This window comes from Salinihabitans flavidus (assembly GCF_900110425.1).
GTDB lineage: Bacteria > Pseudomonadota > Alphaproteobacteria > Rhodobacterales > Rhodobacteraceae > Salinihabitans > Salinihabitans flavidus.
In genome coordinates this window covers 56,094-112,344 of sequence record NZ_FODS01000003.1, presented here as the reverse complement: position 1 = coordinate 112,344, position 56,251 = coordinate 56,094, and the positions used below count along the sequence as shown (strand labels likewise).

Annotated in this window: 57 protein-coding genes (2 of these 57 only partly in view); 40 read left to right on the top strand and 17 right to left on the bottom strand. The window is 62.8% G+C overall.

What is annotated here, in order from left to right:
• Positions 1-95, bottom strand: the start of a protein-coding gene (locus BMW66_RS03945; RefSeq protein WP_093115644.1) for a GcvT family protein. Its footprint begins 2,323 nt before the window's first position; only the first 95 of its 2,418 coding nucleotides appear in the window; it begins with the start codon at positions 93-95; the stop codon falls past the left edge of the window.
• Between the two features lie 110 nt (positions 96-205).
• Here BMW66_RS03945 and BMW66_RS03940 point away from each other — a divergent pair, with 110 nt between their 5' ends.
• The 4 genes from BMW66_RS03940 to BMW66_RS03925 all read left to right on the top strand — a co-directional run bounded on the left by BMW66_RS03940 (position 206) and on the right by BMW66_RS03925 (position 6,328).
• Entirely contained in the window at positions 206-1,405 is a 1,200-nt protein-coding gene (locus BMW66_RS03940; RefSeq protein ID WP_175483156.1) for a DUF2254 domain-containing protein, read from the top strand.
• A gap of 142 nt (positions 1,406-1,547) precedes the next feature.
• A complete protein-coding gene (locus BMW66_RS03935; RefSeq protein WP_093115640.1) occupies positions 1,548-3,968 on the top strand; it encodes a GcvT family protein in 2,421 nt (806 codons plus the stop codon).
• A 71-nt stretch (positions 3,969-4,039) separates the two neighbouring features.
• Positions 4,040-4,855 (top strand): MBL fold metallo-hydrolase, encoded by an 816-nt coding sequence (locus tag BMW66_RS03930; RefSeq protein ID WP_093115638.1) that lies wholly within the window; start codon positions 4,040-4,042, stop codon positions 4,853-4,855.
• 57 nt (positions 4,856-4,912) lie between these two features.
• Positions 4,913-6,328 (top strand): FAD-binding oxidoreductase, encoded by a 1,416-nt coding sequence (locus tag BMW66_RS03925; protein WP_093115636.1) that lies wholly within the window; start codon positions 4,913-4,915, stop codon positions 6,326-6,328.
• Positions 6,329-6,343: 15 nt separating this feature from the next.
• Here the strand turns inward: BMW66_RS03925 and BMW66_RS03920 are convergent, their stop codons facing one another.
• From BMW66_RS03920 to BMW66_RS03905, 4 genes are all read right to left on the bottom strand, one after another.
• A complete protein-coding gene (locus BMW66_RS03920) occupies positions 6,344-6,883 on the bottom strand; it encodes an adenine phosphoribosyltransferase (protein ID WP_093115634.1) in 540 nt (179 codons plus the stop codon).
• A gap of 74 nt (positions 6,884-6,957) precedes the next feature.
• Positions 6,958-7,584, bottom strand: a complete 627-nt coding sequence (locus BMW66_RS03915; protein WP_093115632.1) for a LysE family translocator — start codon at positions 7,582-7,584, stop codon at positions 6,958-6,960.
• A 32-nt stretch (positions 7,585-7,616) separates the two neighbouring features.
• The gene (locus tag BMW66_RS03910) at positions 7,617-8,489 is read right to left on the bottom strand and encodes an S-methyl-5'-thioadenosine phosphorylase (RefSeq protein WP_093115630.1); all 873 of its coding nucleotides are present in this window, start codon (positions 8,487-8,489) and stop codon (positions 7,617-7,619) included.
• Between the two features lie 79 nt (positions 8,490-8,568).
• Positions 8,569-9,174, bottom strand: a complete 606-nt coding sequence (locus BMW66_RS03905; protein ID WP_093115628.1) for a flavin reductase family protein — start codon at positions 9,172-9,174, stop codon at positions 8,569-8,571.
• An 82-nt stretch (positions 9,175-9,256) separates the two neighbouring features.
• Between BMW66_RS03905 and BMW66_RS03900 the strand changes: the two genes are divergently transcribed.
• Positions 9,257-9,751: a GNAT family N-acetyltransferase gene (locus BMW66_RS03900; RefSeq protein WP_093115626.1), complete on the top strand. Its 495-nt coding sequence runs from the start codon at positions 9,257-9,259 to the stop codon at positions 9,749-9,751.
• A 72-nt stretch (positions 9,752-9,823) separates the two neighbouring features.
• A complete protein-coding gene (locus tag BMW66_RS03895; protein ID WP_093115624.1) occupies positions 9,824-10,582 on the top strand; it encodes an EcsC family protein in 759 nt (252 codons plus the stop codon).
• A gap of 111 nt (positions 10,583-10,693) precedes the next feature.
• On the opposite strand, the gene BMW66_RS03890 is transcribed toward BMW66_RS03895, so the two are convergent.
• The 7 genes from BMW66_RS03890 to BMW66_RS03860 all read right to left on the bottom strand — a co-directional run bounded on the left by BMW66_RS03890 (position 10,694) and on the right by BMW66_RS03860 (position 17,631).
• On the bottom strand, positions 10,694-10,984 hold the full coding sequence (locus BMW66_RS03890) for a hypothetical protein (protein ID WP_093115622.1): 291 nt from the start codon (positions 10,982-10,984) through the stop codon (positions 10,694-10,696).
• Between the two features lie 434 nt (positions 10,985-11,418).
• Entirely contained in the window at positions 11,419-12,186 is a 768-nt protein-coding gene (locus tag BMW66_RS03885) for a slipin family protein (RefSeq protein ID WP_093115914.1), read from the bottom strand.
• A gap of 34 nt (positions 12,187-12,220) precedes the next feature.
• The gene (locus tag BMW66_RS03880; protein ID WP_217639284.1) at positions 12,221-13,741 is read right to left on the bottom strand and encodes an NfeD family protein; all 1,521 of its coding nucleotides are present in this window, start codon (positions 13,739-13,741) and stop codon (positions 12,221-12,223) included.
• Between the two features lie 289 nt (positions 13,742-14,030).
• Positions 14,031-15,182, bottom strand: a complete 1,152-nt coding sequence (locus tag BMW66_RS03875; protein WP_093115620.1) for a lytic murein transglycosylase — start codon at positions 15,180-15,182, stop codon at positions 14,031-14,033.
• 405 nt (positions 15,183-15,587) lie between these two features.
• Complete coding sequence (locus BMW66_RS03870) at positions 15,588-16,214, bottom strand: CoA transferase subunit B (RefSeq protein WP_093115618.1); 627 nt, start codon at positions 16,212-16,214, stop codon at positions 15,588-15,590.
• 2 nt (positions 16,215-16,216) lie between these two features.
• Positions 16,217-16,921 (bottom strand): CoA transferase subunit A, encoded by a 705-nt coding sequence (locus BMW66_RS03865; RefSeq protein WP_093115616.1) that lies wholly within the window; start codon positions 16,919-16,921, stop codon positions 16,217-16,219.
• A 122-nt stretch (positions 16,922-17,043) separates the two neighbouring features.
• Positions 17,044-17,631 carry a L,D-transpeptidase gene (locus BMW66_RS03860; RefSeq protein WP_093115614.1) on the bottom strand — a complete coding sequence of 196 codons (588 nt, stop codon included), beginning with the start codon at positions 17,629-17,631 and terminating at the stop codon, positions 17,044-17,046.
• Between the two features lie 203 nt (positions 17,632-17,834).
• On the opposite strand from BMW66_RS03860, the gene BMW66_RS03855 reads away from it, so the two are divergent.
• The 32 genes from BMW66_RS03855 to BMW66_RS03700 all read left to right on the top strand — a co-directional run bounded on the left by BMW66_RS03855 (position 17,835) and on the right by BMW66_RS03700 (position 48,300).
• The gene (locus BMW66_RS03855) at positions 17,835-18,998 is read left to right on the top strand and encodes an isovaleryl-CoA dehydrogenase (RefSeq protein WP_093115612.1); all 1,164 of its coding nucleotides are present in this window, start codon (positions 17,835-17,837) and stop codon (positions 18,996-18,998) included.
• Between the two features lie 67 nt (positions 18,999-19,065).
• Entirely contained in the window at positions 19,066-19,779 is a 714-nt protein-coding gene (locus tag BMW66_RS03850; protein ID WP_093115609.1) for a flavodoxin family protein, read from the top strand.
• Entirely contained in the window at positions 19,776-21,380 is a 1,605-nt protein-coding gene (locus BMW66_RS03845) for a carboxyl transferase domain-containing protein (protein ID WP_093115607.1), read from the top strand. Before BMW66_RS03850 ends, BMW66_RS03845 begins: the two co-directional genes overlap by 4 nt.
• A 100-nt stretch (positions 21,381-21,480) precedes the next feature.
• Positions 21,481-23,433 carry an ATP-binding protein gene (locus tag BMW66_RS03840; RefSeq protein ID WP_093115605.1) on the top strand — a complete coding sequence of 651 codons (1,953 nt, stop codon included), beginning with the start codon at positions 21,481-21,483 and terminating at the stop codon, positions 23,431-23,433.
• The gene (locus BMW66_RS03835) at positions 23,430-24,092 is read left to right on the top strand and encodes a glutathione S-transferase family protein (RefSeq protein ID WP_093115603.1); all 663 of its coding nucleotides are present in this window, start codon (positions 23,430-23,432) and stop codon (positions 24,090-24,092) included. Before BMW66_RS03840 ends, BMW66_RS03835 begins: the two co-directional genes overlap by 4 nt.
• On the top strand, positions 24,093-24,758 hold the full coding sequence (locus BMW66_RS03830; RefSeq protein WP_093115601.1) for a glutathione S-transferase family protein: 666 nt from the start codon (positions 24,093-24,095) through the stop codon (positions 24,756-24,758). It abuts the gene before it with no gap.
• On the top strand, positions 24,751-25,605 hold the full coding sequence (locus tag BMW66_RS03825; protein ID WP_093115599.1) for a hydroxymethylglutaryl-CoA lyase: 855 nt from the start codon (positions 24,751-24,753) through the stop codon (positions 25,603-25,605). The genes BMW66_RS03830 and BMW66_RS03825 overlap by 8 nt, the downstream gene beginning before the upstream one ends.
• 30 nt (positions 25,606-25,635) lie before the next feature.
• Positions 25,636-26,418 (top strand): crotonase/enoyl-CoA hydratase family protein, encoded by a 783-nt coding sequence (locus tag BMW66_RS03820; RefSeq protein WP_093115597.1) that lies wholly within the window; start codon positions 25,636-25,638, stop codon positions 26,416-26,418.
• Between the two features lie 380 nt (positions 26,419-26,798).
• The gene (locus tag BMW66_RS03815; protein ID WP_093115594.1) at positions 26,799-27,881 is read left to right on the top strand and encodes a DUF2332 domain-containing protein; all 1,083 of its coding nucleotides are present in this window, start codon (positions 26,799-26,801) and stop codon (positions 27,879-27,881) included.
• A 323-nt stretch (positions 27,882-28,204) separates the two neighbouring features.
• Positions 28,205-28,570, top strand: a complete 366-nt coding sequence (locus BMW66_RS03810) for an NADH-quinone oxidoreductase subunit A (RefSeq protein ID WP_093115592.1) — start codon at positions 28,205-28,207, stop codon at positions 28,568-28,570.
• The gene (locus BMW66_RS03805; RefSeq protein WP_425441305.1) at positions 28,561-29,094 is read left to right on the top strand and encodes a NuoB/complex I 20 kDa subunit family protein; all 534 of its coding nucleotides are present in this window, start codon (positions 28,561-28,563) and stop codon (positions 29,092-29,094) included. Before BMW66_RS03810 ends, BMW66_RS03805 begins: the two co-directional genes overlap by 10 nt.
• Complete coding sequence (locus BMW66_RS03800) at positions 29,091-29,699, top strand: NADH-quinone oxidoreductase subunit C (protein ID WP_093115590.1); 609 nt, start codon at positions 29,091-29,093, stop codon at positions 29,697-29,699. Before BMW66_RS03805 ends, BMW66_RS03800 begins: the two co-directional genes overlap by 4 nt.
• Positions 29,696-29,899, top strand: a complete 204-nt coding sequence (locus tag BMW66_RS03795) for a hypothetical protein (protein WP_245729348.1) — start codon at positions 29,696-29,698, stop codon at positions 29,897-29,899. Before BMW66_RS03800 ends, BMW66_RS03795 begins: the two co-directional genes overlap by 4 nt.
• Entirely contained in the window at positions 29,899-31,122 is a 1,224-nt protein-coding gene (locus BMW66_RS03790) for an NADH-quinone oxidoreductase subunit D (protein ID WP_093115588.1), read from the top strand. The genes BMW66_RS03795 and BMW66_RS03790 overlap by 1 nt, the downstream gene beginning before the upstream one ends.
• On the top strand, positions 31,122-32,297 hold the full coding sequence (locus BMW66_RS03785) for an NADH-quinone oxidoreductase subunit E (protein ID WP_093115586.1): 1,176 nt from the start codon (positions 31,122-31,124) through the stop codon (positions 32,295-32,297). Before BMW66_RS03790 ends, BMW66_RS03785 begins: the two co-directional genes overlap by 1 nt.
• A gap of 3 nt (positions 32,298-32,300) precedes the next feature.
• The gene (locus BMW66_RS03780; RefSeq protein ID WP_093115584.1) at positions 32,301-32,534 is read left to right on the top strand and encodes a DUF5337 domain-containing protein; all 234 of its coding nucleotides are present in this window, start codon (positions 32,301-32,303) and stop codon (positions 32,532-32,534) included.
• A 4-nt stretch (positions 32,535-32,538) separates the two neighbouring features.
• Positions 32,539-33,837: an NADH-quinone oxidoreductase subunit NuoF gene (gene nuoF / locus BMW66_RS03775; RefSeq protein WP_093115582.1), complete on the top strand. Its 1,299-nt coding sequence runs from the start codon at positions 32,539-32,541 to the stop codon at positions 33,835-33,837.
• Between the two features lie 59 nt (positions 33,838-33,896).
• The gene (locus BMW66_RS03770; RefSeq protein WP_093115580.1) at positions 33,897-34,241 is read left to right on the top strand and encodes a hypothetical protein; all 345 of its coding nucleotides are present in this window, start codon (positions 33,897-33,899) and stop codon (positions 34,239-34,241) included.
• Between the two features lie 50 nt (positions 34,242-34,291).
• Positions 34,292-34,675 carry a DUF5333 domain-containing protein gene (locus BMW66_RS03765; RefSeq protein WP_245729332.1) on the top strand — a complete coding sequence of 128 codons (384 nt, stop codon included), beginning with the start codon at positions 34,292-34,294 and terminating at the stop codon, positions 34,673-34,675.
• 2 nt (positions 34,676-34,677) lie between these two features.
• Entirely contained in the window at positions 34,678-36,663 is a 1,986-nt protein-coding gene (gene nuoG / locus BMW66_RS03760; protein WP_093115578.1) for an NADH-quinone oxidoreductase subunit NuoG, read from the top strand.
• 32 nt (positions 36,664-36,695) lie between these two features.
• Positions 36,696-37,082: a hypothetical protein gene (locus BMW66_RS03755; RefSeq protein ID WP_175483155.1), complete on the top strand. Its 387-nt coding sequence runs from the start codon at positions 36,696-36,698 to the stop codon at positions 37,080-37,082.
• A gap of 6 nt (positions 37,083-37,088) precedes the next feature.
• Positions 37,089-38,126: an NADH-quinone oxidoreductase subunit NuoH gene (nuoH, locus tag BMW66_RS03750; protein ID WP_093115575.1), complete on the top strand. Its 1,038-nt coding sequence runs from the start codon at positions 37,089-37,091 to the stop codon at positions 38,124-38,126.
• Between the two features lie 2 nt (positions 38,127-38,128).
• A complete protein-coding gene (nuoI, locus tag BMW66_RS03745; RefSeq protein WP_093115573.1) occupies positions 38,129-38,623 on the top strand; it encodes an NADH-quinone oxidoreductase subunit NuoI in 495 nt (164 codons plus the stop codon).
• Complete coding sequence (locus BMW66_RS03740; RefSeq protein WP_093115571.1) at positions 38,620-39,036, top strand: carboxymuconolactone decarboxylase family protein; 417 nt, start codon at positions 38,620-38,622, stop codon at positions 39,034-39,036. Before nuoI ends, BMW66_RS03740 begins: the two co-directional genes overlap by 4 nt.
• Entirely contained in the window at positions 39,033-39,641 is a 609-nt protein-coding gene (locus tag BMW66_RS03735; RefSeq protein WP_093115569.1) for an NADH-quinone oxidoreductase subunit J, read from the top strand. The genes BMW66_RS03740 and BMW66_RS03735 overlap by 4 nt, the downstream gene beginning before the upstream one ends.
• A 75-nt stretch (positions 39,642-39,716) precedes the next feature.
• Entirely contained in the window at positions 39,717-40,022 is a 306-nt protein-coding gene (gene nuoK / locus BMW66_RS03730) for an NADH-quinone oxidoreductase subunit NuoK (RefSeq protein WP_093115567.1), read from the top strand.
• A gap of 6 nt (positions 40,023-40,028) precedes the next feature.
• Positions 40,029-42,071, top strand: coding sequence for an NADH-quinone oxidoreductase subunit L (gene nuoL, locus BMW66_RS03725; RefSeq protein WP_093115565.1), 2,043 nt, complete (start codon positions 40,029-40,031; stop codon positions 42,069-42,071).
• On the top strand, positions 42,071-43,615 hold the full coding sequence (locus BMW66_RS03720) for an NADH-quinone oxidoreductase subunit M (protein WP_093115563.1): 1,545 nt from the start codon (positions 42,071-42,073) through the stop codon (positions 43,613-43,615). Before nuoL ends, BMW66_RS03720 begins: the two co-directional genes overlap by 1 nt.
• 14 nt (positions 43,616-43,629) lie before the next feature.
• Entirely contained in the window at positions 43,630-45,069 is a 1,440-nt protein-coding gene (gene nuoN / locus BMW66_RS03715; RefSeq protein WP_093115561.1) for an NADH-quinone oxidoreductase subunit NuoN, read from the top strand.
• A 10-nt stretch (positions 45,070-45,079) separates the two neighbouring features.
• Positions 45,080-45,835 (top strand): biotin--[acetyl-CoA-carboxylase] ligase, encoded by a 756-nt coding sequence (locus BMW66_RS03710; protein WP_093115559.1) that lies wholly within the window; start codon positions 45,080-45,082, stop codon positions 45,833-45,835.
• 19 nt (positions 45,836-45,854) lie between these two features.
• The gene (locus BMW66_RS03705; protein WP_093115557.1) at positions 45,855-46,631 is read left to right on the top strand and encodes a type III pantothenate kinase; all 777 of its coding nucleotides are present in this window, start codon (positions 45,855-45,857) and stop codon (positions 46,629-46,631) included.
• A gap of 1 nt (position 46,632) precedes the next feature.
• On the top strand, positions 46,633-48,300 hold the full coding sequence (locus tag BMW66_RS03700) for a ribonuclease J (RefSeq protein ID WP_093115555.1): 1,668 nt from the start codon (positions 46,633-46,635) through the stop codon (positions 48,298-48,300).
• 120 nt (positions 48,301-48,420) lie between these two features.
• Here BMW66_RS03700 and BMW66_RS03695 read toward each other — a convergent pair whose 3' ends face one another.
• From BMW66_RS03695 to BMW66_RS03680, 4 genes are all read right to left on the bottom strand, one after another.
• Positions 48,421-49,908, bottom strand: a complete 1,488-nt coding sequence (locus BMW66_RS03695; RefSeq protein WP_093115553.1) for a DEAD/DEAH box helicase — start codon at positions 49,906-49,908, stop codon at positions 48,421-48,423.
• A 169-nt stretch (positions 49,909-50,077) separates the two neighbouring features.
• Positions 50,078-51,079, bottom strand: coding sequence for a glycosyltransferase family 2 protein (locus BMW66_RS03690; protein WP_093115551.1), 1,002 nt, complete (start codon positions 51,077-51,079; stop codon positions 50,078-50,080).
• Positions 51,080-51,136: 57 nt separating this feature from the next.
• Positions 51,137-52,744 carry a peptide chain release factor 3 gene (locus tag BMW66_RS03685; protein WP_093115549.1) on the bottom strand — a complete coding sequence of 536 codons (1,608 nt, stop codon included), beginning with the start codon at positions 52,742-52,744 and terminating at the stop codon, positions 51,137-51,139.
• A 100-nt stretch (positions 52,745-52,844) separates the two neighbouring features.
• Positions 52,845-53,864, bottom strand: coding sequence for a Hint domain-containing protein (locus tag BMW66_RS03680; RefSeq protein ID WP_093115546.1), 1,020 nt, complete (start codon positions 53,862-53,864; stop codon positions 52,845-52,847).
• A 151-nt stretch (positions 53,865-54,015) separates the two neighbouring features.
• Between BMW66_RS03680 and BMW66_RS03675 the strand changes: the two genes are divergently transcribed.
• On the top strand, positions 54,016-54,795 hold the full coding sequence (locus tag BMW66_RS03675; RefSeq protein ID WP_093115544.1) for an SDR family oxidoreductase: 780 nt from the start codon (positions 54,016-54,018) through the stop codon (positions 54,793-54,795).
• Between the two features lie 204 nt (positions 54,796-54,999).
• A complete protein-coding gene (locus BMW66_RS03670) occupies positions 55,000-56,142 on the top strand; it encodes an ABC transporter ATP-binding protein (RefSeq protein WP_245729330.1) in 1,143 nt (380 codons plus the stop codon).
• On the opposite strand, the gene BMW66_RS03665 is transcribed toward BMW66_RS03670, so the two are convergent.
• A protein-coding gene (locus tag BMW66_RS03665; protein WP_093115540.1) for a helix-turn-helix transcriptional regulator crosses the window boundary here: on the bottom strand, positions 56,139-56,251 show its 3' portion. 547 nt of this gene lie beyond the right edge of the window; only the last 113 of its 660 coding nucleotides appear in the window; its start codon lies off the right edge, out of view; it ends in the stop codon at positions 56,139-56,141. The two genes, BMW66_RS03670 and BMW66_RS03665, sit on opposite strands and share 4 nt — an antisense overlap.

The window sequence follows — 56,251 nt, the reverse complement described above, 5'->3', positions numbered from 1 at the left end:
ATCACGTCCGGCCAGCCCAGCTTGGTCAGATGGTACAGAACCGAACAGCCGACGACGCCGCCACCGATGACCACCACGCGCGTTGTGGTTTTCATGTCATTCTCCCGATATGCTTGGCTCAACTGTCAGGGCGCCCCCGGGGTGCCGCATGTCAGTGGGCGACAGGATGTGTCGCAAAACGGATAGCTCAGGAGGCGGGAAAACCGTGATCGAATCCTTTCTTGGTCTGCTGCGGCGCCTGTCCCGGCGGCTCGTGGTGCGCGTGGCGCTGTTCGCCTGCCTTGCCCTTGTCGCGCTTGGCCTTTCGGTGGTGGCCGAACCTCTGGTGCCCGATTGGGCCGTGCGTTATCTGGGAAGCGGCTCTCTCGACGCGATCCTGAACGTGCTGGCGACGACCATGCTCGCGGTCACGACCTTCTCACTTTCGGTGATGACGTCGGCGCTCCACGCGGCGGCAGGGACCGCCACGCCGCGCGCCCGGCTCGTCCTGCGCGAGGATCGGGTGACGCAATCGGTTCTGGCCAGTTTCGTCGGCGCGTTTCTCTTCGCGATGATCGGCATCATCCTGCGCGCCACCCCTCTCATGGGGGAGAAGGAGAGCGTGGTGCTCTTTCTTTTCACCATTTTCGTTGTGGCGCAGGTGATCGTGGCGATCATCCGCTGGATCGGCCATCTGGAGGGGCTTGGATCTCTCGACAGGACCGCCAGGCAATTGCAGGCGCGCGCGACCGTCGCCATCGAACGCGATGCGCGCGCGCCCTGCCTCGGCGCCGGATGCTGGAGCGAGCAGGAACGCGATTGCCGCGACGGTGGCGATGCCATTCGCGCCCGCCGCGACGGCTATGTCCAGCACATCCTGCAAGGGGCCCTGCAATCGGAGGCGGCGGCGCTGGATCGCACGCTATGTATAGCGGTGCGACCGGGCGACTACATCTGCCGCGGGATGCCGCTCATGTTCACCGAGCGGGTCACGGAGATCAAGCCGGCCAAGCTCACGGTGCTGCGCGAGAGCTTCGTGATCGGTGATACCCGCAGCTTCGATCAGGATCCGCGCCTTGGCGTCACGGTGCTGACCGAAATCGCCAGCCGGGCACTGTCGTCCGGTGTCAACGATCCGCAGACGGCCATCGACATCGTCAACCGGCTGGGCGCGCTGCTGCTCCGTGCCGACCCGCAGGAGGGGATCGAGACCGAGCCGCCGAAATACGACCGGCTTCGGGTTCTGCCTGTGGAACTGGATGAGCTATACCGGCTGTCCTTCGACGTGATTGCGCGCGATGCGGCGAACACGCAGGAGCTGTGCCGCGCGCTCTCGGACCGGCTGTCGATGCTCGCGCGCACCTCCGGCTCCACGGGTCGGAGCGCGGCCCGCGCCTGCGCCGAAAGGTGCGATTTGAGCCTCTGAGGGCGCGTGGCGGGAGAATTTACCCCCGCACCCCGACCCGCATCGCGGGTTTTCGACATGATATGTCGGAAAAGGGCAATTCGGCGCCACCCGCGGCGGGCAGGCTGGCGCGAACAAGGGACCGGGAACAGGGCGATACTCCATGCGAACCCAGGCGCGGGCCGTCGTGATCGGCGGCGGTGTGATCGGATGCTCGATCCTCTACCATCTGACGAAACTGGGCTGGTCCGATGTGGTTCTGCTCGAACGTGACGAGTTGACGAGCGGCTCCACATGGCATGCGGCGGCCAATATCCACGGGCTGCACGACAGCACCAACATCAGCCGCCTCCAGCACTACACCATGTCCCTCTACAAGCAACTCGAAGAGGAGACGGGACAGTCCTGCGGCGTGTTTCAGCCCGGCTCTCTCTATCTGGCGCAGACCGAGGCGCGCGAGCATCAGCTTCGCCTTCAGGAGGCGAAGGCGAAGCTCTACGGCATGACGTTCTACGAGATTTCCATCGCAGAGGCGCAGGCACTGCACCCGCTGGTGAATTTCGACGGCATCCGCTGCGTGATGTATGAACCCGAGGGCGGCAACGTGGACCCGTCGGGCGTGACCAATGCCTATGCGCTGGGAGCGCGTCAGCGCGGGGCGGAAATCAACCGCTTCACGCCCGTCACCGCGACCGAGGCGCAGCCGGACGGAAGCTGGATCGTGCACACGCCCAAGGGCGAGATCCGCACGCAATGGGTCGTCAACGCGGCGGGCCTGTGGGGGCGTGAGGTGGCGGCGCTCGCGGGGATCGCCCTGCCGCTGCAACCGACCGAGCACCAGTATTTCGTCACCGACACGATCGAGGGCGTCGCCGCGATGGACCGCCGCCTGCCGTCGGTGTCGGACCGCGACGGCGAATACTATCTGCGGCAGGAGGGGCAGGGGCTGCTCGTCGGCGCCTATGAGCGCGACATGCGCCTCTGGGCCGAAGAGGGCACGCCGCTCGATTTCGCGCATGATCTGTTTCCCGACGATCTGGAGCGGATCGAGGCCAACATGATGAACGCGATCGAACGGGTGCCCGCCGTGGGCCGCGCCGGGATCAAGCGGGTGATCAACGGGCCGATGATCTGGTCGCCCGACGCCAACGTGCTGTTCGGCCCGGTGCCCGAGCTGGACAATTACTTCTGCTGCAACGGCATCATCCCCGGCTTCTCGCAGTCGGGCGGCATGGGGCTGATGGCGGCGCAGTGGATTGTCGAGGGCGAGACGGAATATGACATGTTCGCATGGGATCTGGCGCGTTTCGACGACTGGGTCACGCCGGCGTTCACGAGAGCGCGGGTCAAGGATCAATACGCCAACCGCTTCGCCATCCATTTCCCGGGCGAGGAACGCAGCGCCGGGCGCCCGGCGCGCACGCGGCCCATTTACGAGACGCAAAGGCGGATGGGCGCGGTCTTCGGTCTCAACGCGGGGTGGGAGCATCCGCTGTGGTTCGCGGATGAGCCGGGCGCGCAGGACACCAATGGCTTCACCCGTCAGAACTGGTGGGCGCCGGTGGGCGACGAGTGCCGGATGCTGCGCGAGCGGGCAGGGATCATCGACATCTCCAACTTCGCCAAATACCGGGTGCGGGGGCCGGGGGCCGAGGACTGGCTCAACGCCGTCTTCGCCAACACCATGCCGCGCGCGGTGGGCCGGTCGTGCCTCACGCCGCTGATCGGCAAACGCGGGGGGATCGCCGGCGATTTCACCGTCACCCGGCTGGCCGAGGATGAATTCCGGGTCATCGGCTCGGGCATGGCCGAACGCTATCACAAGCGATTCTTCCGGCAGGTGCCCTTGCCCGGCGGCACCACGTTCGAGAGTCTGAGCGCGTCGCTCTGCGGCTTCAACGTCGCCGGGCCGCGCTCGCGCGAGATGCTGCAAGGGCTGACCGGGGCCTCTCTGGCGACCGCCGATTTCCCCTTCATGCGCTCGGCGCGCATCACCGTGGCGGGCGTGGACTGCCTCGCGCTGCGGGTCTCCTTCACCGGCGATCTGGGATGGGAGCTGCATTGCGCCGCCGCCGATCAGGCACGGCTCTACGCGGCGCTGATCGCGGCGGGGCAGGCCGTCGGCGCGGGGCCGGTGGGCAGCCGCGCGCTCATGAGCCTGCGCATCGAGAAGGGCTATGGCTCGTGGGGGCGCGAGTATTCCCCCGAATACTGGCCGCAGGAGGTCGGGCTCGACCGGTTGTGCAAGATGGACAAGGATTTCCTCAACAGGGGGGCCGTCGCGCAGACTCTCGCCAACCCGCCGCGCGAACGCCTTGTCCTGTTACATCTGGACGAAGAGGACACGCGCGCCTCCAACGCCGACGCCACTGGCGGAGAGCCGGTTTTCAAGGGCGGGCGCGGTATCGGCCGTGTCACCTCGGGCGCCTATGGCTACGGCGTCGGCATGAGCCTCGCGCTGGGGTTCGTGACGGACGCCGCCCCCGGCGACCGGGTGGAGGTGATGGTGCTGGGCCGCCCGCATGGCGCGACCATCCTGCACGCGCCGCCCTTCGATCCGGAGGGCACCCGCCTGCGCGCCTGATCCGCTGTCGCGGACGTGAACTGGGCAGATCACGAAACCGTGCTATCTTCCTTCCAGACAGGAGGGGCCAAATGTTTCGCATCGTTCTTTGTGTTCTGCTTCTTGCCACGGGCGCCACTGCCACCGCCGCGCAGGATCGCCGCCCGAGCCATTGCATCGCGCTGGCCGGGGCGATCCCCGGCGCGCAGTATCTTCACCGCGCCTCGTTCCGCGATCCGCTGCCCGATCATACCGTGCGCATCTCGTATATCGCGCATGCCTCGTTCCTGATCCAGACGGCGGGCGGGCTCTCGGCGGTGACGGACTATACCGGCTTTCTGGGCAATGTGGAGTTCACCCCCGACGTGGTGACGATGAACCACGCCCATGCCACACACTGGACCGCCGATCCCGATCCTTCCATCCCGCATGTGCTCAGTGGCTGGGGGCCGTATGGCGAGGGGGTAGACCATCACCTCGATCTGGGCGAAATGCTCATCCGCAACGTGCCCACCGACATCCGGTCCTTCGGCGGGGTGGAGAAGGACGGCAATTCCATCTTCGTGTTCGAGGTGGCGGGCCTGTGCATCGGGCATCTGGGCCATCTGCACCATGAGCCGGACGCGGCGCAATATGCCGCGCTCGGGCGGCTCGACGTGGTGATGGCGGCGGTCGATGGCGGCATGACGCTCGACCTGCCGAGCATGATGCGCGTGTTGAGGCGGCTGCGCTCCTCCGTGGTGATCCCGATGCACTGGTTCTCGGGTATGACCTTGCAGCGGTTCCTTGACGGCATGTCGGACGACTACGCCGTTGTCGATGACGGGCAAAGCGCGATCACCGTGTCGCTGCGCGATCTGCCGCGCCGTCCGACAATCGTGGTTTTGCGCCCGCGTTATTTGCGCTAACTGACTGGTCAAAGCCTGTTCGCCGGGCAACAGGACCCATCTTCGTCAGGAGCCGCGATGCCCCTCAACCCCGCTGATTCCGCCTTTGCCGAGCGTCTTGCCGCGGCTCTGCCGTTCGATACCGTGCGCCCGCCAGAGCCGCGCCACCTTGAGGAACCGCGCGGGCGCTATTTCGCCAAGTCCGGCCTTCTGGCCCTGCCGCGCACCGCCGGGGAGGTTGCCACCATCCTGCGCGCGGCCAATGCGGCGCGCGTCGGCGTTGTCCCCTATGGTGGCGGCACCGGGCTTGTCGGCGGGCAGGTAATGACGACCGGCCCCGCGCCGGTGATCCTGTCGCTGGAACGGATGCGCGCCATTCGCGCCCTCTACACCGAGGAAAACGTGCTCATCGCGGAGGCGGGCTGCATCCTGTCGGACATCCAGGCCGCCGCCAGCGATGCGAACCGCCTCTTTCCGCTTTCGCTCGCGGCGGAGGGCACGGCGCGGATCGGCGGCACTCTGGCGACGAACGCGGGCGGGGTGAACGTGCTGCGCTATGGCAATGCCCGCGAGTTGTGCCTGGGGCTGGAGGCGGTCCTGCCTACCGGCGAGATCTGGCACGGGCTCAAACGCCTGCGCAAGGACAACACCGGCTATGACCTGCGCGGGCTGCTGATCGGGGCCGAAGGCACGCTTGGCGTGATCACTGCCGCCGCGCTCAAGCTCTATCCCCGCCCCGCCGAAGAGGGCACCGCGCTGATGGTGGTGGACGGGCCGCGCGCCGCGCTCGATCTGCTGGCGCGGGCGCGCGGCCGGCTCGGCGAGGGGGTGAGCGCATTTGAACTGATCCACCGGCAGGGGCTGGAGTTCCTGCGCGAGACCCTGCCCGATGTGCGCCTGCCCTTTGACGATCTGCCCGAATGGATGGTGCTGGTGGAGGTCGGGCTGGCGCAAGGGCTGAACGCCCCCGCCGCGCTCGAGGCGCTGTTCGAGGAGGCCGCAGAGGCCGGGCTTGTCACCGACGGGCTGATCGCGCAGACAGAGGCGCAGCGGGCCGCCTTCTGGTCGGTGCGCGAGCATATCCCCGAGGCGAACCGCCGCATCGGATCGGTGAGCAGCCATGATATTTCCCTGCCCCTCGGCGCGGTGCCGGAGTTCATCGAGAAGGGCGGGGAGGCGATTGCCGCGCTCGGCGCCTTCCGCATCAACTGTTTTGGCCATCTGGGCGATGGCAACCTGCATTACAACGTCTTTCCCATGCCGGGCAAAAGCCGCGCCGATCACGAGACCCAGCGTGACGCGATCAAGCGGGCGGTGCATGATCTGGTGGCGGAGTTCGACGGCTCGGTCAGCGCCGAACATGGCATCGGGCGGCTCAAGACCGGCGATCTGGCCCGCTATGGCGATCCGGCCAAGCTCATGGCGATGCGCGCGATCAAACAGGCGCTCGATCCGGCGGGGATCATGAACCCCGGTGCGGTGCTGGACGGCTGAGGCGGGGGCCGCGTCCTATGCCCCCTCGAAGGCGCAAAGCGCGTGAACGTCCATGCCCAGCCCCTCAAGCCGTTTGCGCCCGCCAAGCTCGGGCAGGTCGATGATGAAGGTGCAGCCGACGATCTCGCCGCCCAGCCGTTCAATGAGCCGGATGCCCGCCTCTGCCGTGCCGCCGGTGGCCAGCAGATCGTCGACCACGAGGATGGTCTCACCCGCCGCGATGGCGTCGTCGTGGATCTCCACCACCGCCTCGCCGTATTCGAGTTGATAGCTTTGCGAAAGCACCGGCCCCGGCAGCTTGCCCGTCTTGCGCACGGGCACGAAGCCGACCGAAAGCTGATGCGCGATCGCGCCGCCAAGGATGAAGCCGCGCGCCTCCAGCCCCACGACCTTGTCGATCCGCATCCCGGCATAGGGCAGAAGCATCTGGTCGATCGCCATGCGGAATCCGCGCGTATCGGCGAACAGCGTGGTGACATCGCGGAACAGGATGCCCTCGTGCGGGAAATCGGGAATCGTGCGGATGTAGTCGCGGATGTCTTTGTGCTTGCGCATGAACCCGAGCCTCCCTTCGTTGCGTCACGCGCGCGGGTTTGGCCGATTGCGCGCGCCATCGCAAGCGGAATGGCTCATCCCCGCCGCAGCGTTGCGGTCAGAACGCCCATTCCGATCAGCGCCGCGCCCCCCGCGCGTGTCATCCAGCGGATTGCGCCGGGCCGCCCGATGCGCGCGCGCAGCCGGTCCGCCAGCAGCGCATAGGCCAGCGCATTAAGTGCGCCAATCCCCACGAAGGTGGCGATCATGGTGGCGAACTGCGGGGCGACGGGATGCGCGGGGTTCACGAACTGCGGCACGAAGGCGATGAAAAAGCCGATGGATTTGGGGTTGAGCGCGGTCACGGCGGCGGCATGGGCGAACACGCCGCGCGCGGGCAGGGCCTCGGCGCGCACCACCGCGCCCATCCGCGCCGCCCCCGCGCTGTGCAGCATCTTCAGCCCGAGCCACACCAGATAGGCCGCCCCCGCCCATTTCAGCACCGTGAAGGCGGTGGCCGAGGCCATCACCAGCGCGCCCAGCCCGGCCAGCGAGGCGCTCATGGCCAGAAAATCGCCAAGCGCCACCCCGGCCGCCGTCGCCAGCGCCACCGCCCGCCCCTGGCTGAGCGCGTAGGACAGCACCAGAAGCACCGTGGGGCCGGGGATCAGCACAAGCGCGCAAGAGGCGGCGGCGAAGGCCAGCCAGAGATCAAAAGGCATCTGAAAAGCTCCCTGATGTCATTGTGCCGCCCTCAGAGGACGCGCCCCGCCACCGCCGCCAGCCGCTCCACCAGATCGGGATCGCGCACCGAAGGATCGGTGAGGATGGCGTTGTTTAGCGCCCGGTCGCAGCCATGCGGGCAGGGCATGCGCGCCGCCCCCAGAAGCGCGGGCAGCCGGCGCACCATGTCACGCCCCTTGTCGGCATTGCCCATCAGCGTGCGAATGATCTCTGCCACATCGACCTCGCCATGCTGCGGGTGCCAGCTGTCGTAATCTGTGACCATCGCCACCGAGGCATAGCAAAGTTCCGCCTCACGGGCGAGCCGGGCCTCGGGCATGTTGGTCATGCCGATCACATCGGCGCCCCAGTGTTCGCGATAGATCCGCGATTCCGCGAGGGTGGAGAATTGCGGCCCCTCCATCGCCAGATAGGTGCCCCCGTCATGCATCGTGATCCCCGCAGCGCGCGCCGCCGTCCGGCAGGCCGCCCCCAGACGCGGGCAGGTCGGATGCGCCACGCTCACATGCGCCACGCAGCCCGGCCCGAAAAAGCTGTTCTCGCGGGCGACGGTGCGGTCGATGAACTGATCGACGAGCACGAAATCGCCCGGCGCCATCTGCTCGCGGAACGACCCGCAGGCCGAGACGGAAATCACATCCGTCGCCCCCAGCCGCTTGAGCGCGTCGATATTGGCGCGGTAGGGCACGGAAGACGGGGTGTGCACATGCCCCCGCCCATGCCGGGGCAGAAAGGCCATCTTCACCCCCTCCAGCGTGCCGGTCAGGATCGCATCGGACGGTGTGCCGAACGGGCTTGCGACCTCCTGCCATTTGGCGCCCTCCAGCCCGTCGATGTCATATAGGCCCGAGCCGCCGATCACGGCGATCATTGTGTCTGGCATGAGCAATATCCTGTCCGAAATGGCACTGGCGGAACTTGTGGCAAGGCCCGCCCCCTTTGGCAAGGGCGCGCGCGGGCGCTCAGTCGTCGGGTCGCGCCAGCGTGAAGACATTCTCCACCACCGCGTAATCGCGGTAGCCCAGCCGCGACAGCGGGCGGAAGGTGGTCACGTCGAAAATCCCGTCCCGAAGGCAATTGTCGCGCAGCTGAATCCCCGTCACCGTGCCCAGCGTGATGTAATTCGCCTCGCCATGAAGCCGGATGACCTGATCGAGCCGGCACTCAAGACTCGCCGGCGCCCCGGCGATACGCGGGCAGTCGATGCTCTCGCATTCGGCCTTTTCAAGCCCCGCGCGCTCGAATTCATCGACCTCGCGCGGCAGCATCTCGGTGGTGACGTTCATCGCGTCGCGCATCGCCTCTTCGACCACGTTGATGCAGAACACCCCGGTCTCGCGGATATTGGCAAGGCTGTCCTTGGTGCCCTCGCGGTCGGGTTTCTGCCCGGTGGAGGCGAACATCACCTGCGGTGGCACATAGGCGGTGCCGTTGAAGAAACTGTAGGGTGCGAGATTGGCCCGCCCCTCGCCGTCGCGGGTCGAGATCCACGCGATCGGACGCGGCGTGATCAGCGCGTTGAACGGGTTGTGCGGCAGCCCGTGGCCGTCTTCGGGACGATAGAACATTGTCCGCTCCTTGCTGTTTGCCCAAGGGATAACGCCGTGCTACGGGGCGTGCCACGAAAAACTCGAAAAGGCGGGGCGGCGGGTGATCACTCTGGCGGCGGAACGGGCAGAGGACTGGTGGGAGGTGGAGGCGCTCTTCGACCTCTGCTTCGCCCCGGGGCGCGAGGCGCTCTCCTCCTATCGCCTGCGCGAGGGCGTGCCGCCGGTGCCGGATCTGTCGCTGGTGGCGCGTGACGCGGACGGCATTCTTGCCGGCGCGATCCGCTTCTGGCCCGTGCGCGTCGGCGGACGCGCGGCGCTTCTGCTCGGTCCGGTGGCGGTCCATCCCACCCATCAGGGCGAGGGGCTGGGCGCGCTTCTTATCCGCGACAGCCTTGCACTGGCCGTCGATCTGGGCTGGCGCCGGGCGATGCTGGTGGGCGATGCGCCCTATTACGGGCGGTTCGGATTCGACCGGCTGGAGGGCGTGACCATGCCGCCCCCCACCAACCCCGACCGTGTTCTGGGCCGCGCGCTGGCGCCCGGCGCATGGGACGGGGTGCGCGGTGATGTCACCCCCTGGACCGATCAGCCTTGAAAGCGGCGCGCAAATCCCCGATCTATTGAGCATCGCGTGCGGCCGCCGCGCGCCAGCCAAAGGCAAACCGCGATGACCCAAACCCCGCAGACCGGGACAGAGGCAGAGCTTGACCGGCTCGTCGCGCGCTACCGCGGCGCCGACGGCCCGGCGATCAGGCTGCTCAACACCATCGGCAATTCGGCCGAGGACCTGCTCGCGCGGCTTCCCCCCGGCGTGCGCCCCCGGCTGGAGGAGGCGACACTGATCGCGCTGCACCGGGCGATCCGCGCCGCGCATGGCTCGCGCCGGATGGTGGGCGAGGGGCCGGGCTGGATGACGCGCGCGCTGGCCACCGCGATGGGCGCGGCCGGCGGGGCGGGCGGGTTGCCCACGTCGCTGGCCGAACTGCCGGTCACCACGACCGTGCTCTTGCGCGCGATCCAGTCGGAGGCAATGAGACTTGGTTTCGATCCGGCTGCCGAGAACGTGCAATTCGACTGTGTTCAGGTCTTCGCCGCCTCCGGTCCGCTGAAAAGCGACGATGGCGCGGATCTGGCGTTCCTCGGCTCCCGCGTCGCGCTGAGCGCGGGCGGCGCGCAGAGGCTCGCGGCCTGGGTCGCGCCGCGTCTGGCGGTGGTGCTGGGCCAGAAACTCGCCGCGCAGGCGGTCCCGCTCGTCGGCGCCGCGGCGGGGGCGGCGACCAACTATGCCTTCATCGGCTACTATCAGCAGATGGCGCATGTCCACTTCGGCCTGCGCCGTCTGGCCATCGAGGCAGACGAGCCGCACGACCAGCTCCTGCAACGTTTCCGCACGAAGATCCGGCCCGGGTTGGACGTAAGCGACTGAATAGGACCGGGACGTCCGGATTTGCGTAGGGTGGGCGCAACCCACCCTACCACGGCGATTCCGGCCGGGTCATGTCAAGGGCGCCGTCAGTTGTCGGGCCCGGCCCGGCATTCACTCCTCTTGCGGCTGCTGTTCAGGCGCAGATTCGGTCTCCGGTGCCGGTTCGCTGGCAGGGGCTTCGTTTGTCTCGACACTTATGGACAGATTACCTCCCGTCGACTCGGATGCGCGGGGGGTCATCATTCCGGCGCCGAAGACGATATAGGCAACAATCGCGACGACGACCACGATACCCCCGATCAGGAACCAGAGCATGGCGCCGCCACCGGAGGGCTTCTCTTTTGTCTGGATGATCGTCGTGTGCGTGGAGTCCGGAGTCTTCTTTTCTTCCATTTCATCCATGTCTTCTCTCCTTGAGATTGAATTGCGAGCAAGGCGTTCGGTCGAGGCTGCCCCGATATTTCGGGTGTCAGCCGTGTTGGGGCGGTTTGATCCGCACCGCGCAGGGATGTCCTGAACGCCTGATCCGAACGCCGATTCCACGGGCCGGTTCGCTGCACCCATGCGCCGGTCTTCGCGGCAGAGGGGTTTGCTTCCGGCATCTGGGTCGATAGGCGCATCAATAAGCCAGTTGATCGGCTCCGATACTGATCCATGTCGGCTTTTGCGTGGAAAATTTGCTGTTGGTCCGCGAATGGCATCTGCTCACGTCGGCCCGCGCCGCCGCACCATCGAGGCCAATGTGCCCCCCGGTCACTCCTGGACCGTGCCCGCAAGACGGATCCGGCCGGGGCTGGGCGGGGGCGGGTGTGCCGCGCCGCGCCCAGCGAGTGCGCTCAGCTGTCCTTGTTCATGCCCGGAACCATGCTCGCCAGTTCCATCGGGAAGGGGAAGACGATGGTCGAATTCTTGTCCCCGGCGATGAAGTTGAGCGAGCTGAGATAGCGCAGCTGCATCGCGCCCGGCTCCTTGGCCATGATCTCCGCGGCTTCCAGAAGCTTCTGCGCCGCCTGCTGTTCGCCCTCGGCGTTGATGACCTTGGCGCGGCGTTCGCGCTCCGCCTCGGCCTGACGCGCGATGGCGCGGATCATCGACTCGGCGATATCGACATGCTTGATCTCCACATTGGCGACCTTGATGCCCCAGGCCTCGGTCTGGCTGTCGAGGATCTCCTGGATGTCGTCGTTGAGCTTGTCGCGGTCCGCCAGCATCTCGTCAAGCTCGTGCTTGCCCAGGACCGCGCGCAGCGTCGTCTGCGCAAGCTCGCTCGTGGCGGACATGAAATCCTCGACCTGGATCGTGGACCTCTCGGCGTCGATCACGCGGAAATAGATCACAGCCGAGACATTGACCGAGACGTTGTCCTTGGAGATCACGTCCTGCTTGGGCACGTCGAGAACGATCGTGCGCATGTCCACCCGCACGAGCTGCTGGATGCCGGGGATCAGGATGATCAGCCCCGGCCCCTTGGTGCCGGTGAAGCGACCCAGCGTGAAGACGACCGCGCGTTCATATTCGCGCAGGATCTTGATAGCCGAGGCCAGAAAGACGATCAGCAGGATCGCCAATACGCCGTAGAAGCCCATATCGTACAGGATATCCATCACGTTCTCCATTGTTTAGGGCGGACGTGACCGTTCAGCCCGTCCGTTCCAGCGGTTTCACTTCAACCACGAGCCCCGTCACCTTGCTCACCCGCACCCTGTCGTCGGGGGCCAGATCGCGCGGGCCGCGTGCCTTCCATCGTTCTCCGTGCAGCCAGACATGCCCAGTGTCGCCCTGCCAGTCGGTCACCCGTGCCTCGGCGTCCACAAGCTCCTCGCTTCCGCTCACGATCCGGGCCCGGAACGAACCGGCCGTGAGGTAAACGACGATATAGGTCACCACCACACCGGCCACCGCCGTCGCCGCGATCAGGGGTTCAGACACCGCGATACCCTCCACATCCGTATCCACCAGGATCACAGCGCCCATGACAAGCGCCACCGTTCCGCCAATTCCCAGAATACCGAAGGAGGGGGCGAACGCCTCGGCCACGATCAATCCAAGCCCCAGCAGGATCAGCCCGACCCCGGCCCAGTTGAGCGGCAGGAGCGCCAGCGAATAAAGGCCCATGATCAGGCTGATTCCCCCGACCGTGCCGGGCACGAGCGCGCCGGGGTTGAGAAACTCGAAGATCAGCCCGTAAATGCCCACCAGCATCAGGATCAGCGCGACATTGGGGTTGGTGATGATCGAAAGCAATTGAGTGCGCCAGTCCGGCTCCACATGCTCCAACGAAAGCCCCTGCGTCGCCAGCGTGACCTCGCTGCCATCGGACATTTCCACCACCATGCCATCCGCCTGCGCCAGCAGATCGTTGAAGCTGCCGGCCACGAAGTCGATCACGCCAAGCTCCGCCGCCTCGCGGGAACTGAGGCTCTCGGCGCGGCGCACGGCGCTTTCGGCCCAGTCGGCATTGCGCCCGCGCAACTCCGCCAGCCCGCGGATATAGGCCACGGCGTCGTTGATCGCCTTCGCCTCCGAGGCGGTGCCGGGCGTGAACTCTTCGGGCCTGTCCGGGCCGGCGTCGGCGCCGGCTTCCTCCGCGTCGGTTGTATCGCCGCCGGAGGCGCCGTTCTGCCGCGCCGCGTCCTGCGCCTCGCCGTCCGCCTGCAACTGGAAGGGCATGGGGCTGTCGCCGTCATCCCCTCCGCCGCCACCGCCGCCACCGCCGATGGCGACCGGTGTCGCCGCGCCCAGATTCGTCGCGGGCGCCATGGCGGCGACGTGACTGGCATACATGATATAGGTGCCGGCGCTGGCGGCGCGCGCCCCCGATGGGCTGACATAGCTTGCCACAGGCACCGGCGAGGCGAGGATCGCGCGAATGATCTCGCGCATCGAGGAAGAGAGCCCGCCGGGCGTGTCCATCCGCAAGATCACGAGCGGCAGATTGCGCTCTGCCGCCTCGTCAAGCGCGCGCGTGATGTAATCGGCCGAGGCCGGGCTCACCGCGCCGTCGAATTCCAGCACCATCGCCGGGGCGGACGGCTGCGGCTCCTGCGCGGACAGGCTGAACGCCCCCAGCAGCAGCGCCAGCGCGAAAACCGCGCGCGCGCCCAGCTTGCGCAGGAGCGTTCCGAGACGGAAGAAGCCGTTGTGGTGATCCGGTGGCAATTTCTCGCTCCCTTTCAACCACCTTCACAGGTAGCACGTCCACGCGCCATGGCCCCGCAAGATCGCAATATCGTGATCAGGCCATGGTTTCATTGTAGACCTGCCCGGCCGGATCACACAAGATATTCCACCTCGTCGTTCGGCCATGAGCAGCATCGACCCCAAATCGACATCGCACCCGTCACGGAACGCCTCGCGCCGCATCAAGCGATCCAGTCTCGGGTTTCCTGTTTCACCTGCGCCCCCGCGCGGGCGAGCGTGCTTTCGCAGATTTCCCCGAAAGCGAGACCTAGCCGAGGGTGCCAAGCAGCTCTTGTGACGGATCGCCCGTTGCCGAAACGCCGATGCTGGACTGGTAGGCGCTGATCGCCCTGCGGGTATCGGGTCCGATCACGCCGTCGGTGCCGTTGGTGTCGAATCCCCGTGCGGTCAAACGTTGTTGTAAACGGACTCGATCCTCCTTGGTCAGGCCGAATTTGTCAGCCGGAAAGCTGCCCCTGATCGGCCCGCCGCCCGCAATACGGTCGGCCAGATGGCCAACACCAATCGCGTAGCTGTCGGAGTTGTTATAGCGTTTGATGACGTCAAAATTGTTTGTCACGGCAAAGCGTGGGCCACCCGGCTGGGGTTGTATGATACGCCCCTGCGGCGCACCGCTGCCAACTTCTCCGCCCCAGCGGGTGCCAGCAAACCACCCGTTGCGCGCAAGGTACGCTGCGGTGGACGCCAGAGAATCTGCGGGGTCTTCCGACCAGATGTCGCGGCGACCGTCTCCGTTAAAGTCGACTGCAAAGGCCTGATAGCTGGTTGGAATAAACTGGGTATGACCCATCGCCCCCGCCCAGGACCCCTTGAGGTTGGCTGCCGTGGTGTCACCGCTTTGCAGTATTTCAAGCGCAGCGATCAATTGTTTTTCAAAGAACGCGCCGCGACGCCCGTCAAAGGCAAGCGTGGATGTGGAAGAAATGACCGGCACGTCACCGCGCCGCTCTCCGTAAAAGCTCTCCAGACCCCACACTGCTGTAACGATCTCCGCCGGGACGCCATAGCGTGCCTCGACCGCCGACAGCGTGCTGCGGTGACGGGCAAAGGCCGCGCGGCCCTTGGAGATTCGCTCCTCCGAGGCGGCAATGGCAAGGTAGTCTTCAAGCGTCCGGGTGAATTCGGTCTGGTTTCGGTCGCGCTTCACGACGCCCGGCAGGTAGCCCGCGCCGCGAAAACCCGCGTCGAGGGTGGCCGCCGATATCCCCTGACCGCCCGCGCGACGGCGAAAACTCGCGACCCATGCGTCGTAGGCTGCATTTGGCACAGGGCGCAGGTCAACGGGCAAATTGCCGCCACCCGTGCGGGCGCGTGGCCCAAGCGTGCCGCCACCGTTGCCGCAGGCTGTCAGGCCAAGGCCTAAAAGCCCCAGAAGTGTGGTTCTGCGGGTCAGGTTCATCTGCTCTTTCCCTTTTTCTTTCCTTCAGCGTACCCCATGAGCAACTCCGCGAAAAGCATCCTCAGCGAAGAGTGAAGCAGTCACTCGTGCCGCATCGGTCAGTCGAGGCTCGAAGCTGGCTTGCGGCCCCGGAGGGCGCGTTTGCGTCCCGTCGCCCGGATCGCAGGTGCCTCACGGTCGGGGGGCTCGTGGCGTTTCAATCAAATCTTAACGGCATGGCGACCGAACGCCCTGTTCATCATGCGAATTCTGACATTGGTACCGACGCGATACCGATGTGATACCGACGTTTTGCCGACGTGGGGTTTTCCTTGTTAACCAAGGCTCTGCCCCCGATTCGGGCCGGGCAACGAAAAAGGCCCGCCGTCATCGGCGGGCCCTGCGTTAACGTTTGTGCTTCGGCGATCAGGTCACGATGGTCGCGTCGGTCGCGGCGCGGATCTCTTCCTCGGTCACCCCGTCGGCGGTCTCGACAATGCGAAGGCCGCCCTCGACCACGTCGAGCACACCGAGATTGGTGATGATCCGGTTCACCACACCCTTTCCCGTGAGAGGAAGCGTGCATGATTTCAACAGCTTGGACTCTCCGGCCTTGTTGGTGTGGTCCATCACCACGATCACCTTGCGCACCCCGGCGACAAGATCCATCGCGCCGCCCATGCCCTTCACGAGCTTGCCGGGAATCATCCAGTTCGCCAGATCGCCCTCTTCGGACACTTCCATCGCGCCAAGGATCGCCGCCGCGATCTTGCCGCCCCGGATCATGCCAAAGGACATGGCGCTGTCGAAGTATGAGGTGCGGTTGAGTTCCGTGATCGTCTGCTTGCCGGCATTGATCAGGTCGGGATCCTCTTCCCCCTCATAGGGAAAGGGGCCCATACCCAGCATCCCGTTCTCCGATTGCAGGGTAATATCCTTATCTCCCACATAGTTAGCCACCAGCGTCGGGATTCCGATGCCGAGGTTCACATACATGCCGTCCTCGAGTTCCTGCGCGGCGCGTTCGGCCATCTGGTTGCGGTCCCAAGCCATGATCAAGCCTCCTCACGCTGACGGGTGGTCACTTTTTCGATGCGTTTTTCGTGCTGCCCCTCGATCAGGCGATGCACATAGACGCCGGGCAGATGGATGCAATCGGGGTCGAGACTGCCGCGTGGCACGATCTCCTCGACCTCGACAACGCAGACCTTGCCGCACATCGCCGCCGCCGGGTTGAAGTTGCGCGCCGTCTTGCGGAACACGAGGTTGCCGGTGTCATCGGCCTTCCACGCCTTGACGATGGACAGATCCGCGAAGATGCCGCGTTCAAGGATGTAGTGCTCCCCGTCGAACACCTTGACCTCCTTGCCCTCGGCGATCTGGGTGCCATAGCCAGTCTTGGTGTAAAAGCCCGCGATTCCGGCCCCCCCGGCGCGCATCCGCTCTGCCAGCGTGCCCTGCGGGTTGAACTCCAGCTCCAGTTCCTCCGAGAGAAACTGGCGCATGAATTCGGCGTTTTCGCCCACATAGGAGGACATCATTTTCTTGACCTGCTTGGTCTCAAGCAGCAGGCCAAGGCCGAAGTCGTCCACGCCGGCATTGTTCGACGCGACCGTGAGATCCTTCACCCCGCTGTCGCGGATCGCCGAGATCAACAGCTCCGGAATACCGCAGAGGCCAAAGCCCCCCGCTGCGATCAGCATACCGTCATGCAAAAGCCCGTCGAGTGCCTCTGTCGCGTTGTCGTAAACCTTCTTCATGCCTGTCTCCCCTTGCACGGAATTGCCCCGGTTTTGACCCCGACGCGCGCCGAAGTCAACGACGCGGGGCGCATCGCGTATTTCTACGGGAGCCGGCGGGGCCGGCGATCCACGCAGGGGTATCAGATAACACGCACCTGAGTACCGACGGGGGTGATCTCGAAAAGCTCGGCGATCTTTTCGTTATACAGCCCTATGCAGCCCGAGGATGATCGCCGCCCGATCTTGCGCGTATCATGGGTGCCGTGGATCAGATAGGCGGGCCAGCCCAGATACATCGCATGGGTGCCCAGCGGGTTACCCGGGCCGGGCGGCATATAAGCGGGAAGGTCGGGATCGCGTTCGCGCATGGCGGCTGTCGGTGTCCAGTCAGGCCCGACACGCTTGCGCACCACTTTTGTATAGCCGCGTTTGGTCAACGCGTCCGACATCGGCACGGATGTGGGATAGATGCGGTAATCACTGCCATCCTCGCTCCAATAGTGCAGCGCGCGCGAAACCGTGTCGGCGACGATGCAGGCGACCCCCAATTCGTCAAAATGGTCGCGCCAGTCCTGACGGCGGAAGCTGGAGATATTGCGTCTCGCGGTTCCGCGAATGTCGGCGGCATCGGTCTCGACGGTTTCCTGGGCGCGTAGCAACGCCGGAGTGGCAGTGAAACACAGCGCCGTGCCAAGAAGCCGGCGGCGTGAGAACGGGGTATGGGTCATTGGCCTGACTTTCTGTCCTGATCGATCTGAATCCACAGACTGTTAGTCAGGGAATCAGGCAAGAAGCAACTCACATATGCTTTATCCGCGATGTTCATCTTGTGACGCAGGCAAGCCGCCACACCCGCACGAATTGTCTTGATCGGGCGTCACGGCTGGCGTAGTTATATGAACAAGCGTTCAATAACGGGAGGAACGGCGCGATGTTCATGCACACGATGAAATTCGATCTTGGGGAAGACATCGACGCATTGCGCGACATGGTGCATCGCTTCTCCCAGGAGCGCATCAAGCCGATGGCGGCAAAGATTGACCGTGACAACGCCTTTCCCAACGAGCTGTGGCAGGACATGGGCGGGCTGGGCCTTCTGGGGATCACTGTCCCGGAACAATACGGCGGGGCGGGAATGGGGTATCTCGCGCATGTCGTTGCGGTCGAAGAGATCGCCCGCGCTTCGGCCAGTGTGTCATTGTCCTACGGGGCGCATTCGAACCTGTGTGTCAATCAGATAAAACTCAACGGGAGCGAAGAGCAGAAAGCCCGCTATCTGCCGCGGCTGATTTCAGGTGAACATGTCGGCGCGCTGGCGATGAGTGAAGTCAATGCCGGCTCTGACGTGGTGGGCATGAAGCTGCGCGCGCAGAAGAAAAACGACCGTTACATTCTCAACGGCAACAAATACTGGATCACCAACGGCCCCGATGCCGATACTCTCGTCGTCTATGCCAAGACCGATCCGGAGGCTGGCAGCAAGGGTATCACCGCCTTCCTGATCGAGAAGGAGATGAAAGGATTCTCCACGAGCCCGCATTTTGACAAGCTCGGAATGCGCGGGTCCAACACCGCCGAGTTGATCTTCGAGGATGTGGAAGTTCCCTTCGAGAACGTGCTGGGCGAAGAGGGCAAGGGCGTGCGCGTGCTCATGTCGGGACTCGATTATGAACGGGTGGTGCTTTCGGGGATCGGCACTGGGATCATGGCGGCCTGCCTCGACGAGGTCATGCCCTATATGGTCGAGCGCAAGCAGTTCGGACAGAGCATCGGGAGTTTCCAGCTTATGCAGGGCAAGATCGCCGATATGTATACCGCGATGAATACCTCCCGCGCTTATGTCTACGAGGTGGCGAAAGCCTGCGACAGGGGCGAGGTCACGCGGCAGGACGCGGCGGCCTGTGTGCTGTATTCTTCAGAAGAAGCCATGAATGTGGCACATCAGGCGGTGCAGGCGCTTGGCGGAGCGGGGTATCTGTCCGACAATCCCGTCGGCCGCATCTTCCGCGATGCCAAGCTGATGGAGATCGGCGCGGGGACAAGCGAAATTCGCCGGATGCTGATTGGGCGAGAGATGCTCGGGGCAATGGCCTGAACGTGCATCGGAGGCAGGAGCGCGATTCGCACCGCATCGGGGAGCATGACCAGGAGGAGGCTTGCCAATGACCGACTACACCGGACTACGAGCGCTGTTCATCAATACGTCGCTACAGAAGCGGACCGAGGACAGTCACACACGGCTTCTGCTTGAGGCCAGCGCTGCCCTTATGGCCAAGCAGGGCGTCGCTGTAGAGCATCTGCACATGCTCGATTACCAGGTGCCCCCCGGTGTCTATCCGGACATGACCGAACATGGATGGGCGCGCGACGACTGGCCCGCACTGTGGCAGAAGGTGGCGGCGGCCAACATTCTGGTGGTCGGCACGCCGATCTGGCTGGGCGAGGAAAGCTCGGTTTGCAGGGTTCTGATCGAACGTCTCTATGCCATGTCGGGGGAGTTGAACGACGCGGGGCAGTCAGTGTTCTACGGCAAGGTCGGTGGCACAGTGGTCACAGGCAACGAGGACGGGGTCAAGCATTGTGCCATGGCGGTGGGTTTCGCGTTGAACCATCTGGGCTATTCCATTCCACCGCAGGCTGATTGTGGCTGGATCGGTGAGGCGGGACCGGGCCCATCCTATGGCGACAGGCTGGAGTCCGGCGAAAGAGCCGGATTCGATAACGATTTCACGCAGCGCAATACCACCATCATGACATGGAACCTGATGCATATGGCCTGGCTCTTGCGTGATGGTCTGCCGAGCACCGGCAACGATCGGCGGGCCTGGGATGCAGGCGCGCGATTTGATTTCGAAAACCCGGAGTATCGCCGATGAAACTGAATTCTGCCTTCCTGCCCGGCTCGGATGCCGCGGAGGCAAATCGTGCCGCCCACCTCGAAGCACTGGCGCAGGTGAGGGAGGCTGCCGCGCTGGCCGCTGCGGGCGGCGGGGACAAGGCACGGGAGCGGCACCTGTCTCGCGGCAAGATGTTGCCGCGAGACAGGGTGGCGAACCTGCTCGATCCCGGCTCTCCGTTTCTGGAGGTCGGCGCGACGGCGGCGCATGGTATGTATGACGGGTCCGCGCCCGGCGCAGGGGTGATTGCCGGGATCGGCCGGGTGCAGGGGCAGGAGGTCATGGTGGTATGCAATGACGCCACCGTGAAGGGTGGTACCTACTACCCCATGACGGTCAAGAAGCACCTGCGTGCGCAGGAGATCGCCTCGGAATGCCAACTGCCCTGCATCTACCTTGTGGACAGTGGCGGGGCCAACCTGCCGCAGCAGGACGAGGTTTTCCCGGACCGGGATCATTTCGGGCGTATTTTCTACAATCAGGCGAACATGTCGGCCCGGGGCATTCCGCAGATCGCTGTGGTGATGGGATCGTGCACAGCAGGCGGCGCCTATGTGCCGGCGATGTCGGATGTCACTATTATTGTTAAAAATCAGGGCACCATCTTCCTTGCCGGACCGCCGTTGGTGAAAGCAGCAACTGGGGAGGTTGTCAGCGCCGAGGATCTGGGTGGCGGTGATGTTCACACGCGCCTGTCGGGCGTGGCCGATTATCTGGCCGAGGACGATGCGCATGCGCTGGCGCTGGCTCGCCGTGCGGTGGGGTACCTCAACCGCGAGAAACCGGGAACGGTAAAGTGGGAAACACCGGAAGAGCCGGCCTATGATCCCGAAGAGCTCCTTGGCGTCGTGCCCGCGGATTTGCGCACGCCCTATGACATCCGCGAGGTGATCGCACGGGTGGTGGACGGATCGCGTTTCGATGAGTTCAAGCCGCGTTTCGGCGAGACGCTGGTGACCGGATTTGCGCATGTGAAAGGCTGCCCGGTGGGGATCATCGCCAACAACGGGGTGCTGTTTTCCGAGGCCGCCCAGAAGGGAGCGCATTTTGTCGAACTCTGTTCTCAGCGAAATATCCCCCTGATTTTCCTTCAGAATATCACCGGCTTCATGGTCGGGCGGAAGTATGAGAATGAAGGAATAGCGCGCAATGGTGCCAAGCTGGTGACTGCGGTTGCCACGACCCGGGTGCCCAAGGTCACGATGTTGGTGGGCGGCTCGTTCGGCGCCGGAAACTACGGCATGGCCGGCCGCGCGTATCAGCCGCGATTCCTGTGGACATGGCCCAACAGCCGCATTTCCGTGATGGGCGGGGAGCAGGCGGCGGGGGTTTTGGCGACTGTCAGGCGCGATGCGATGGAGCGGGCCGGGCAGGAGTGGAGCGCCGAGGAGGAGGCCGAGTTCAAACGCCCCACGGTCGAGATGTTCGAGGAGCAGAGCCATCCGCTCTACGCCAGTGCAAGGCTTTGGGATGATGGAATAATCGACCCGCGCAAGACACGCGACGCACTGTTTTTGTCGCTGTCGGCGGCCCTCAACGCGCCGATCGAGGAGACACGCTTTGGCGTGTTCCGGATGTGAAAATGCAACGTCGGTATAACGTCGGTATTTTGTCGGTATTGCGTCGGTGGCGCGGAGCCCAGAGCCTTCGATCTTGCCGCCGATACGGGGAGAAACGGAAATGTTTGACAAGATCCTGATTGCCAACCGGGGCGAGATTGCCTGCCGGGTGATTGAGACCGCGCGCGCGCTCGGGGTGCGCACGGTGGCTGTCTATTCGGAGGCGGACGCGGGCGCGCGCCATGTGGCGATGGCCGACGAGGCGGTGCATATCGGCGGCGCAGCCCCGGCGGACAGCTATCTGAAGGGCGATGTGATCATCGCGGCGGCGCGTGAGACGGGCGCGCAGGCGATCCATCCCGGCTATGGCTTTTTGAGCGAGAACCCCGATTTCGTCGAGGCGGTGGAAAAGGCCGGTCTGACCTTCATCGGCCCCTCGGCCGAGGCGATCCGCAAGATGGGGCTGAAGGATGCCGCCAAGGCGCTGATGGAAGAGGCGGGCGTGCCCGTGGTACCCGGCTATCACGGCCGCAACCAGGACCCCGAACATCTGTGGGGCGTTGCGGACGGTATCGGCTACCCGGTGCTGATCAAGGCCGTGGCGGGCGGCGGCGGCAAGGGGATGCGTTTGGTCGAGCGTGCGGAGGACTTCCTGGACGCGCTGGAAAGCGCGCAGAGCGAGGCGCGGGGCGCCTTTGGCAACGCCGATGTCCTGATCGAGAAGTACATCCAGAGACCGCGCCATATCGAGGTGCAGGTGTTCGGCGACGGCACCCGCGCCGTGCATCTGTTCGAGCGGGACTGTTCGCTGCAGCGGCGCCACCAAAAGGTGATCGAGGAAGCTCCGGCCCCCGGCATGACAGACGAGATGCGCGCCGCGATGGGGGCGGCGGCGGTGCGCGCCGCCGAAGCCATCGGATACAAGGGCGCGGGCACGGTGGAGTTCATCGTGGACAGCGCGGGCGGGCTTCGGCCCGACGGGTTTTGGTTCATGGAAATGAACACGCGCCTTCAGGTCGAACACCCCGTGACCGAGGCGATCACCGGCGTCGATCTGGTGGAATGGCAGCTTCGCGTCGCCTCGGGAGAGACGCTTCCGGCGCGGCAGGAGGACCTGTCAATCAATGGTCACGCCTTCGAGGTGCGGCTTTATGCCGAGGATGTGCCCAAGGGATTCCTGCCGGCCACCGGCACGCTGTCGCATCTGGTGTTTCCGGGCAGCGCGCGGGCCGATACCGGCGTGCGGGCGGGCGACACGATCAGCCCGTTCTACGATCCGATGATTGCCAAGATCATCACTCACGGGCCGACGCGGGCGGTGGCGCTGGCGCGGATGCGCGCGGCACTGGATCGCACGCAGGTGGCCGGGACGGTGACGAACCTCGCGTTCCTCGGTGCGCTCTGCGCGCATGCGGGGTTTGTACGGGGGGAGGTGGATACCGGGTTGATCGCGCGCGATCTCTACGAGTTGGTGAAAGAGCCCGTTCCCGGCGCGCAGGTCAAGGCGCTGGCCGCGCTGGCCGCGCTCGGGCTGGAGGGTGAGACCGACCCGATGACGGGCTTCACCCTCTGGGAGGCGTTGGGGCGCTCTGCCCACCTTCGACACGATGGAGAGGAATTCACGGCGGTGGTGCGCTCGCGCGGTCCGGGCGATCATCTGGTGGAGGTGGACGGGATCACCGTCGAGGCGCTTCGCCGCGGCGCGGGCTGGCTTCTGGATGGGGAGCGCGGCGCGCCGGTGGTGCGGCACGGGTTGCATGTGACGGTGTTCGCCCATCACGGGATCGGGTTCGAGGTGATCGACCCGCTGGCGCGCGATGCCCATGCGGCGGATGCGGGCCATATCGTCATCGCCCCGATGCCGGGCATGGTGAAGGCTGTCTTTGCCGAGGCCGGGCAGACGGTGGCAAAGGGTGACAGGCTTGCGATTCTGGAGGCGATGAAGATGGAACATTCACTGCTGGCCGCGCGTGATGGCGTGGTGGCCGAGGTGCTGGCGGGTGCGGGCACGCAGGTGGAGGCGGGCGCGGCGCTCATCCGGCTTGAGGACGACGACGCGGAGGCGGCGGCATGATCCGGTTGCATCACGTCGCCTTTTCCCGGTCGTTCCGTATCCTCTGGCTTCTGGAAGAGATGGGCCTCGAGGCGGAGATCCGGCACTATGGGCTGACCGACGGATCGTTGCGAGCCGAGGAATACCGCTCGATTTCCCCGGCTGGGCGTGTGCCCGCACTCGAGATCGACGGAATCACCATTCATGAAAGCGGGGCCATCGTGGAATATCTCTGCGAAACGCGGCCCGAGCATGGGCTGGGGCGTCTGCCGGGCGATCCAGAGCGGGTGCCGTTCCTGGAATGGCTGGGATTTGCCGAAACGCAGGCGAGCATTCTGGCCTCTCTCAACATGCAGCATCTGTTCATGGGCGATCCGAGCCCGGCGTCGCCGGCGGTTCTGCGGCTTGAAGCGGCGCGGCTGGCCTCCACGCTCAAGCCGATGGAGGCGGTGATGAAAAAGCGCGACTGGCTGTTGCCGTCGGGGTTTTCGGCCGCCGACACGATGATGGGATTCAACCTCTTTTCCGCCCCGTATTTCGTGGATTTCGCCCGCTTCGGGGCGCTGCGCGCCCATATCGCGCGGATCGAGGCGCGGCCCGCCTATGTGCGGGCGCGTGAGAAGGACGGGGTGCAGCAATTCTACAGTAAGCCGTTCTACCCGGTGCCGGAGGAGGCGTGAATGGAGATCAGGCTGCATCATGTGGACGAGTCGCGCTCTGTGCGGGTGCTGTGGCTGCTGGAAGAGCTTGAGGTTGATTTCGAGCTTGTGAGCTATGATTTTTTCGACAAGTCGCTGCGCACGGCGGAGTACCTGATGCTCAACCCGGCGGGGCGGGTGCCTGCGCTCGAGATCGACGGCGCGGTGATGTGCGAAAGCGGCGCGATGATCGAGTATCTGTGCGAGCTCTTCCCAGAGGCCGGATTGGGACGGCCGCCGGGCGATCCGGAGCGGATGGAATGGCTCGACTGGCTGCATTATGCCGAGACCATCGGGCAGCATTGCGCGAACCTGACGCAGGCGCATGTGGTGCTTTATGAGCCGTGGATGCGGTCCTCCACGCAGATGAGCCTTGAGGCGCGGCGGCTGTCCAAGGTGCTGGAGCGGATCGAGTTGCTGCTTGTCGATGGGCGCGAGTATCTGATGGAAACCGGGTTTTCCGGGGTGGATTGCGCCGTGGGCTATGGTGTCGATCTGGCGCGGCGGTTTGTGCGGCTGGATGAATTGCCGGGGGTGGCGGAGTATCTGGAGCGGCTGTGCGCGCGGCCCGCGTTTCAGGCGGCGCAGCCGGAGGCGGACGCGCGCCGGATCTATGCACAGGACTTCTATGAGGTGCCCGATGCCTGAAACGGTCGAGATTTTCGAGGTCGGTCCGCGCGACGGGTTGCAGAACGAGGCCCGGCAGATCCCCACCGCCGAGAAGATCGCGTTGGTCGATTGTCTGAGCAGGGCGGGATTTCGCCGCATCGAGGTGGCCAGTTTCGTGAGCCCGAAATGGGTGCCGCAGATGGCCGATTCGGCGCAGGTTCTGGCGGGGATCGCGCGGGCGCCGGGGGTGTCCTATGCGGCGCTGACCCCCAACATGCGCGGCTTCGAGGCGGCGCTGGCGGCGCGGGCCGACGAGGTCGCGATTTTCGGGTCGGCCTCGGAAGGGTTCTCGAAGGCCAATATCAACGCCACGATTGCCGAAAGCCTTGAGCGGTTCGTCCCTGTCGCGGAGGCGGCGCAGGCGGCTGGGGTGCCGGTGCGGGGCTATATTTCCTGCGTGACCGACTGCCCCTATGACGGGCCGACGCCGCCCGAAGCGGTCGCGCGGGTGGCGGCGGCGTTGCGCGACATGGGCTGCTATGAGATCAGCCTTGGCGACACCATCGGACAGGCTCGCCCCGAGAGCGTAACCGCGATGCTGGAGGCGGTGGTGCAGGAGGTGCCGGCGGCTCGGCTGGCTGGACACTTCCATGACACGGCGCACCGGGCGCTGGACAATATCGAGGCGTCACTGGCGCTGGGGCTGCGGGTGTTTGATGCCGCCGCGGGCGGTCTGGGGGGATGCCCCTATGCGCCCGGCGCGGCGGGCAATGTGGCCACCGAGGCGGTGCATGACCGGCTGTCGGCTCTGGGCTATGAGACCGGGCTGGACCGGGCCGTGCTGATGCGGGCAGCGGAGATGGCGCGGGCGATGCGCGCCGCGTGAGGTGAAATCTTGGTTAGCGGGGACGCGGAAATGTATGAAACGCTGGATATAACACGCGATGCGCGGGGGGTGGCGACGCTGACGCTCGACCGGCCGGAAAAACACAACGCCATGTCCGGGCGGATGATCGTGGAATTGCGGCAGGCGGCAGAGGCGCTGGGGGCGGATGACGCGGTGCGGGTCGTGGTGCTCACCGGGGCGGGCAAGACATTCTGCGCGGGCGGCGATCTGGGGTGGATGCAGGCGCAGATGGCCGCCGATTCCGCGACCCGCTTCACCGAGGCGCGCAAGCTGGCCGAAGCGCTGCACGCTCTGAACCTGATGCCCAAACCGCTTGTCGGGCGGGTGCAGGGCAATGCCTTCGGTGGCGGTGTGGGTATGGCGAGTGTCTGTGACGTGACGATCGGCGCCGATCATCTGAAGATGGGGCTGACCGAGACGAAGCTGGGACTTATCCCGGCGACGATCGCGCCCTATGTGCTGTCGCGCATGGGGGAGGCGATGGCGCGGCGGGTGTTCATGTCGGCGCGGCTTTTCGGCGCGCAGGAGGCGGTAACGCTCGGCCTTCTGGCGCGGGCGGTGCCCGCCGGTGATCTGGATGCGGCGGTGGAGGCGGAGATCGTGCCCTATCTGTCCTGCGCTCCGGGGGCCGTGGCGCGGGCCAAGGCGCTGACCCGGCGGCTTGGCCCGGTGATTGACGATGCGGTGATCGACCACACGATCTCACAGCTTGTCGCCTGTTGGGAGAGCGAGGAGGCGCGCGCGGGGATCGCGGCGTTCTTTGACAAGCGCAAGGCGCCTTGGATAGCGTGAGTCTTCCGACGGACAACCCTTTATTGTGCGTTTGGGGAATGTCAGCAATCGGTGTTGGTCGGACTTCGTTCTGTCGTCGGAAGCCAGTATTGCTTCTTCTGTCCCGCCGCAGCAGTCCCACGCCGAAGACCTAACACCTGAACACCGTGAACAGCCTCTACGCACAATGGAAGGGCGACGTCCGCAAGCGGTGGCGTGGTCCGGTCCGCAAGTCTCTGGAGGGGCACACACGCTGGATGGTCGCTCGTCGGAGCGCAGAACCGTTGCCGGTATTTCGCGCCATCATATCGCAGGGCGGCCCTTCGCCGGGGCCCATTGCCAACTGGTCCTATCCTCTACAGTATCACTGAGCGTTTGCGACATACGGGGGATAGTGGCTGATGAGCGAGGGTGTCCGCGTTGCGTTCGTGCAGCAAGGACGTGCATGCGCGAGCCTTGGGTCTGCTTTCATGGGGCGGCTGATGCCACTCATCGGCGAAAGGCTTGGCGAGAACACGACTGTCGGCGCGCGGTGTCTGGCTTGGCAAGGTGACGTTGGTCCTTCCGGACAATCGGTTCCGCTCCGACTTGCCGGTGCGCTCCACGCCTTGGTCCTTGATGGCAGCGCGCCCGGCCTTGCCGCTGTCTATCCGCCTCATTCGGCGTCCGATTACAAACTCTGGGCGGCGGTCGAGGATGCACTGCAGGCGCGTGAAGCCCGGATTCTCACCTGGCTCGACCGGGCACCGCAAACCAATGAGGTGCGCCGGGCTGCAGCGGTGATTGCTGGCCTGTGGTGGGCCCTGGGCGAGATTGGTGTCCGACCCGTGGTGCTGTCTGAAATGGGGGCGAGCGCCGGTCTGAACTTGGCATTGGATCGCTATTGCGTGGCGGTGAATGGGTCTGATTACGGTCCCGCAGACCCTGCCATTGTGCTTACACCTGAATGGCGCGGACACAAGCGCCCCGATCCACATCCAATCACGGTAAAGGACCGCAGCGGCGTGGATCTCGCCCCCCTCGACCCCGCCAACCCATCGGACAGGCTTCGACTGCTCGCCTATATATGGCCCGACCAGCCTGATCGTCTGGCCCGGACCCGCGCTGCCATAGCCGTCGCGTCAGTGCGGCCGGATGCTGGGGATGCGGCGCCTTGGCTTGCCCGCCGCCTCAGCAAGCCCAGGCTCGGTGCTCTTCATGTCGTCTACACGACTATCGCGGCGCAATACTTCCCCGATGCGACCCGCAAAGCCATCGCCGAGACTCTCCAAGACGCCGGCATGGCCGCGTCGGCAGAAGCACCGCTCTTGCACCTTTCGATGGAGGCCGATGGCAGCGAGCCTGGTGCCGGCCTTACGGCGACGCTTTGGAGCGGAGGCGCTCCACGGCAAGCCCGGCTCGGCCGCGCGCACTTTCATGTGGACTGGATCGAATGGTTTCCGGAGGCTGCGGAGAGATCCTTCTTTCCTCTCCTCGAGAGCTAACAGGAAAGTTCCTCTCAAACCAACACGATTGCTGATATTCCCTGCGTTTTTGCACTGGTTTTGGCGGCTGGTGATGTTTTCTCGGGATGGCGCATGATTGGGCGACAAATTCGCCGAATCGGCACGGGGAACGGGTTGACCAAATGCCGCATGGCTCCAACTTTTGGACCAAGAGACTGAGAGAGGTGAAAAGATGCACGATTGCACGAAGCTGAATATGTTCAGGCTTGGTTGACCCTGCCGGGGGGCAGGAGTAAACCGTCCCTCAATCGCTGCAGCCATCTGACTGCACGGGCATCCCCGTGCATGAAAGGAGCCACCCCGTGGAAGAGATGCTGAGGGAATACCTTCCCATTCTCGTCTTTCTGGCCATTGCTATCGGTCTTGGCCTCGTTCTGATCCTGGCCGCTGTTGTTCTGGCCGTTCGCAATCCCGATCCAGAGAAGGTGAGCGCCTACGAGTGCGGCTTCAATGCCTTCGACGACGCACGGATGAAATTCGATGTCCGGTACTATCTGGTGGCGATCCTGTTCGTGATTTTCGACCTTGAGATTGCGATGTTGTTCCCTTGGGCGGTGGCGTTCAAGGATGTGAGCATGGTGGGGTTCTGGTCGATGATGGTCTTTCTGGCTGTTCTGACGATCGGCTTTGCCTATGAGTGGAAGAAAGGGGCATTGGAATGGCAGTGATGACCGGAGCGAACACGGCGGGCCGCGATCCGGAAACGGCGACCCAATCGCTCAATTCCGAATTGCAGGACAAGGGCTTCCTGATCACCTCTACCGAGGATCTGATCAACTGGGCGCGCACCGGCTCACTTCACTGGATGACCTTCGGCTTGGCCTGCTGCGCAATCGAGATGATGCACACTTCCATGCCGCGCTACGACGCAGAGAGGTTCGGGGTCGCGCCGCGCGCCAGCCCGCGTCAATCGGATGTGATGATCGTGGCCGGAACGCTGACCAACAAGATGGCGCCGGCACTGCGCAAGGTTTATGACCAGATGCCCGAGCCGCGTTACGTGATCTCGATGGGGTCCTGCGCGAACGGGGGCGGTTACTATCACTACAGCTACAGTGTGGTGCGCGGGTGTGACCGGGTCATTCCGGTCGATATCTATGTGCCGGGCTGCCCGCCGACCGCCGAGGCGCTGCTTTACGGGATCATGCAGCTGCAACGCAAAATCCGCCGCACGGGGACGATCGTGAGATGAGTGAAGCCTTGAAAGAACTGGGCGCACATATCGAGGCCAAGCGCGGGGATTGCGTGCTGGGCTGGGATGTGACCCATGACGAACTGAATATCGACGTGACCCCGGCCAATATCGCCGGGTTCGTGGAGTTTTTGAAGGTCGATCCGACCTGTCGGTTTTCCACCCTGATCGACCTGACGGGCGTGGATTACCCCGAGCGGCCCAAGCGGTTCGACGTGGTCTATCATCTGCTGTCGATGTATCAAAATCAGCGGGTTCGCCTGCGGGCCAGTATCCGTGAGGATGAGGTGGTCCCCTCGGTGACCGCGGTGCATCCCGGGGCCAACTGGTTCGAGCGCGAGGTGTTCGACATGTTTGGCATCCTGTTTTCGGGACATCCCGATCTGCGCCGCCTTCTGACGGACTACGGGTTTCGAGGGCACCCGCTTCGCAAGGATTTTCCGACCACGGGTTATACCGAGGTGCGCTACGACGAGGCGCAGAAGCGCGTGATTTACGAGCCGGTGAGCCTCGTTCAGGAATACCGGCAATTCGACTTCATGAGCCCGTGGGAAGGCGCGGACTACATCCTTCCCGGGGACGAGAAAGAAGGAGACGCGACATGATGGGCGACTATGGCATGGGCGGCGGGGGATTCCTCTGGATTGCGATATTCGCGGCGCTGGTGGTGATCCCGTTCTGGCGCCTTCTTCCGCGCTACGGCATCCCGAACTGGGTGGCGATCCTTGCCATCTTCCCGCTGGTGGCGCTCATCCTGCTTTGGGTCATGGCGTTCAAGGACAAGATTGACGGAGGCGCCTCGTGATGGACGGCTCCAAGTTCGATGACGGCAGCACCGACGCCCTGTCCGGTGAGCAGGAAATTCGCAATTTCAACTTGAACTTCGGCCCCCAGCACCCGGCGGCGCATGGCGTGTTGCGACTGGTTCTGGAGTTGGACGGTGAAATTGTTGAGCGGTGCGATCCGCATATCGGCCTGCTGCATCGTGGAACCGAAAAGCTCATGGAGAGCCGGACGTACCTTCAGAACCTTCCGTACTTCGACCGGCTCGATTACGTGGCGCCGATGAATCAGGAACATGCCTGGTGTCTCGCGATCGAAAAGCTGACGGGCGTGGAGGTGCCGCGCCGGGCACAGTTGATCCGGGTGCTGTATTCCGAGATCGGGCGTATTCTGAACCACCTTCTGAATGTGACGACGCAGGCGATGGACGTGGGTGCGCTCACGCCTCCGCTTTGGGGGTTCGAGGAGCGCGAAAAGCTCATGATCTTTTATGAGCGGGCCTGCGGGGCGCGGCTGCATTCGGCCTATTTCCGGCCCGGCGGCGTGCATCAGGATCTTCCCGACAAGCTGATCGACGATATCGAGGAATGGACTCTGCATTTTCCGCAGGTGCTTGACGACATTGATGCACTTCTGACCGAGAACCGCATCTTCAAGCAGCGCAACGCCGATATTGGCGTGGTGAGTGAAGAGGATATCCAGCTTTACGGTTTTTCGGGTGTGATGGTTCGCGGATCGGGGCTTGCATGGGATCTGCGCCGGGCACAGCCCTATGAATGCTATGACGAATTCGAGTTCCAGATCCCCGTGGGCAAGAACGGCGATTGCTATGACCGGTATCTGTGCCGGATGGAGGAGATGCGGCAATCGACTTCGATCATTCGTCAGGCCATCGTGAAGCTGCGCGAAGCGACGGGCGACGTGATGACACGCGGCAAGATCGGCCCGCCCAAGCGCGGTGAGATGAAGACCTCGATGGAGGCGCTGATCCATCACTTCAAGCTTTATACCGAAGGGTTCCATGTGCCCGAGGGTGAGGTCTACGCCGCGGTGGAGGCCCCCAAGGGCGAGTTCGGGGTGTATCTTGTGGCCGACGGAACGAACCGGCCTTATCGCGCCAAGCTCCGCGCGCCGGGGTTTTCGCATTTGCAGGCCATGGAACATGTGACCCGTGGGCATCAACTCGCCGACGTGGCTGCGATCATCGGTACGATGGACATCGTTTTTGGAGAGGTTGACCGCTAATGCTGCGCCGTCTGCATCATGAACAACCGGAAAGCTTTGCCTTTACGCCGGAGAATCTGGACTGGGCCGAGGGGCAGATCAGCAAGTACCCCGAAGGCCGGCAGGCCAGCGCGATCATCCCGCTCTTGTGGCGCGCGCAGGAGCAGGAAGGCTGGTTGTCGCGTCCAGCGATTGAATACGTCTCCGATCTGCTCGGCATGGCATATATCCGCGGGCTTGAGGTGGCGTCGTTCTATTTCATGTTCCAGCTTCAGCCGGTCGGGAGCGTCGCCCATATCCAGATCTGCGGCACAACCAGCTGCATGATCTGCGGTGCCGGAGAGTTGATTGACGTCTGCCGGGACAAGATCGCCGGGCAGCCGCACGCGCTTTCGCCGGACGGCAAGTTTTCATGGGAAGAGGTGGAGTGTCTGGGCGCCTGTGCCAATGCGCCGATGGCGCTGATCGGCAAGGACTACTATGAGGATCTGACCGCGGAACGATTTGCCGAGATCCTCGACGAATTGGCGGCGGGCAAGGTTCCGGTGCCGGGGCCTCAGAACGGGCGCTATGCGTCGGAGCCGCTGTCGGGACTGACGAGCCTGAAGGAGTTCGACAGCGGGCATACCAAATACAATGCCTCCGCTCAGCTGGCCGTCGACATGGACGACACGATCAAGCGGATCGATGGCAGTGAAGTGCCACTTCTGACGCCGTGGATCGGCAAAGACGGCAAGGTTGCCAGCCGCGACACCGGCGAGACGCCACCAAAACCTGTGCCGACGCCGAAACCGGCCGTCAAGCAAGCGAAGGCGAAGGAAAAGGGCAGGCCCGAGGTCGACAAGAGCGATCAGAAGCCCTCTGCCAAGCCGATTGCGCCGGAAAAATCCGCCGCCGATGTTGCCGAGGTGAAACCCGAAACACTTAGCGCGGCGCGGGATGGCAAGCCCGATGACCTCAAACAACTCAAGGGCGTCGGCCCGAAGCTGGAAGAGAAGCTCAACGAGCTTGGTTTTTTCCACTTCGACCAGATCGCCAAGTGGACGGAGGCGGAGGTCGCCTGGGTTGATGCGCGGTTGAAATTCAAGGGCCGGATCGAGCGGGATGGATGGATCGAGCAGGCCAGAACGCTGGCCGAAGGCGGAGACACCGAGTTCTCGAAACGGGTCGCCAAGGGCGATCTATACAAGGACTGAGCCATGACCAGGGCGGACACAAGGCAGCATGAGCGGCTGGCGCGCAGGGGCAGGATCGTCGCCCTTGTGATCGCGGGGACGATGCTGGTGTGGTTGGCCGCCCAGTGGATCGGCCAATCGGTCGGGTTGCCGGGGCGCTATGCGTTCCTGTTCGATTTTGCCGCAATCGCCGCGCTGATCTGGGCGCTGGTCAACATCTATCAGATCTGGCGTGCGCGCCGGACATTGCAGGGGTAACGGGATGCTCAAGGATCAGGACCGTATCTTTACCAATCTCTACGGCATGCACGATCGCACGCTTGCCGGGGCGAAGGCGCGGGGCCATTGGGACGGAACGAGCGATATACTCGGCAAGGGGCGCGACTGGATTATCGAGGAGATGAAGGCGTCAGGCCTGCGCGGACGGGGCGGCGCGGGCTTTCCGACCGGGCTCAAGTGGTCGTTCATGCCGAAGGAAAGCGACGGGCGGCCCGCTTATCTGGTGGTCAACGCCGATGAATCCGAGCCGGGCACCTGCAAGGACCGCGAGATTATGCGCCACGATCCGCATACGCTCATCGAAGGGTGCCTGATCGCCAGCTTCGCGATGAATGCGCATAGCTGCTTCATCTATATTCGCGGCGAATACATCCGCGAGCGCGAGGCGCTTCAGTCGGCTATTGATGAGGCCTATGACGCCGGACTTCTGGGACGCAACGCCGCCGGATCGGGTTGGGATTTCGACCTGTTCCTGCATCACGGTGCGGGGGCCTATATTTGCGGTGAGGAGACGGCGCTTCTCGAGAGCCTTGAGGGCAAGAAGGGGATGCCGCGGATGAAGCCGCCGTTCCCGGCGATGGCGGGGGTCTATGGTTGCCCGACCACGGTGAACAACGTCGAGTCGATCGCGGTCGTCCCGACAATTCTGCGTCGCGGGGCGGAGTGGTTTTCCAGTTTTGGGCGCGCCAACAACGCGGGCACGAAGATTTTTGCGATCTCTGGCCATGTCAACACCCCTTGCGTCGTGGAAGAGGCGATGTCGATTTCTTTCGAGGAGTTGATTGAGACACACTGCGGCGGCATCCGTGGCGGGTGGGACAACCTCATGGCGGTGATCCCGGGCGGATCATCGGTGCCCTGCGTGCGCGGCGAGAAGATGCGCGACGCGATCTTGGACTATGATTATCTTCAGAAGGATCTTCAGTCGGGGCTTGGCACGGCGGCGGTGATTGTCATGGACAAGTCCACCGACATCGTGCAGGCGATCTGGCGACTTGCGAAATTCTACAAGCACGAAAGCTGTGGTCAGTGCACACCCTGCCGGGAGGGAACCGGCTGGATGATGCGGGTCATGGAGCGACTTGTGTGCGGCGAGGCCGAGATTAAGGAAATCGACATGCTCTGGGATGTGAGCAAGCAGGTCGAGGGGCATACCATCTGTGCGCTTGGCGATGCGGCGGCCTGGCCGATACAGGGTCTGATCCGAAATTTCCGCGATGAGATCGAGGATCGGATCAAGGCGAAGAAATCGGGCCGCATGGGCGCGATGGCGGCGGAGTGAAAGGTGTCACCACGGGCAAGGAGCCCCGCGGCGAACGCAGTTGAAGGGGAAATGACGGCATGACAGTACGGACCGTTCTGATCTTGTCCTTGTGTGCGGCAACCGCGCTTGGCGCCTGTGACCGTATTCGCAAGCAGAGCGAGATCGCCTTTGACGGTGAGGTGTTCCGGCCGAGGTCGGCTCCGCTTGCCTCCGATAACCGCATGAGCTTCACCGTCGAGGTCCGGAACGCCAGTCGCACATTCGAGGGCGCGCGCGAGGCGGCGGAATATGGTGGCATCCGGTATTGCGTGACGCATTTCGGCACCTCTCGTATCGAGTGGAAAACCGGACCGGAGACGGACGCCGCCCTTCTGCGGCTTGAAAATGACACGCTGACCTATGAAGGGACGTGCAAGATTTGACGGGCGGAACGACATATCCATTTACGCTGGGCCGGGCATTGGCGGTCGTTTTGGCGATTTTTCTCTTGTCGGGTTCGCCTGCTTTGGCGAGCAACCCGCCGTTGAGTGAGGTCAGGCCCGTGCGGGACGGTTTGATTGCGGTGGGGGTCGCCGATGAGATCCGCAAGAATTGCCCCACGATCTCGGCCCGGTTGTTTCGGGCGCTGCGCTATCTCCACGGGCTGGAGAATCATGCGAAAAAGCTTGGATACAGCCAGGACGAGATCGACGCCTATGTTGATGACAAGGCCGAGGAGAAGCGGCTGCGCGCCATTGGCGCGGACTACATGCGGGCCCGTGGCGTCGTTGAAGACGACGCGAAGAGCTACTGCGCGCTAGGGCGCGCGGAAATCGAGAAATCAAGCCAGATCGGCGCGCTGCTAAGGGCGAAGTGAACATGTCTGACCTACGCAAGATCATCATCGACGGCCGGGAAGTCGAAGTGGAGGGGGCGCTGACCCTGATACAGGCCTGTGAGCAGGTCGGGGTCGAAGTGCCACGGTTCTGCTATCACGAGCGTCTGTCGATCGCGGGCAATTGCCGGATGTGCCTTGTCGAAGTGCAACCGGGACCGCCAAAGCCTGCCGCCTCCTGTGCGATGCAGGTGCGCGACATGCGTCCGTTTCCCGATGGCAGCCCGCCGCAGGTGAGCACCAATTCCCCGATGGTCAAGAAGGCGCGCGAGGGAGTGATGGAATTCCTGCTGATCAACCATCCGCTCGATTGCCCGATCTGCGATCAGGGCGGGGAGTGCGATCTTCAGGATCAGGCGATCGCCTATGGCGTCGATTTCTCGCGGTTTCGCGAGCCGAAGCGCGCGGTCGAGGATCTCGATCTTGGCCCGCTGGTGGAAACCCATATGACGCGCTGCATTTCCTGCACGCGCTGCGTGCGCTTCACCACCGAGGTGGCGGGCATCGAGCAGATGGGCCAGACAGGACGCGGCGAGGACAGCGAGATCACCAGCTATCTGGGCGAGACGCTGGACAGCAATCTTCAAGGCAACATCATCGACCTGTGCCCGGTGGGCGCGCTGGTGAGCAGGCCGTATGCCTTTACCGCCCGGCCCTGGGAATTGTCCAAGACCGAAAGCATCGACGTGATGGATGCTCTGGGGTCGAATATCCGCGTGGATACCAAAGGGCGCGAGGTCATGCGTATCCTGCCGCGCAACCATGATGGCGTGAACGAGGAATGGATCTCCGACAAGACGCGTTTTGTCTATGATGGGCTGCGCAAACAGCGTCTGGACCGCCCCTATGTGCGGGAAAACGGCAAGCTACGCCCGGCAAGCTGGCCGGAGGCGCTGTCGGCGGCGGCGGCCGCGATGAAAGACAAGAAGATTGCCGGCCTGATCGGGGATCTGGCGCCGGTTGAGGGGGCGTTCGCGCTTCGACAGCTTGTCGAGGGGCTTGGGGGCAAGGTGGAATGCCGCACCGACAATGCGCGCCTGCCGGTTGGTAACCGCGCCGGATATGTCGGCAATGTCGCCGTGGAAGAGATTGATTCGGCGAAAGAAATCATCCTGATCGGCGCCAATCCGCGTGACGAGGCGCCGGTCCTCAATGCCCGTATTCGCAAGGCGTGGATCAAGGGGGCTACGGTGAAGGTGATCGGGCAGGCGGTGGATCTGACCTATGACTATGAACATCTTGGCACCGGACGCGATGCGCTTGCGCGCGCTCGGGCCGGCGACGAAGCCATCGTCATCGTCGGTCAGGGCGCGCTGCGCGAGGCGGACGGGCTTGCCGTGCTGGCCGCGGCGCAGGCGCTTTCGGGCCGGATGCTGGTGCTGCATACCGCGGCGGCGCGGGTCGGCGCGATGGATGTGGGCGCCGTGACCGACGGCGGGCTCGCCACCGCGATCGACGGGGCGGAGGTGATCTTTAACCTTGGGGCCGACGAGGTGGAGATCGACCCGGGCGTGTTTGTCATCTATCAGGGCAGCCACGGTGATCGCGGGGCGCATCGTGCCGACGTGATCCTGCCCTCTGCGGCCTATACCGAAGAGAACGCGGTTTTCGTCAATACCGAGGGGCGCCCGCAGCTTGCCATGCGCGCGGGCTTCCCGCCCGGCGAGGCCAAGGAGAACTGGGCCATCCTGCGGGCCCTGTCGGCAGAGCTTGATGCCACGCTGCCCTATGACAGCCTTGCACAGCTTCGTCAGAAACTGGTGGCGGAGGTTCCGCATCTCGCGCAGATCGACGAGGTTCCTGAAAACACCGACGAGCCGCTGCCGAAAGAGCCGCTTGGGAACGCGGAGTTCCGCACCGCAATTACCGATTTCTACCTGACCAACCCGATTGCGCGGGCGTCGGAATTGATGGCAGAGCTTTCGGCCAATGCAAAGGCGCGGCGCGACAAGGCGATCGCGGCGGAGTGACAGTGTCAGGACGGGCGATCATATCCATTCTGATGCCGCTGGTTGCCGCCGGGGTCGCAGCATGCGCCGCTTCGGACGGGGAGAGCGTGGCGCGTGATCGCGTTGCCTTCGATCCAGACTACAAGGGCGTCGAAACGCGGCTTCTGGATGGGGATCTGGTGAATTTTCGGGTTGCCATGACGGGCGCGCGCGACCATCAGGATGTGGATGCCTATGCCGAATGCGCCGCAGCGCAATATGCTTTGATCCGGGGCTTTGGTTTTGCGCGGCACGTTCGGACGACAGTTGATATTGAGGGTGGAATCTGGAGGGGAGATGCGGTTTACACCATCTCGTCTGCGCTGCCCCGCGGGCTGAAGACGATTGACGCCGAAGTCACCGTTTCAAGCTGCGCAGAAAACGGAATACCTACGGTGTGAGGACCAATGGCTGATTTCTTTACCACTCCGCTCGGCATAGGCGTTCTGATCGTGGCGCAGGTGCTTGCGGTCATTGGGTTCGTGATGATCTCGCTTCTGTTTCTCGTCTACGGGGATCGCAAGATCTGGGCCGCAGTGCAGATGCGGCGCGGGCCGAACGTGGTCGGTGCCTTCGGCCTGCTTCAATCGGTTGCCGATGCACTCAAATACGTGTTGAAGGAAGTTGTCATCCCGGCGGGTGCGGATCGTCCTGTGTTCATTCTGGCACCGCTGACCAGTTTCGTTCTCGCCCTGGTGGCATGGGCCGTGATCCCGTTCAACGAGGGCTGGGTCCTGGCGGATATCAACGTGGCCATTCTCTATGTGTTCGCGATCTCCTCGCTGGAGGTTTACGGCGTGATCATGGGGGGCTGGGCGTCGAATTCCAAATACGCCTTCCTTGGCTCTCTGCGCTCTGCGGCGCAGATGATCTCCTATGAGGTGTCCATCGGTCTGATCATCATCGGGGTGATCATTTCCACCGGGTCGCTGAATTTCGGTGATATCGTGATGGCGCAGGACGGCCGCTACGGCTTCTTCTCCTGGTATTGGCTGCCGCATTTCCCGATGGTGTTCCTGTTTTTCATATCGACTCTGGCCGAAACGAACCGGCCCCCCTTTGACCTGCCGGAGGCGGAATCGGAACTCGTGGCCGGGTATCAGGTCGAGTATTCCTCGACGATGTTCCTGCTGTTCATGGCGGGCGAGTATATAGCGATGTTCCTGATGTGCGCGCTTACCTCGCTTTTGTTCTTCGGTGGCTGGCTTTCCCCGATTCCGGGGCTGCCCGACGGGGTTTTGTGGATGGTCGGCAAGATGGCGTTCTTCTTCTTCATCTTCGCGATGGTGAAGGCGATAACACCACGCTACCGCTATGATCAGCTTATGCGCATCGGCTGGAAGGTCTTTCTTCCGTTGTCCTTGGCATGGGTCGTGATCGTGGCATTTCTGGCAAAATTCGAAGCATTCGGCGGGGCCTATGCCCGCTGGACGATTGGAGGCTGAACATGGCGGCTATCGACTATAAACGCGCTGCGGGATATTTTCTTTTATCCGATGTCATCGCCGGGTTCCGGGTGGGACTGAAGTATTTCTTCGCGCCCAAAGCCACGATCAATTATCCGCATGAAAAGGGGCCGCTGAGCCCGCGGTTCCGGGGCGAACATGCGCTGCGCCGGTATCCCAATGGTGAAGAGCGGTGCATCGCCTGCAAGCTCTGCGAGGCAATCTGCCCGGCGCAGGCGATCACCATCGACGCGGAGCCGCGCGAGGATGGAAGCCGCCGCACGACGCGCTATGACATCGACATGACCAAGTGCATCTATTGTGGTTTCTGCGAGGAAGCCTGCCCGGTGGATGCCATCGTGGAAGGCCCGAATTTCGAATTCGCCACGGAGACCCGGGAAGAAATGTTCTACGACAAGGCCAAGCTCCTTGAAAACGGCGACCGCTGGGAAGCCGAGATTGCCCGAAACCTTGAACTGGATGCACCCTACCGATGAGCGTTGAGAAGAACCCCTTTGAGGCGATGATCGCCCAGTATCGGGAGATGGCCAAGAGCATGAGCCCCGGACTGGAGGGGTTCGAGTCGTTCACGCCCCAGGGATTCGAGAAGCTCTGGCCGACCATGCCCAAGGACATGATGGATCTGTTCTTCGGCAACATGCTCAACCGGGACGGACTGGACGCCAAGACCCGGATGTTGCTGACGCTGGCCGCGCTGACTGTTCTGGGCGGGCAGGCCGATGCGCAAGTCCGGGTGACCGTGCGCCATGCCGTCGAAGCCGGGGCGCGCAAACAGGAGATCGTCGAGACCATCGGCCAGATGTCGATGTTCGCCGGCATTCCCGCCATGACCCGCGTGATGCATATCGCGCAGGAGGTTCTGGCCGAGAACGAGGAAAGTGAGACATGACCATTGCTGCGCTGGCCTTTTACCTGTTCGCGATCGGGGTGATCACGGGCGGGCTTTTCACCGTGATCAGCCGCAACCCGGTGCATTCGGTGCTCTGGCTGATCCTTGCATTTCTGAGTTCGGCGGGGCTTTTCGTGCTGCTGGGGGCAGAATTCGTGGCGATGCTTCTGGTCATCGTCTACGTGGGCGCGGTGGCCGTGTTGTTCCTGTTCGTGGTCATGATGCTCGACGTGGACTTTGCCGAGTTGAAGGCGCAGATGGCACAGTATTTGCCGCTTGCGCTTCTGATTGGAATTGTTCTGCTTATGCAATTCGCGGTCGCGATTGGGGCCTGGCAGCATTCGGATGCGGCCGAAGGCTTGCGCGCGGCCCCGATTCCGGAGGGGGTGGAGAATACCGCCGCACTCGGGATGTTGCTCTACGATACATATTTTCTGCTGTTCCAGCTTGCCGGGTTGATTCTTCTGGTGGCGATGATCGGGGCGATCGTGCTGACGCTGCGCCACCGTCGCGACGTGAAGCGTCAGAACGTGCTGGCGCAGATGTGGCGTGATCCGGCGAAGGCGATGGAACTGAAAGACGTGAAACCGGGGCAGGGTCTCTGAACCGGAATTATTCATAATTTCCGGGCCGTATCCCTGCGAGGAAACGGAACCGGGAAAGGCGATGGGACGTGAGACATGATCGGACTTGAACATTACCTGACAGTGGCGGCGACGCTGTTTGTCATAGGCATCTTCGGGATTTTCCTGAACAGGAAGAACGTGATCATCCTGTTGATGTCGATCGAGCTGATACTCCTGTCGGTGAATATCAATCTTGTCGCCTTTTCGTCCTTTCTGGGTGATCTGGTGGGGCAGGTCTTCACACTTTTCGTGCTGACCGTGGCTGCCGCCGAAGCGGCCATCGGCCTCGCGATTCTGGTGTCCTTCTTCCGCAATCGCGGCACGATCGCGGTGGAAGATGTCAACATGATGAAGGGATAACGCGACATGGAAACCATCATCCTGTTCGCGCCCCTTGTCGGGGCGATCATCGCGGGGTTCGGCTGGCGTGTCATCGGTGAGGTTGCCGCGCAATGGGTCACCACCGGCCTTCTGTTTCTGGCCTGCCTGCTCAGCTGGATCGTCTTTCTTGGCCATGACGGCGTGACCGAGCAGATTCAGATCCTTCGCTGGATCGAGAGCGGCACATTTCAGAGTGACTGGGCGATCCGGCTGGATCGACTGACCGCGATCATGTTGATCGTTGTCACCACGGTTTCGGCGCTCGTGCATCTCTACAGCTTCGGCTACATGGCGCATGACGAAAATTTCCGCGAGCATGAGAGCTACAAGCCGCGCTTCTTTGCGTATCTTTCGTTCTTCACCTTCGCCATGCTGATGCTGGTGACCTCGGACAACCTTGTGCAGATGTTCTTCGGCTGGGAAGGGGTCGGTGTCGCCTCCTACCTGTTGATCGGCTTCTACTATCGCAAGCCGTCGGCCAATGCCGCCGCGATCAAGGCCTTCGTGGTCAACCGGGTGGGGGATTTCGGCTTCGCGCTTGGTATCGCGGGGCTGTTCTTTCTGGTGGACAGTGTCAGGCTTGACGACATTTTCGCCGCCGGTCCGATGCTGGCCGAAACGCAGGTGGCGTTCCTCTGGACCGAGTGGAACGCGGCGAACCTTCTCGCCTTCCTGCTGTTCGTCGGGGCCATGGGCAAGTCGGCGCAGCTTTTCCTGCACACATGGCTTCCCGACGCGATGGAGGGTCCGACCCCGGTGTCGGCGCTGATCCATGCCGCGACGATGGTGACGGCGGGCGTGTTCCTTGTCTGCCGCATGTCGCCGCTGTTCGAGTATGCGCCCGAGGCTCTGATCTTCGTGACCTTCATCGGCGCCACCACCGCCTTTTTCGCGGCGACGGTGGGGCTTGTGCAGAATGACATCAAGCGGGTGATCGCCTATTCGACCTGTTCGCAGCTTGGCTACATGTTCGTGGCCGCCGGTGTCGGGGTCTATTCGGTCGCGATGTTCCACCTCTTCACGCACGCATTTTTCAAGGCGATGCTGTTTCTCGGGGCGGGTTCCGTCATTCATGGAATGCATCACGAGCAGGACATGCGAAACTATGGCGGGCTTCGCAAGAAGCTGCCCTATACCTTCTGGGCGATGATGATCGGCACGCTTGCCATCACAGGTGTCGGCATCCCGCTGACCCAGATCGGCTTTGCCGGGTTCCTGTCCAAGGATGCGGTGATCGAGAGCGCATGGGCCGGCACGGCGGGAGGCTATGCCTTCTGGATGTTGGTCATCGCGGCTCTGTTCACAAGCTTCTATTCTTGGCGGCTCATGTTCCTGACCTTCTTTGGAGAGGCGCGAGGCAACAAGAAAACCCATGATCATGCACATGAAAGCCCGATGGTCATGATTGCACCGCTTGGCGTTCTCGCCTTGGGCGCGGTGTTTTCGGGAATGATCTGGTATGGTAGCTTCTTTGGCGATCATGATCAGGTAAACCGCTTCTTCGGCATTCCCGAGCATCACGCGGAAGCATCGGACGATACCGCGGAAGCCGGCGACGCCGCCGCGATGACCGCGCCGCAGGGGGCGATCTTCATGGCGCCGGACAATCATGTCATGGACGACGCCCACCACGCCCCGACTTGGGTGAAGGTGAGCCCGTTCATTGCCATGCTGATCGGTCTTGCGGTGGCTTATCTGTTCTACATCGTGAACACGTCGCTGCCCCGGCGCCTAGCGGAGGCGCAGCGTCCGCTCTACCTGTTCCTGCTGAACAAGTGGTATTTCGACGAGGCGTATGACGTCATTTTCGTTCGGCCGGCCAAGTCTCTGGGGCGGCTGCTTTGGAAACGTGGCGACGGCAGCGTGATTGATGGCTTTCTCAATGGCGTGGCTATGGGGATCATTCCCTTCTTTACCCGCCTCGCGGGGCGGGCGCAGTCCGGCTACATCTTCACCTACGCCTTTGCCATGGTGCTCGGCATCGCCATTCTGATCACCTGGATCACGCTCAGCGGAGGAGCGAACTGATGAACGACAGCTTGCTTTCCCTTGTCACGTTCATTCCCGCGCTGGCAGCCCTGATCCTGCTGATCTTCCTGCGCGGAGAGGATGCGGCGGCGCAGCGCAACGCCAAGTGGGTCGCGCTTCTGGCCACCGGCCTGACGTTTATGGTGTCGCTGTTCATCCTCGTGCAGTTCGACCCCTCGGACACGGGTTTTCAGTTCGTGGAAGAGCGCGATTGGCTTCTGGGTCTGAAATACAAGCTCGGCGTGGACGGGATCAGCGTTCTTTTCGTGATGCTGACCACATTCATCATGCCGCTGGCCATCGCTGCATCGTGGACTGTCACCTCACGGGTGAAGGAATACATGATCGCTTTTCTGGTGCTCGAGACGCTGATGCTCGGCGTGTTCATGGCGCTTGATCTTGTGCTCTTCTACCTGTTCTTCGAGGCCGGGCTAATCCCGATGTTCCTGATCATCGGGATCTGGGGCGGCAAGGATCGCATCTACGCCAGCTTCAAGTTCTTCCTCTACACCTTCCTCGGTTCCGTGCTGATGCTGGTTGCGATGGTGGCGATGTATTCTGATGCGGGCACGACCGATATTCCCACGCTGATGCGGCATCAGTTCGCCGCGGACAGTTTCAGTCTTCTGGGTATTCAGATTGTGGGCGGGATGCAGACGCTCATGTTTGTGGCGTTCTTTGCCAGCTTCGCGGTCAAGATGCCGATGTGGCCGGTTCACACCTGGTTGCCCGATGCGCACGTTCAGGCCCCGACGGCGGGATCGGTCGTGCTGGCGGCGATCCTTCTGAAGATGGGGGGGTATGGCTTCCTGCGCTTTTCGCTCCCGATGTTCCCGGTTGGCGCCGACGTGATGACGCCGCTTGTCCTTTGGCTCAGCGCGATAGCCATTGTCTATACCTCGCTGGTGGCGCTGGTTCAGGAGGACATGAAGAAGTTGATCGCCTATTCCTCGGTCGCGCATATGGGATATGTGACAATGGGGATATTCGCGGCGAACCAGCAAGGGATCGATGGGGCGATATTTCAGATGATCAGCCACGGTTTCATCTCTGGCGCGCTCTTTCTGTGCGTTGGTGTCATCTACGACCGGATGCACACCCGCGAGATCGACGCCTATGGTGGTCTGGTGAATCGGATGCCGATTTATGCGCTGATCTTCATGTTCTTCACCCTGGCCAATGTGGGGTTGCCCGGCACGTCGGGCTTCGTTGGGGAATTCCTCACGCTGATGGGGATTTTCCAGGTCAACACCTGGGTGGCGCTGGTCGCGACTTCGGGCGTGATCCTGTCGGCGGCCTACGCGCTCTGGCTGTATCGCCGGGTGGTGTTTGGGGATCTGATCAAGGAGAGCCTGAAGACCATTCGGGACATGAGCATGCGCGAGAAGTGGATCTTTGCGCCGCTCGTGGCGATGACCCTGATCCTCGGCGTCTATCCCGCGCTTGTGACCGACATCATTGGCCCTTCGGTCGAGGCGCTGATCTCGAATTATGACACTGCACTGGTTCACGCACCGGCGATGAATCAGGTTGCGGGGCACTGACAGGAGCGAATGGCATGATCTCTGCCGATCTCAACATTATTCTGACCGAGATTGTCCTGGCGCTCTTTGCCATGGGCGCTCTTGTCGGGGTGGTCTATACCGGCAAGGACCGGCTGGCGCCGGCCCTGACGTGGTTCACGGCGGTGCTTTTCGTGCTGCTGGCTGTCTGGATCGGGGTGAATGGATCCGGGGCTCGGGTGGCCTTTGGTGGCATGTTCCACGATGACGGATTTGCGCGCTTCGCCAAGGTCGTGATCCTGCTCAGCGCGGCGGCCGTTCTGGTGATGGGACAGGACTACATGTCGCGCCGGGGATTGCTTCGGTTCGAGTATCCCGTGCTTGTGACGCTGGCCGTCACGGGCATGATGGTCATGGTTTCCGCTGGCGACCTGATGGCACTTTACATGGGGCTGGAACTTCAGTCACTGGCGCTTTACGTGGTGGCCGCGATGCGCCGGGACAGCGTGAAATCGACCGAGGCGGGTCTGAAGTACTTCGTGCTTGGCGCGCTCAGCTCCGGTTTGTTGCTCTATGGGGCGTCGCTGGTCTATGGCTTTGCCGGAACAACGCTCTTCTCCGGGATCATCGAGGCGGTGGGAAGCGGTCAGATTTCGATTGGATTGCTGTTCGGGTTGGCCTTTGTAGTGGCGGGGCTGGCATTCAAGGTCTCCGCAGTGCCCTTCCACATGTGGACGCCGGACGTCTATGAAGGGGCGCCAACACCGATTACCGCGTTTTTCGCCACAGCCCCCAAGGTGGCGGCCATCGCGCTTCTGGCACGGGTGCTGCATGATGCCTTCGGCGGTGTCGTGGGCGATTGGCAACAAATTCTGGCGTTGCTGTCGGTCCTGTCGATGTTCCTTGGGGCCATTGCCGCGATTGGCCAGCGCAATATCAAGCGACTGATGGCCTATTCATCAATTGCGCATATGGGCTATGCCTTGATGGGGCTGGCAGCGGGGACCGCCTTCGGTGTGCAGGCGATGCTCATCTACATGGCGATCTACGTGACGATGAACGTGGGAACCTTTGCGTTTATCCTGTCGATGGAAAAGGACGGTCAGCCCGTGGTGAGCATTAGCGCGCTCAACATGTATTCCAAGCGCGATCCGGGTCGGGCGCTTGCCATGCTGATCCTTTTGTTCTCTTTGGCAGGGGTGCCGCCGCTGGTGGGCTTTTTCGGGAAGTTCTATGTTTTGCGCGCGGCCTATGATGCCGGCTTGATCTGGCTCGCGGTGGCAGGGGTGATCGCCTCCGTGATCGGGGCGTTCTACTATCTGAGAATCGTCTATTACATGTATTTCGGCGAAGAAGGCGAGGCACTCGACAGAAACCGTTCTGCTGTGCTTTGGACGCTTCTGATGGGCTCCGCCGCGGCCATGCTGGTGGGGGTTGTGAACCTCTTCGGGATCGAGAGCGTGGCGCAGGCGGCAGCGGCAACGCTTGTCAACTAAGCCCGAGAAAATGAAGCAAAACTGGCCCGAGGGCTATGGCCGACGGGTCCTTGCGGAGGTGGACAGCACCAACGCCGAGGCGGCCCGGATCGCGCCGCAACTGAACGGACCGGAGTGGATCCTTGCGCGGCGCCAGATGTCTGGACGGGGGCGGCGCGGACGTGCCTGGTCAGATCTGGAAGGCAATTTTGCCGCCACGCTCGTGATGCGGCCGAGTGAAACGCCCGACCGTGTCGCACTGCGGTCATTCGTGGCGGCGCTTGCGCTATTCGATACCCTTGCCGCCGTGACAGGACGGGTTGAAGGGCTGGCGCTCAAATGGCCCAATGACGTTCTGGTCAACGGGGGCAAGGTGGCGGGCATTCTTCTCGAAGGTGGTGGCGTGTCCGGGGCAGGCATGAGCCATATCGCCATCGGGATCGGGGTTAACCTGGTGTCGGCGCCGAATCCCGAAGGCCTGGAGACAGGGGCCGTCAGGCCGGTCTCGCTTATGTCCGAGACCGGCGTGGAGGTTGATCCCGAGACGTTTCTGGATTATCTCGCCGTTGCCTTCGCCACACGCGAGACCCAGTTTGTCACCTACGGGTTCGCGCCGATCCGAACCGCATGGCTCGACCGGGCGGCGCGGCTTGGCGAGGTCATCACCGCACGCACGGCGCACCAGTGCCGGACCGGAGTTTTCGAGACGGTGGACAATGCGGGCAATCTGGTGTTGAAGACCCCAAAGGGTGCCGAGGCCATCCCGGCTGCCGAAATCTTCTTCTGAAAAGCCCGGGGGGCGGCCCATGCTTCTGGCGATTGACTGCGGTAACACGAATACGGTGTTCTCCATCTGGAACGGTGTGGATTTCGTTGCCACATGGCGCACGGCGACAGAACATCAGCGCACCGCCGATCAGTATTATGTCTGGCTGTCCACGTTGATGGCGTTTCAGCGGATCGAGGCGAATATCACCGATGTGATCATCTCCTCGACGGTACCGAGAGTGGTATTCAACTTGCGGGTTCTGTCGGATCGGTATTTTAATTGCCGTCCGCTTGTCGTCGGCAAGCCGGAGTGCCGGCTTCCGGTGGATGTCCGTGTCGATGAGGGCACGGCCGTGGGGCCTGATCGGCTTGTCAACACGGTGGCGGGGTTCGATCTCTACGGTGGCGACTTGATCGTTGTGGATTTCGGGACAGCGACTACGTTTGACGTGGTGGCGGCGGATGGGGCTTATATCGGCGGGGCGATTGCGCCCGGCGTAAACCTGTCGTTACAGGCGCTGCACGAGGCGGCCGCGGCGCTTCCGCATGTGGATATCACCAAGCCACAAGCCGTTGTCGGCACTAATACGGTGGCCTGTATGCAGTCGGGGGTGTTCTGGGGGTATGTCGGATTGGTGCGCGAGATTTGCAGCCAGATCCGGGCGGAACGCGATCGTCCCATGAAGATTATTTCGACGGGCGGGCTGGCGCCCTTGTTCCAGCAGACAGAGGCGCTTTTCGACGCCTATGTAGATGAGCTTACCATGCACGGCCTGACCGTGATTCACAAATACAACAGGGATAATTCGACCTGATATGAGCAATGAACGTTTGATATATCTTCCCCTTGGAGGCGCCGGTGAAATCGGCATGAACGCCTATGTCTATGGCTGGGGAAAGCCGGGAAAAGAAAGGCTGATCCTTGTCGATCTCGGCGTCACTTTTCCGGACATGGAAACAAGTCCGGGGGTGAATCTTATCTTCCCCGACATCTCCTGGCTGGTAGAACGCAAGGACCGGCTGGAGGCGATTTTCATCACCCACGCCCACGAAGACCATTTCGGCGCCGTGGGGCACTATTGGTCCCGGCTGGGCGTTCCGGTTTATGCGCGTGCTTTTACCGCGCACCATATTCGCCGCAAGATGATCGAGAACGGGCAACCGGAGGCGGAGGTGAAAACCGTATCACCCTGGCCCGAAGTAACCAAGGCGGGGCCGTTTTCGGTCGGTGTGCTTCCGGTGTCGCATTCCATTCCGGAAGGCGGGTCCATTGTAATCGACACACCCGCCGGGCGGGTGATTCATACCGGAGACTTCAAGCTCGATGAAACGCCTCTGGTCGGTGAGCCGTTCGATGCGGACCTGTGGGCCGAGGTAAGCAAGGACGGGGTGAAGGCCCTCGTTTGTGATTCCACCAATGTGTTTTCCCAGCATCCCGGTCGATCGGAAGCGACCGTCGGTCCCGAGATCGAAAAACTCGTGGCCGGGGCGTCCAAGATGGTGGTGGCGACGACATTTGCCTCCAACGTGGCGCGGGTCAAGACATTGGCCGAGGCCGGAAAACGTGCCGGGCGGACGGTCTGTCTCATGGGACGGGCCATGCAGCGGATGATCGAGGCATCGGTGGAAACAGGTGTTCTGACAGATTTTCCGGCTACTGTCCCGCCAGAGGAGGCCGCCAAGCTTCCGCGGGAGGAGCTGATGCTCATCGTGACTGGCAGTCAGGGGGAACGTCGCGCGGCAAGCGCGCAGTTGGCCCGTGGCAAGCATATGGGCATTACTCTCAAGGAAGGTGATCTGTTTCTGTTTTCATCCAAGACCATTCCGGGCAATGAAAACGGTGTGATCCGCGTGATGAACCAGTTCTCGGAGCGGGGCGTGGATGTGGTCGATGACAACGACGGTGCCTATCACGTTTCGGGGCATGCAAATCGGCCCGATCTGGAAAGGATGCAGGATATCGTGGCGCCGCAGATGGTGATCCCGATGCATGGTGAGCATCGGCACCTGCGCGAGCTCACCAAGCTGACGAAAGAGCGGGGACGCGCCGCGATTGTCGCGGTCAACGGAACCATGATCGACCTGACCGGAGATGAGCCTGTCGTCGCCGACTATGTGGAAACCGGACGCACCTATCTGGATGGAACGGTGCAGATCGGCGCTATGGATGGGATCGTACGGGATCGCATCCGCGTGGCGCTTAACGGGCATCTGGTGGTGTCTGTCATACTTGACGAGGATGACGAACCCTTGGGAGAAGCATGGTGCGAACTCAAAGGGCTGCCCGAAACGGGGAGCAGCAATGCATCCCTCGTCGATGTGCTTGAGGCGGATCTGACACAGTTTCTTGCTCGGGCGGGGGCAAAGACGCTGGCCGACGACGACAAGCTTGATACGGAACTGCGCCGCATTGCCCGCAACACCTGCATGTCCGAGATTGGACGCAAGCCGGAAGTGACAGTCATTGTCAGCCGGTTGAGCTGAGAACTGGCGGGGGCGGGCGGATGCCCATTCCGCCTCTCACGCCCGAGCGGGACAAAGCGAAAGGCCGGGAAGCGAAAACGCTTCCCGGCCTTATGCTGTAGCGGCGACTTGAAAGAACAATCAGCCTGCGCGACGCTCGTCGAAACTCAGCGCAATGAAGCTGGGCATATGATCACCCATGCCAACCACCTTGTTGCCGCCCTTATCGGATTTTCCGCGTCCACCGGATTTCCCGCGATCAGAGGATTCCTGCGTTTTGGCCTGTGGTTTGTCCTGCGCCTTTGCGCGAGGTTTCGGCTTTGGCTTGTCCGCCTCTTTGGCCAGCGGTTCGTCCTGTGGCGGGTTCACCTCAGCCGCATCTTCTGGAGGGTGCGCTGGTTTTGAGCGTCCGCGTGTACTGACTTTCCTGGGTTTTGGGGTGGGGGCCGAGTCTTCGGCCAACTCGGCCGGTTCGCTTTGCTCAATCGGAGAGGCGAGTCGCGGAATTTCCTTTTGCAGAAGCCGTTCTATCGCTTCGAAGTTCTTTTCGTCGCGCGGGGCGCAGAGCATCATGGCCTTGCCCGCACGCCCGGCACGACCCGTGCGGCCGATACGGTGAACGTAATCCTCGGCATGGCTGGGCACGTCATAATTGAAAACGTGGCTGACCGCAGGCACATCCAACCCGCGCGCCGCAACGTCCGAGGCCACGAGAAAGCGCAGGTCCCCGGCGCGAAAGCCATCCAGTGTTCTGGTGCGCTGCGACTGCTCCAGATCGCCGTGGATCGGCGCTGCGTCATAGCCATACTTCTTGAGCGATTTGGCGATGATATCCACATCGACCTTACGATTGCAGAAGATGATCGCATTGCTGCACTTGTCACCTTCGGCATCAATCATAGCGCGCAGCAAATCGCGCTTTTCGCTGGCTTCGCGATCTCGGCGGGATGCCTTGAACATCACCACGCCTTGTTCAATGGTCTCTGACGCGGTTGCCTGACGGGCCACCTCAATCCGCACAGGCGCTTGCAGAAACGTGTTGGTGATCCGCTCAATTTCAGGTGCCATCGTGGCGGAGAAGAAAAGGGTCTGGCGTGTGAAGGGCGTAAGCGAGAAAATCCGCTCGATATCGGGAATGAAACCCATGTCGAGCATTCGGTCAGCCTCATCCACGACCATGATTTGCACGCCAGTCAGCAGGAGTTTGCCGCGCTCGAAGTGATCGAGAAGGCGCCCCGGCGTTGCGATGAGCACATCCACGCCCTTGTCAATGAGCTTGTCCTGATCCTTGAAACTCACCCCGCCGATCAGCAGCGCCTTGGTCAGCTTGAGGTGCTTGGAATAGGTGTCAAAGTTCTCGGCCACTTGTGCGGCAAGTTCACGGGTCGGACATAGCACCAGACTGCGGGGCATCCGCGCGCGTGCGCGCCCACGGGCCAGAAGCGACAACATCGGCAGGGTAAAGCCAGCGGTCTTGCCGGTGCCGGTCTGGGCAATGCCAAGAACGTCGCGGCCTTCCAGTGCAGGGGGAATCGCCCCTTCCTGGATCGGGGTTGGTATCTCGTACCCGGCCTCTACAACGGCCTTGAGTACTTTCGGATTCAGGTTGAGTTCGGAAAATTTGGTCATTTGCATCCGTGGTTTACGGACACGTTTGGCCCGTAGCGTCTGATGTGGATCAGGCCCTGTCGGCCCTGTGTTTGTTCACAAAAAGGGATCCACGACGAGGCGTATATCTCTACTCGGGCCAATCGTCAATGAATCAGGGGGACTACGCAGGCCAGTCCGGAAAACGATTTCAAGGTTGCGGACACTCCGAACGAAATCCCGGGAAATGTTTGAGGCGCTTTCGGTCCCGATCCAGATGGAAACGGCGCAACAACCCCTCCTGCGTCAGTCGGTGGAGGTGCTCAGGGGTGGCAAGGCAGACTTCTTCGAAGAAACCGCGCAGTGCGTCTTCACCCTCTTTGTCCTCCAGAAGATTGAAAAGTTCGTAGAGGGATAGCCCCCCCTGATCGCGCGAGATCGCGGGCCGCATCTCGGCGCGATAGGAGCCTTTTGTCAGGCGATAGCGGTAGTGATGCTGCCACGCCTGCCAGCTTGGTGCATGAAGATGGGCGAGCGCAACTTCCGGCATCTCGACGCTCGGGATTTCCGTTGTCCCGCTGAAGGCACTATGAATCCGGATGTCGACCCCGCCTTGGCCGGTGCGCAGGAATATCTTGCCGGCGACATGACTCAGAAAGCCGCCCTTCACATAGCGTCCATAGGTGGGATAGATCCGCTCGGCGCGGGCCACACGTTCACCATCGGGAGGCATCCAAGCCTTGCAGTAGGTGATGTCCGGATCAAGCCCGGTTTGCCCGTCGGTGGCCAGCATCTCGGCGGGGCGGGTACGGGCGGCGCGTGTGCCGGCGGGCAGGGTGCCCAGATGGGCGGCGACGCTTTGTTCGGGGCAAAGAAATTCATCCACGTCTATATGGGCGAGCCAGTCCAGCGCCCCGGCGTGGGCATAGGCGTGGCGCGCATTGTGCGATTGACGGACCTGGTGCTTTGGCGGGCGCCGGCCCAGGGTTTCCTGCCAGTAGGCATTGTCCGTGCGAGTGACAGTGATTGAAGAATGCGCAGCAAGTTCTTCTTCCGCCGCAAAATTTTCATCGTCCAGATAGATGAAAAGATGCGCCGCCCCGAGTTCCAGATGATAGGCCGCGAAATCCAGGATCACTTCGACCGGCGCCTTGATCGTGGCAACAAGCCCCCATGATGGTGCTGTTGTCGGTTTGGTTTCGGTGGCGGTCATGGGACGAGGATGCGGGTCTCGCCACGCCACCGCAAGCCCTGTTTGTCGATCATGGTGTCAGACCATCATCTCTTTCGTCGCGCTGAGGGTCACGTCCGGGTAGTCACGCTCGACACGGTCGATATCCCATTGAAGACGCGTGAGATAAACCGTATCGCCATCATTGTCGGTCGCGATATGCTGTTTGTTGGAATTTACAAATTTATCAACGGCTTGCTTTTCACCGTTCACCCAGCGGGCGGAGGTGAACTGCGACGCCTCGAAGCGCACCGGGAGGCCGTATTCCATTTCGATCCGGCTGGCTAGAACCTCGAACTGCAACGCGCCGACGACACCGACGATAAAGCCCGACCCGTAGCTGGGCTTGAACACTTTGGCCGCCCCTTCTTCGGCGAACTGCATGAGCGCCTTTTCAAGGTGCTTGGCTTTCATCGGGTCGCCCGCGCGGCAGGTTTGAAGCAACTCGGGTGCGAACGAGGGGATACCCGTAACACGGATTTGTTCGCCTTCGGTTAACGTGTCGCCAATCCGCAGCTGCCCGTGGTTTGGAATGCCGATGATATCGCCGGCCCAGCCCTCTTCTGCCAGCTCGCGGTCAGAAGCGAGAAAAAGTACCGGATTGGAAATTGTCATCGGTTTCTTTGATCGCACATGTGTCAGTTTCATGCCGCGTTTGAAATGGCCGGAGGCAAGCCGGACAAAGGCTACACGGTCACGATGCTTGGGGTCCATGTTCGCCTGAACCTTGAAGACAAAACCGGAAACCTTTGTTTCTTCAGGAAGAATCTCTCGTGGCTCGGCGCGCTGCGGTTGCGGCTCGGGGCCGTAGTTGCCAATGCCGTCCATCAGTTCCTTCACCCCGAAAGAGTTGATGGCAGAGCCGAACCAGATCGGCGTCATGTGGCCCTCAAGAACCGCCTGCGGGTCGAGAGTGGGCAGCAACTCGCGCGCCATCTCCACTTCCTCGCGAAGTTGTTCGAGCAGGTGCCCAGGTACATGCTTGGCAAGAAGTGGATCGTTCAACCCATTGATCTCTATTGATTCCGCGACACGGTTCCGGTCAGCGCGATCCATCAGTTCCAGGCGGTCGCGCAACAGGTCATAGCACCCCAGAAACTCCCGCCCCATCCCGATGGGCCAGCTTGCCGGGGTCACGTCGATGGCTAGGTTCTCCTGAATTTCATCAATGATGTCAAAGGTGTCCCGGCTTTCTCGGTCCATCTTGTTGCAGAAGGTCAGGATCGGCAGATCGCGCAGGCGGCAGACCTCAAAGAGTTTGCGGGTCTGGCTTTCGACTCCCTTGGCACCGTCGATCACCATCACTGCCGCATCCACTGCGGTGAGTGTGCGATACGTATCCTCGGAGAAGTCGGAGTGACCGGGTGTATCCACAAGATTGAAGCGGAAGTTGTTGTAATCAAATGACATTGCGGACGCGGAGACAGAGATACCGCGATCCTTTTCCATCTGCATGAAGTCAGAGCGAGTTCGCCGTGCCTCGCCCTTGGCGCGCACTTGTCCGGCCATCTGGATGGCACCGCCATAAAGCAGGAATTTCTCTGTCAGCGTGGTCTTGCCGGCATCGGGGTGCGAAATGATCGCAAACGTGCGGCGCCGTGCGATTTCAAGCGGCAGGTCGGGGCGATTGGGTTTCATATCCAGCATATCGGGGCATATATCCAGCCCCGGGCAGGGGCGCAATATGCCTGTCTGCATCGCGTCGGTATAACGTCGGTATTATGCCGGTGCCAATGCCGGTGTTTGCTCAGCCCGACCCGGAAGCGCGGCGCAGGATCTCGGCGAGATCGGGCCGTTCAAGCAGCGACTCGTTCACCTCATAGGCGCGGCGCAGGCGGTCCTCGTGCTCTGGCTGACCGGACGCGTGATTGGTTGAAGAAGGCAGGGCGGCGCTGGTGGAGGTATCGATCAACATTGTCTCTGCGGAGATGCCTTCGGCAAAAATGATCTGATGGGTGTCGAAGACAAGCTGGAAGTAGTCGACGAAGCCGCCTTCATGCACATAAACGGTGGTGCCATTCACGATATGCCGGGCGCGCACCATCAGCTCGGAGCGTCCGGCGCCGATATGGTCGTGACGTTGATAGATGAACAGTCGGTGATCGGGGCTGACCACCAGATCGTCGGTGTTGTTGAGCGTTCCGGCGGTGATCACAACAGGGGCGAAGACACCCGTGGCGCGCAGTGTGGTCTGCCCGATCCAGCGCAACGGCTGGGGGCCGTCGTCGCGGGTCAGGACGCGGTCACCCTCTTGCAGATCCTCGACCGGGCGCATTTCTCCGGTGGCCAGGGTGATACGGGTTCCACGCGAAAAGCTGACGCAGGCGAGCTGTGCAAGGCGACGGCGGGCGGTGTCGCGGTCGATGCCGACGAGCGTATAGGGGGTTTTCGGACTCAGCGGGGCCAGCGGTTGCAGATAGAGTTGCGCCACATGACCGCCCCGGTCCACTTCGACCAGAATCAGGATCTCGATCGTGTCTCCGCTGGGCGGCATGACTGTTATGCAACTGTCGAGATAGATCGCCGCGCCGGGCAGGCCAACTTGCGAATGCTCCGAGATCACGAAACGGTCATTGTCTTCGATGTCGATCGTCAGACTGGCAACCTCGGCGCGCTGATCAAGCATGTAGACATCATCGGGCTGCAACTCTGCCGCGAAGGATAGCGCATCGCCCAGATTGGCCCCGTCGCTCACGCGCAGATCCGCCGCAAGATAAACCTGAAGCGGCTGTTGCGGGCGTGGCGTATCGGGTGTTGTATCGGACATGCACTTTCCCCGTGGGTCATCAGTCATGTGAGTCTTGCGAGGAACTATGTCAACTTCACGCCTCGGCCCCGACCATTTTTCGGCATCTTCCACTGGTGTACGGGCGCGTTTTTATGTTTGGTATGCGCGACGCAAACAGGGGAGAGCGGAAATGGATCTGGGACTCAAGGGTAAGCGCGCATTGGTTTGTGCCTCGTCGAAGGGGCTGGGCTTCGGCTGTGCCGAGGCGCTGGCGGAGGCCGGGGTCGATCTGGTGATGAACGCGCGCGGCGCCGAGGCGCTGGAGGCGGCGGCACAGGATTTGCGGGATCGGTTCGGCGTCGCGGTTGAGACCGTCGCCACCGATGTGACCACCGAAGACGGGCAGGCGCGGGTGATCGCGGCGGCGCAGGGTGTCGATATTCTTGTGACCAACGCGGGCGGGCCGCCGCCGGGCATGTGGACCGACTGGACGCGCGAGGAGTTCATCAAGGCGCTGGACGCCAATATGCTGACGCCGATCGCCCTCATGAAGGCGCTGTTGCCGGGGATGATGGAGAAGGGGTGGGGCCGTGTGGTCAACATCACCTCGCAATCGGTGAAGGCGCCGATCCCGGTTCTTGGGCTGTCGAATTCGGCGCGCGCGGGGCTTACGGGCTATGTCGCGGGCACCTCGCGGCAGGTGGCCAAGCATGGGGTGACGATCAACAACCTGCTGCCCGGCATTCACGCGACCGACCGGGCCGTATCGCTCGACACCGGGGTGTCTCAGGCGCAGGGGATCACCCTCGAAGAGGCCAAGGCGCAGCGCTGCGAGACGATACCGGCCGGGCGCTATGGCTCGGCGCGGGAGTTCGGCGCGACTTGCGCCTTCCTGTGCTCGCAGCACGCGGGCTTCGTGGTGGGGCAGAACTGGCTTTTGGACGGGGGCGCGGTGAACGCAACGTTCTAGGCAGGGGGCTCAAGCCTCTGAAAACGCCGGCGAACGCGGTCTCACGTTTGCGTGCGGGGGCGTGGCGGGTCAATCTCGTGGTGGTTTTGCGGTCCGGTTCGGGAGCCGGTTTCGCGGCGATCTTCGCCGGTGAGCGCAGGGTTGCGGCCTGAGTGGGGGGCTGCTACATCTTCGCAAAATCTGATGTTTTTCATCAGATACCGCATGAGGCTCCGCTTGACTCCGACCACCGGCACGACCGTTCACACCATACCCCGGCTCGAGATTCGAAACCTCAAACGGCGCTTTGGCGACCGGATGGTGGTGGATGATGTGTCGCTGTCGATCATGCCGGGACAGGTGACCTGCCTGCTGGGACCGTCGGGATGCGGTAAATCGACCACGCTGCGGATGATCGCGGGGGTGGACACGCAGGATGCCGGCGAGATCTACGTCGATGGCAACCTGATCTGCGACACGGTATTTCGCGTCCCGCCCGAACGGCGGCAGATCGGTTTGATGTTCCAGGATTTCGCGCTTTTCCCGCATATGAGCGTGGCCGACAACGTGGCCTTTGGTCTGAAGGGCCCGAAGGTGGAAAAACGCGCGCGGGTCGAGACGCTTCTGGAACGGGTCGGGCTTGGCTGGACGATCGACGTCTTTCCGCATCAGCTTTCGGGCGGGGAACAGCAGCGTGTCGCACTGGCGCGGGCGTTGGCGCCCCGGCCGCGGATCATGCTGATGGATGAGCCGTTTTCGGGGCTGGACAACCGGCTGCGCGACGGTATCCGCGACGAGACGCTGAGCGTGCTCAAGCAGGAGGATACCGCCGTTCTTCTGGTTACGCACGAGCCGGATGAGGCGATGCGCATGGCCGATGAGATCGCGCTCATGCGGGACGGGCGGATCGTGCAGCAGGGCGCGCCCTACAATATCTACAATGCGCCGGTCGATCTTGAGGCGGTGGCGTTCTTTTCGGACATCAACGTGATAAGAGGCGTGAGCCGGGGGGCGCTGACCGATACGCCCTTCGGGCAGTTTCTGACACCGGGATTTCGCGACGGGCAGACGGTGAACATCGTGATCCGTCCGCAGCATCTCAAGCTCGATTTCGATCGCGCGGGCAAAGGGCCGCTGCCGACGGAGCGGGACGGGCAGGCGGCGCGGGGCATCGTGGAGCGCGCGCGCTTCATGGGCAATGAAAGCCTTGTGGAGTTTCGCATGGATCACGACGGCTCCGTGCTTCGCGCGACGGTGCCCAATGTGTTTCTGCCACAACCGGGTACGGCGCTCTGGCTGACGCTGCGGCGGGACAGGTGTTTCGTGTTCCCCGCGGCGCAGGCCCATGAGGCCGCGATGCATCCCTAGCTGTCCGGGCGGTAGTCGCGCAGGCGTTTTCCCGGCTCATCCACGAACAGGCCCGGCAGAACCGTGACGGTCTCCATCTGATCGACACGCAGGCTCGTGAAATCGCCGG

What these genes read in the sequence shown, in the direction of transcription:
- BMW66_RS03935 (WP_093115640.1), top strand. Translation starts at nt 1,548, where the DNA reads ATGCGAACCCAGGCGCGGGCCGTCGTGATCGGCGGCGGTGTGATCGGA.
- BMW66_RS03930 (WP_093115638.1), top strand. Translation starts at nt 4,040, where the DNA reads ATGTTTCGCATCGTTCTTTGTGTTCTGCTTCTTGCCACGGGCGCCACT.
- BMW66_RS03925 (WP_093115636.1), top strand. Translation starts at nt 4,913, where the DNA reads ATGCCCCTCAACCCCGCTGATTCCGCCTTTGCCGAGCGTCTTGCCGCG.
- BMW66_RS03920 (WP_093115634.1), bottom strand. Translation starts at nt 6,883, where the DNA reads ATGCGCAAGCACAAAGACATCCGCGACTACATCCGCACGATTCCCGAT.
- BMW66_RS03915 (WP_093115632.1), bottom strand. Translation starts at nt 7,584, where the DNA reads ATGCCTTTTGATCTCTGGCTGGCCTTCGCCGCCGCCTCTTGCGCGCTT.
- BMW66_RS03910 (WP_093115630.1), bottom strand. Translation starts at nt 8,489, where the DNA reads ATGCCAGACACAATGATCGCCGTGATCGGCGGCTCGGGCCTATATGAC.
- BMW66_RS03905 (WP_093115628.1), bottom strand. Translation starts at nt 9,174, where the DNA reads ATGTTCTATCGTCCCGAAGACGGCCACGGGCTGCCGCACAACCCGTTC.
- BMW66_RS03895 (WP_093115624.1), top strand. Translation starts at nt 9,824, where the DNA reads ATGACCCAAACCCCGCAGACCGGGACAGAGGCAGAGCTTGACCGGCTC.
- BMW66_RS03890 (WP_093115622.1), bottom strand. Translation starts at nt 10,984, where the DNA reads ATGGATGAAATGGAAGAAAAGAAGACTCCGGACTCCACGCACACGACG.
- BMW66_RS03885 (WP_093115914.1), bottom strand. Translation starts at nt 12,186, where the DNA reads ATGGATATCCTGTACGATATGGGCTTCTACGGCGTATTGGCGATCCTG.
- BMW66_RS03875 (WP_093115620.1), bottom strand. Translation starts at nt 15,182, where the DNA reads ATGAACCTGACCCGCAGAACCACACTTCTGGGGCTTTTAGGCCTTGGC.
- BMW66_RS03870 (WP_093115618.1), bottom strand. Translation starts at nt 16,214, where the DNA reads ATGGCTTGGGACCGCAACCAGATGGCCGAACGCGCCGCGCAGGAACTC.
- BMW66_RS03865 (WP_093115616.1), bottom strand. Translation starts at nt 16,921, where the DNA reads ATGAAGAAGGTTTACGACAACGCGACAGAGGCACTCGACGGGCTTTTG.
- BMW66_RS03860 (WP_093115614.1), bottom strand. Translation starts at nt 17,631, where the DNA reads ATGACCCATACCCCGTTCTCACGCCGCCGGCTTCTTGGCACGGCGCTG.
- BMW66_RS03855 (WP_093115612.1), top strand. Translation starts at nt 17,835, where the DNA reads ATGTTCATGCACACGATGAAATTCGATCTTGGGGAAGACATCGACGCA.
- BMW66_RS03850 (WP_093115609.1), top strand. Translation starts at nt 19,066, where the DNA reads ATGACCGACTACACCGGACTACGAGCGCTGTTCATCAATACGTCGCTA.
- BMW66_RS03845 (WP_093115607.1), top strand. Translation starts at nt 19,776, where the DNA reads ATGAAACTGAATTCTGCCTTCCTGCCCGGCTCGGATGCCGCGGAGGCA.
- BMW66_RS03840 (WP_093115605.1), top strand. Translation starts at nt 21,481, where the DNA reads ATGTTTGACAAGATCCTGATTGCCAACCGGGGCGAGATTGCCTGCCGG.
- BMW66_RS03835 (WP_093115603.1), top strand. Translation starts at nt 23,430, where the DNA reads ATGATCCGGTTGCATCACGTCGCCTTTTCCCGGTCGTTCCGTATCCTC.
- BMW66_RS03830 (WP_093115601.1), top strand. Translation starts at nt 24,093, where the DNA reads ATGGAGATCAGGCTGCATCATGTGGACGAGTCGCGCTCTGTGCGGGTG.
- BMW66_RS03825 (WP_093115599.1), top strand. Translation starts at nt 24,751, where the DNA reads ATGCCTGAAACGGTCGAGATTTTCGAGGTCGGTCCGCGCGACGGGTTG.
- BMW66_RS03820 (WP_093115597.1), top strand. Translation starts at nt 25,636, where the DNA reads ATGTATGAAACGCTGGATATAACACGCGATGCGCGGGGGGTGGCGACG.
- BMW66_RS03815 (WP_093115594.1), top strand. Translation starts at nt 26,799, where the DNA reads ATGAGCGAGGGTGTCCGCGTTGCGTTCGTGCAGCAAGGACGTGCATGC.
- BMW66_RS03805 (WP_425441305.1), top strand. Translation starts at nt 28,561, where the DNA reads ATGGCAGTGATGACCGGAGCGAACACGGCGGGCCGCGATCCGGAAACG.
- BMW66_RS03800 (WP_093115590.1), top strand. Translation starts at nt 29,091, where the DNA reads ATGAGTGAAGCCTTGAAAGAACTGGGCGCACATATCGAGGCCAAGCGC.
- BMW66_RS03795 (WP_245729348.1), top strand. Translation starts at nt 29,696, where the DNA reads ATGATGGGCGACTATGGCATGGGCGGCGGGGGATTCCTCTGGATTGCG.
- BMW66_RS03790 (WP_093115588.1), top strand. Translation starts at nt 29,899, where the DNA reads ATGGACGGCTCCAAGTTCGATGACGGCAGCACCGACGCCCTGTCCGGT.
- BMW66_RS03785 (WP_093115586.1), top strand. Translation starts at nt 31,122, where the DNA reads ATGCTGCGCCGTCTGCATCATGAACAACCGGAAAGCTTTGCCTTTACG.
- BMW66_RS03780 (WP_093115584.1), top strand. Translation starts at nt 32,301, where the DNA reads ATGACCAGGGCGGACACAAGGCAGCATGAGCGGCTGGCGCGCAGGGGC.
- nuoF (WP_093115582.1), top strand. Translation starts at nt 32,539, where the DNA reads ATGCTCAAGGATCAGGACCGTATCTTTACCAATCTCTACGGCATGCAC.
- BMW66_RS03770 (WP_093115580.1), top strand. Translation starts at nt 33,897, where the DNA reads ATGACAGTACGGACCGTTCTGATCTTGTCCTTGTGTGCGGCAACCGCG.
- nuoG (WP_093115578.1), top strand. Translation starts at nt 34,678, where the DNA reads ATGTCTGACCTACGCAAGATCATCATCGACGGCCGGGAAGTCGAAGTG.
- BMW66_RS03755 (WP_175483155.1), top strand. Translation starts at nt 36,696, where the DNA reads ATGCCGCTGGTTGCCGCCGGGGTCGCAGCATGCGCCGCTTCGGACGGG.
- nuoH (WP_093115575.1), top strand. Translation starts at nt 37,089, where the DNA reads ATGGCTGATTTCTTTACCACTCCGCTCGGCATAGGCGTTCTGATCGTG.
- nuoI (WP_093115573.1), top strand. Translation starts at nt 38,129, where the DNA reads ATGGCGGCTATCGACTATAAACGCGCTGCGGGATATTTTCTTTTATCC.
- BMW66_RS03740 (WP_093115571.1), top strand. Translation starts at nt 38,620, where the DNA reads ATGAGCGTTGAGAAGAACCCCTTTGAGGCGATGATCGCCCAGTATCGG.
- BMW66_RS03735 (WP_093115569.1), top strand. Translation starts at nt 39,033, where the DNA reads ATGACCATTGCTGCGCTGGCCTTTTACCTGTTCGCGATCGGGGTGATC.
- nuoK (WP_093115567.1), top strand. Translation starts at nt 39,717, where the DNA reads ATGATCGGACTTGAACATTACCTGACAGTGGCGGCGACGCTGTTTGTC.
- nuoL (WP_093115565.1), top strand. Translation starts at nt 40,029, where the DNA reads ATGGAAACCATCATCCTGTTCGCGCCCCTTGTCGGGGCGATCATCGCG.
- BMW66_RS03720 (WP_093115563.1), top strand. Translation starts at nt 42,071, where the DNA reads ATGAACGACAGCTTGCTTTCCCTTGTCACGTTCATTCCCGCGCTGGCA.
- nuoN (WP_093115561.1), top strand. Translation starts at nt 43,630, where the DNA reads ATGATCTCTGCCGATCTCAACATTATTCTGACCGAGATTGTCCTGGCG.
- BMW66_RS03710 (WP_093115559.1), top strand. Translation starts at nt 45,080, where the DNA reads ATGAAGCAAAACTGGCCCGAGGGCTATGGCCGACGGGTCCTTGCGGAG.
- BMW66_RS03705 (WP_093115557.1), top strand. Translation starts at nt 45,855, where the DNA reads ATGCTTCTGGCGATTGACTGCGGTAACACGAATACGGTGTTCTCCATC.
- BMW66_RS03700 (WP_093115555.1), top strand. Translation starts at nt 46,633, where the DNA reads ATGAGCAATGAACGTTTGATATATCTTCCCCTTGGAGGCGCCGGTGAA.
- BMW66_RS03695 (WP_093115553.1), bottom strand. Translation starts at nt 49,908, where the DNA reads ATGACCAAATTTTCCGAACTCAACCTGAATCCGAAAGTACTCAAGGCC.
- BMW66_RS03690 (WP_093115551.1), bottom strand. Translation starts at nt 51,079, where the DNA reads ATGACCGCCACCGAAACCAAACCGACAACAGCACCATCATGGGGGCTT.
- BMW66_RS03685 (WP_093115549.1), bottom strand. Translation starts at nt 52,744, where the DNA reads ATGCTGGATATGAAACCCAATCGCCCCGACCTGCCGCTTGAAATCGCA.
- BMW66_RS03680 (WP_093115546.1), bottom strand. Translation starts at nt 53,864, where the DNA reads ATGTCCGATACAACACCCGATACGCCACGCCCGCAACAGCCGCTTCAG.
- BMW66_RS03675 (WP_093115544.1), top strand. Translation starts at nt 54,016, where the DNA reads ATGGATCTGGGACTCAAGGGTAAGCGCGCATTGGTTTGTGCCTCGTCG.
- BMW66_RS03670 (WP_245729330.1), top strand. Translation starts at nt 55,000, where the DNA reads ATGAGGCTCCGCTTGACTCCGACCACCGGCACGACCGTTCACACCATA.